51 protein-coding genes (2 of these 51 only partly in view) are annotated in these 56,023 nt (G+C 70.4%); 29 read left to right on the plus strand and 22 right to left on the minus strand.

The window, feature by feature from the left end:
- Positions 1 to 2,063: the 3' portion of a beta-galactosidase gene (locus tag AO398_RS03560; protein WP_244498654.1), read on the plus strand. Its footprint begins 1 nt before the window's first position; only the last 2,063 of its 2,064 coding nucleotides appear in the window; the start codon is cut by the window's left edge — 2 of its three bases fall inside, at positions 1 to 2; its stop codon occupies positions 2,061 to 2,063.
- A 45-nt stretch (positions 2,064 to 2,108) separates the two neighbouring features.
- Here the strand turns inward: AO398_RS03560 and AO398_RS03565 are convergent, their stop codons facing one another.
- Positions 2,109 to 3,227: an NADH:flavin oxidoreductase/NADH oxidase gene (locus AO398_RS03565; protein ID WP_058190667.1), complete on the minus strand. Its 1,119-nt coding sequence runs from the start codon at positions 3,225 to 3,227 to the stop codon at positions 2,109 to 2,111.
- A gap of 205 nt (positions 3,228 to 3,432) precedes the next feature.
- Here AO398_RS03565 and AO398_RS03570 point away from each other — a divergent pair, with 205 nt between their 5' ends.
- Positions 3,433 to 3,924, plus strand: a complete 492-nt coding sequence (locus AO398_RS03570) for a hypothetical protein (protein ID WP_058190668.1) — start codon at positions 3,433 to 3,435, stop codon at positions 3,922 to 3,924.
- A gap of 40 nt (positions 3,925 to 3,964) precedes the next feature.
- On the opposite strand, the gene AO398_RS03575 is transcribed toward AO398_RS03570, so the two are convergent.
- The 4 genes from AO398_RS03575 to AO398_RS03590 form a co-directional block, all read right to left on the minus strand.
- Positions 3,965 to 5,278: a PHB depolymerase family esterase gene (locus tag AO398_RS03575; protein ID WP_152997394.1), complete on the minus strand. Its 1,314-nt coding sequence runs from the start codon at positions 5,276 to 5,278 to the stop codon at positions 3,965 to 3,967.
- A 77-nt stretch (positions 5,279 to 5,355) separates the two neighbouring features.
- Positions 5,356 to 5,775 (minus strand): hypothetical protein, encoded by a 420-nt coding sequence (locus AO398_RS03580; protein WP_058190669.1) that lies wholly within the window; start codon positions 5,773 to 5,775, stop codon positions 5,356 to 5,358.
- 233 nt (positions 5,776 to 6,008) lie between these two features.
- Entirely contained in the window at positions 6,009 to 7,934 is a 1,926-nt protein-coding gene (locus AO398_RS03585; RefSeq protein WP_058190670.1) for a propionyl-CoA synthetase, read from the minus strand.
- Between the two features lie 375 nt (positions 7,935 to 8,309).
- Complete coding sequence (locus AO398_RS03590) at positions 8,310 to 8,492, minus strand: DUF465 domain-containing protein (RefSeq protein ID WP_058190671.1); 183 nt, start codon at positions 8,490 to 8,492, stop codon at positions 8,310 to 8,312.
- Between the two features lie 131 nt (positions 8,493 to 8,623).
- Between AO398_RS03590 and AO398_RS03595 the strand changes: the two genes are divergently transcribed.
- From AO398_RS03595 to AO398_RS03610, 4 genes are all read left to right on the plus strand, one after another.
- The gene (locus AO398_RS03595; RefSeq protein ID WP_152997395.1) at positions 8,624 to 8,887 is read left to right on the plus strand and encodes a DUF465 domain-containing protein; all 264 of its coding nucleotides are present in this window, start codon (positions 8,624 to 8,626) and stop codon (positions 8,885 to 8,887) included.
- A gap of 126 nt (positions 8,888 to 9,013) precedes the next feature.
- Positions 9,014 to 9,511 carry a 5-(carboxyamino)imidazole ribonucleotide mutase gene (purE, locus tag AO398_RS03600; protein WP_058190672.1) on the plus strand — a complete coding sequence of 166 codons (498 nt, stop codon included), beginning with the start codon at positions 9,014 to 9,016 and terminating at the stop codon, positions 9,509 to 9,511.
- On the plus strand, positions 9,508 to 10,617 hold the full coding sequence (locus AO398_RS03605) for a 5-(carboxyamino)imidazole ribonucleotide synthase (RefSeq protein WP_058190673.1): 1,110 nt from the start codon (positions 9,508 to 9,510) through the stop codon (positions 10,615 to 10,617). Before purE ends, AO398_RS03605 begins: the two co-directional genes overlap by 4 nt.
- A 284-nt stretch (positions 10,618 to 10,901) precedes the next feature.
- On the plus strand, positions 10,902 to 11,774 hold the full coding sequence (locus tag AO398_RS03610; RefSeq protein ID WP_058190674.1) for a tetratricopeptide repeat protein: 873 nt from the start codon (positions 10,902 to 10,904) through the stop codon (positions 11,772 to 11,774).
- A 463-nt stretch (positions 11,775 to 12,237) separates the two neighbouring features.
- On the opposite strand, the gene AO398_RS03615 is transcribed toward AO398_RS03610, so the two are convergent.
- The 4 genes from AO398_RS03615 to AO398_RS03630 form a co-directional block, all read right to left on the minus strand.
- Entirely contained in the window at positions 12,238 to 13,392 is a 1,155-nt protein-coding gene (locus AO398_RS03615) for an acyl-CoA dehydrogenase (protein ID WP_058190675.1), read from the minus strand.
- A gap of 294 nt (positions 13,393 to 13,686) precedes the next feature.
- Positions 13,687 to 14,883, minus strand: coding sequence for an acyl-CoA dehydrogenase family protein (locus AO398_RS03620; protein ID WP_058190676.1), 1,197 nt, complete (start codon positions 14,881 to 14,883; stop codon positions 13,687 to 13,689).
- A gap of 2 nt (positions 14,884 to 14,885) precedes the next feature.
- The gene (locus AO398_RS03625; protein WP_058190677.1) at positions 14,886 to 16,070 is read right to left on the minus strand and encodes an acetyl-CoA C-acyltransferase; all 1,185 of its coding nucleotides are present in this window, start codon (positions 16,068 to 16,070) and stop codon (positions 14,886 to 14,888) included.
- Between the two features lie 342 nt (positions 16,071 to 16,412).
- Positions 16,413 to 18,488 carry a 3-hydroxyacyl-CoA dehydrogenase NAD-binding domain-containing protein gene (locus AO398_RS03630; protein WP_058190678.1) on the minus strand — a complete coding sequence of 692 codons (2,076 nt, stop codon included), beginning with the start codon at positions 18,486 to 18,488 and terminating at the stop codon, positions 16,413 to 16,415.
- A gap of 301 nt (positions 18,489 to 18,789) precedes the next feature.
- Here AO398_RS03630 and AO398_RS03635 point away from each other — a divergent pair, with 301 nt between their 5' ends.
- The 4 genes from AO398_RS03635 to AO398_RS03650 all read left to right on the plus strand — a co-directional run bounded on the left by AO398_RS03635 (position 18,790) and on the right by AO398_RS03650 (position 22,703).
- The gene (locus AO398_RS03635) at positions 18,790 to 19,821 is read left to right on the plus strand and encodes a nitronate monooxygenase family protein (RefSeq protein WP_058190679.1); all 1,032 of its coding nucleotides are present in this window, start codon (positions 18,790 to 18,792) and stop codon (positions 19,819 to 19,821) included.
- On the plus strand, positions 19,818 to 20,555 hold the full coding sequence (locus tag AO398_RS03640; RefSeq protein WP_058190680.1) for an enoyl-CoA hydratase-related protein: 738 nt from the start codon (positions 19,818 to 19,820) through the stop codon (positions 20,553 to 20,555). The genes AO398_RS03635 and AO398_RS03640 overlap by 4 nt, the downstream gene beginning before the upstream one ends.
- Positions 20,552 to 21,388: an IclR family transcriptional regulator gene (locus tag AO398_RS03645; RefSeq protein WP_058190681.1), complete on the plus strand. Its 837-nt coding sequence runs from the start codon at positions 20,552 to 20,554 to the stop codon at positions 21,386 to 21,388. The genes AO398_RS03640 and AO398_RS03645 overlap by 4 nt, the downstream gene beginning before the upstream one ends.
- Before the next feature lie 112 nt (positions 21,389 to 21,500).
- On the plus strand, positions 21,501 to 22,703 hold the full coding sequence (locus AO398_RS03650; RefSeq protein ID WP_058190682.1) for a CaiB/BaiF CoA-transferase family protein: 1,203 nt from the start codon (positions 21,501 to 21,503) through the stop codon (positions 22,701 to 22,703).
- 7 nt (positions 22,704 to 22,710) lie between these two features.
- Here AO398_RS03650 and AO398_RS03655 read toward each other — a convergent pair whose 3' ends face one another.
- Positions 22,711 to 23,670: a GDP-mannose 4,6-dehydratase gene (locus AO398_RS03655; RefSeq protein WP_058190729.1), complete on the minus strand. Its 960-nt coding sequence runs from the start codon at positions 23,668 to 23,670 to the stop codon at positions 22,711 to 22,713.
- A 185-nt stretch (positions 23,671 to 23,855) separates the two neighbouring features.
- Entirely contained in the window at positions 23,856 to 25,043 is a 1,188-nt protein-coding gene (locus tag AO398_RS03660) for a complex I NDUFA9 subunit family protein (protein WP_058190730.1), read from the minus strand.
- A 257-nt stretch (positions 25,044 to 25,300) separates the two neighbouring features.
- Here AO398_RS03660 and AO398_RS03665 point away from each other — a divergent pair, with 257 nt between their 5' ends.
- Positions 25,301 to 25,483 (plus strand): hypothetical protein, encoded by a 183-nt coding sequence (locus tag AO398_RS03665; RefSeq protein ID WP_243960271.1) that lies wholly within the window; start codon positions 25,301 to 25,303, stop codon positions 25,481 to 25,483.
- 9 nt (positions 25,484 to 25,492) lie between these two features.
- On the opposite strand, the gene AO398_RS03670 is transcribed toward AO398_RS03665, so the two are convergent.
- The 3 genes from AO398_RS03670 to AO398_RS03680 form a co-directional block, all read right to left on the minus strand.
- Positions 25,493 to 26,434 carry an MBL fold metallo-hydrolase gene (locus AO398_RS03670; RefSeq protein ID WP_058190731.1) on the minus strand — a complete coding sequence of 314 codons (942 nt, stop codon included), beginning with the start codon at positions 26,432 to 26,434 and terminating at the stop codon, positions 25,493 to 25,495.
- 205 nt (positions 26,435 to 26,639) lie between these two features.
- Positions 26,640 to 27,842: a murein L,D-transpeptidase family protein gene (locus AO398_RS03675; protein ID WP_058190684.1), complete on the minus strand. Its 1,203-nt coding sequence runs from the start codon at positions 27,840 to 27,842 to the stop codon at positions 26,640 to 26,642.
- A 102-nt stretch (positions 27,843 to 27,944) separates the two neighbouring features.
- Positions 27,945 to 30,530 (minus strand): ABC transporter ATP-binding protein, encoded by a 2,586-nt coding sequence (locus AO398_RS03680; protein WP_058190685.1) that lies wholly within the window; start codon positions 30,528 to 30,530, stop codon positions 27,945 to 27,947.
- Positions 30,531 to 30,877: 347 nt separating this feature from the next.
- On the opposite strand from AO398_RS03680, the gene AO398_RS03685 reads away from it, so the two are divergent.
- The 16 genes from AO398_RS03685 (at position 30,878) to AO398_RS03760 (ending at position 45,718) form a co-directional block, all read left to right on the plus strand.
- The gene (locus AO398_RS03685; RefSeq protein WP_058190686.1) at positions 30,878 to 31,537 is read left to right on the plus strand and encodes a cytochrome c3 family protein; all 660 of its coding nucleotides are present in this window, start codon (positions 30,878 to 30,880) and stop codon (positions 31,535 to 31,537) included.
- Positions 31,534 to 34,497: a TAT-variant-translocated molybdopterin oxidoreductase gene (locus AO398_RS03690; RefSeq protein WP_058190687.1), complete on the plus strand. Its 2,964-nt coding sequence runs from the start codon at positions 31,534 to 31,536 to the stop codon at positions 34,495 to 34,497. The genes AO398_RS03685 and AO398_RS03690 overlap by 4 nt, the downstream gene beginning before the upstream one ends.
- Positions 34,498 to 34,499: 2 nt before the next feature.
- Complete coding sequence (locus AO398_RS03695) at positions 34,500 to 36,524, plus strand: quinol:electron acceptor oxidoreductase subunit ActD (RefSeq protein ID WP_058190688.1); 2,025 nt, start codon at positions 34,500 to 34,502, stop codon at positions 36,522 to 36,524.
- Entirely contained in the window at positions 36,521 to 37,057 is a 537-nt protein-coding gene (locus AO398_RS03700) for a cytochrome c (RefSeq protein WP_058190689.1), read from the plus strand. The genes AO398_RS03695 and AO398_RS03700 overlap by 4 nt, the downstream gene beginning before the upstream one ends.
- Positions 37,054 to 38,106, plus strand: a complete 1,053-nt coding sequence (locus AO398_RS03705) for a hypothetical protein (protein WP_058190690.1) — start codon at positions 37,054 to 37,056, stop codon at positions 38,104 to 38,106. Before AO398_RS03700 ends, AO398_RS03705 begins: the two co-directional genes overlap by 4 nt.
- Entirely contained in the window at positions 38,103 to 38,591 is a 489-nt protein-coding gene (locus tag AO398_RS03710) for a hypothetical protein (RefSeq protein ID WP_058190691.1), read from the plus strand. Before AO398_RS03705 ends, AO398_RS03710 begins: the two co-directional genes overlap by 4 nt.
- A 1-nt stretch (position 38,592) precedes the next feature.
- Positions 38,593 to 39,567, plus strand: a complete 975-nt coding sequence (gene coxB, locus AO398_RS03715) for a cytochrome c oxidase subunit II (protein WP_058190692.1) — start codon at positions 38,593 to 38,595, stop codon at positions 39,565 to 39,567.
- A gap of 10 nt (positions 39,568 to 39,577) precedes the next feature.
- Positions 39,578 to 41,254 (plus strand): cbb3-type cytochrome c oxidase subunit I, encoded by a 1,677-nt coding sequence (locus AO398_RS03720; protein ID WP_058190693.1) that lies wholly within the window; start codon positions 39,578 to 39,580, stop codon positions 41,252 to 41,254.
- On the plus strand, positions 41,251 to 41,910 hold the full coding sequence (locus AO398_RS03725; protein WP_058190694.1) for a cytochrome c oxidase subunit 3: 660 nt from the start codon (positions 41,251 to 41,253) through the stop codon (positions 41,908 to 41,910). Before AO398_RS03720 ends, AO398_RS03725 begins: the two co-directional genes overlap by 4 nt.
- Before the next feature lies 1 nt (position 41,911).
- Positions 41,912 to 42,223 carry a hypothetical protein gene (locus AO398_RS03730; protein WP_058190695.1) on the plus strand — a complete coding sequence of 104 codons (312 nt, stop codon included), beginning with the start codon at positions 41,912 to 41,914 and terminating at the stop codon, positions 42,221 to 42,223.
- A gap of 53 nt (positions 42,224 to 42,276) precedes the next feature.
- A complete protein-coding gene (locus tag AO398_RS03735) occupies positions 42,277 to 42,630 on the plus strand; it encodes a type II toxin-antitoxin system RelE/ParE family toxin (protein ID WP_058190696.1) in 354 nt (117 codons plus the stop codon).
- A gap of 40 nt (positions 42,631 to 42,670) precedes the next feature.
- Positions 42,671 to 42,979: a helix-turn-helix domain-containing protein gene (locus AO398_RS03740; protein ID WP_058190697.1), complete on the plus strand. Its 309-nt coding sequence runs from the start codon at positions 42,671 to 42,673 to the stop codon at positions 42,977 to 42,979.
- Between the two features lie 78 nt (positions 42,980 to 43,057).
- Positions 43,058 to 43,843: a class II glutamine amidotransferase gene (locus AO398_RS03745; protein WP_058190698.1), complete on the plus strand. Its 786-nt coding sequence runs from the start codon at positions 43,058 to 43,060 to the stop codon at positions 43,841 to 43,843.
- A gap of 161 nt (positions 43,844 to 44,004) precedes the next feature.
- Entirely contained in the window at positions 44,005 to 44,757 is a 753-nt protein-coding gene (locus AO398_RS03750; RefSeq protein ID WP_058190699.1) for a NepR family anti-sigma factor, read from the plus strand.
- A 134-nt stretch (positions 44,758 to 44,891) separates the two neighbouring features.
- Positions 44,892 to 45,305 carry a DUF1236 domain-containing protein gene (locus AO398_RS03755; protein WP_058190732.1) on the plus strand — a complete coding sequence of 138 codons (414 nt, stop codon included), beginning with the start codon at positions 44,892 to 44,894 and terminating at the stop codon, positions 45,303 to 45,305.
- Between the two features lie 137 nt (positions 45,306 to 45,442).
- The gene (locus AO398_RS03760) at positions 45,443 to 45,718 is read left to right on the plus strand and encodes a hypothetical protein (RefSeq protein ID WP_058190733.1); all 276 of its coding nucleotides are present in this window, start codon (positions 45,443 to 45,445) and stop codon (positions 45,716 to 45,718) included.
- A gap of 3 nt (positions 45,719 to 45,721) precedes the next feature.
- Here AO398_RS03760 and mscL read toward each other — a convergent pair whose 3' ends face one another.
- The 3 genes from mscL to AO398_RS03775 all read right to left on the minus strand — a co-directional run bounded on the left by mscL (position 45,722) and on the right by AO398_RS03775 (position 47,792).
- A complete protein-coding gene (gene mscL, locus AO398_RS03765) occupies positions 45,722 to 46,150 on the minus strand; it encodes a large conductance mechanosensitive channel protein MscL (RefSeq protein WP_058190700.1) in 429 nt (142 codons plus the stop codon).
- 72 nt (positions 46,151 to 46,222) lie between these two features.
- Positions 46,223 to 47,062 carry a phosphatidylcholine/phosphatidylserine synthase gene (locus AO398_RS03770; protein ID WP_058190701.1) on the minus strand — a complete coding sequence of 280 codons (840 nt, stop codon included), beginning with the start codon at positions 47,060 to 47,062 and terminating at the stop codon, positions 46,223 to 46,225.
- 19 nt (positions 47,063 to 47,081) lie between these two features.
- A complete protein-coding gene (locus AO398_RS03775) occupies positions 47,082 to 47,792 on the minus strand; it encodes a phosphatidylserine decarboxylase (RefSeq protein WP_058190702.1) in 711 nt (236 codons plus the stop codon).
- Between the two features lie 976 nt (positions 47,793 to 48,768).
- On the opposite strand from AO398_RS03775, the gene AO398_RS03780 reads away from it, so the two are divergent.
- Positions 48,769 to 49,671 carry an NAD(P)-dependent oxidoreductase gene (locus AO398_RS03780; protein WP_082643114.1) on the plus strand — a complete coding sequence of 301 codons (903 nt, stop codon included), beginning with the start codon at positions 48,769 to 48,771 and terminating at the stop codon, positions 49,669 to 49,671.
- Positions 49,672 to 49,699: 28 nt separating this feature from the next.
- Here the strand turns inward: AO398_RS03780 and AO398_RS03785 are convergent, their stop codons facing one another.
- The 5 genes from AO398_RS03785 to AO398_RS03805 all read right to left on the minus strand — a co-directional run bounded on the left by AO398_RS03785 (position 49,700) and on the right by AO398_RS03805 (position 54,616).
- Positions 49,700 to 50,494, minus strand: a complete 795-nt coding sequence (locus AO398_RS03785; RefSeq protein WP_058190703.1) for an ABC transporter ATP-binding protein — start codon at positions 50,492 to 50,494, stop codon at positions 49,700 to 49,702.
- A gap of 8 nt (positions 50,495 to 50,502) precedes the next feature.
- A complete protein-coding gene (locus AO398_RS03790) occupies positions 50,503 to 51,312 on the minus strand; it encodes an ABC transporter permease (RefSeq protein ID WP_058190704.1) in 810 nt (269 codons plus the stop codon).
- Positions 51,313 to 51,316: 4 nt separating this feature from the next.
- A complete protein-coding gene (locus AO398_RS03795) occupies positions 51,317 to 52,291 on the minus strand; it encodes an ABC transporter substrate-binding protein (RefSeq protein WP_058190705.1) in 975 nt (324 codons plus the stop codon).
- Positions 52,292 to 52,404: 113 nt separating this feature from the next.
- Positions 52,405 to 54,327 carry an ABC transporter ATP-binding protein/permease gene (locus tag AO398_RS03800; RefSeq protein WP_058190706.1) on the minus strand — a complete coding sequence of 641 codons (1,923 nt, stop codon included), beginning with the start codon at positions 54,325 to 54,327 and terminating at the stop codon, positions 52,405 to 52,407.
- Positions 54,328 to 54,412: 85 nt separating this feature from the next.
- On the minus strand, positions 54,413 to 54,616 hold the full coding sequence (locus AO398_RS03805) for a DUF1127 domain-containing protein (RefSeq protein WP_058190707.1): 204 nt from the start codon (positions 54,614 to 54,616) through the stop codon (positions 54,413 to 54,415).
- 102 nt (positions 54,617 to 54,718) lie between these two features.
- Between AO398_RS03805 and AO398_RS03810 the strand changes: the two genes are divergently transcribed.
- Positions 54,719 to 56,023 carry the 5' portion of a PLP-dependent aminotransferase family protein gene (locus AO398_RS03810; protein WP_058190735.1) on the plus strand. The gene runs 30 nt beyond the window's last position, so only the first 1,305 of its 1,335 coding nucleotides appear in the window; its start codon is at positions 54,719 to 54,721; its stop codon lies beyond the right edge, outside the window.

Below are 56,023 nucleotides of genomic sequence, written 5' to 3' on the forward strand. Positions count from 1 at the left end.
TGGCGATCGCGACGAGCTCGGCGGGGGCGCAAGTCCCGCAGACGATCCTGTACGGCGCGGCCTATTACGACGAGTATACGCCGGTCGATCGGGTCGACGAGGACGCCCGGATGATGAAGGCGGCGGGCATCACCGTCGTCCGTATCGCCGAATCCACTTGGGGCACGCTGGAGCCTCAGCCAAACGTCTTCGCGTTCGACCATATCGACCGGACCCTCGCGGCGATGAACCGTGAGGGCATCAAGGTCATCATCGGCACGCCGACCTATGCCGTGCCGACGTGGTTGGCGCGCCAGCACCCCGACATCCTGCTGCAGCCGGGCGCCTACGGTCCGCGGCAGAATATGGACATCACCAATCCCCATTATCGCGCGGCCGCCGAGCGCGTCATCGTCGCCCTGGTCGACCACGTGAAGGACGATCCCGCGGTCATCGGGTATCAGGTCGACAACGAGACCAAATCGTTCGGAACCAGCGGACCCAACGTCCAGGCAGCCTTCGTTGCGGCCATGAAGAAGAAATGGTCGAGCCTTGACGATCTCAACAAGGCTTGGGGGCTCGACTATTGGAGCAACCGGATCAACAGCTGGGACGATTTCCCGTCGGCCAACGCGTCGATCAACGCCAGTATGACGAACGCCTTCCAGGCCTTCCAGCGGGGGCTCGTGACCGACTTCCTCGCGTGGCAGGCGGATCTGGTCCGTCGGCACGCCCGCCCCGGCCAGTTCGTCACCCAGAACTTCGACCTCGACTGGCGCGGCTATTCCTACGGCATCCAGCCCGACGTGAACCATTGGGAGGCCGCCAAGGCGCTCGATGTGGCCGGCATCGACATCTACCATCCCAGCCAGGAGAAGCTGACCGGGACCGAGATCGCCTTCGGCGGCGACGTGGCCCGCTCGATGCGCGGCGGCGCGAATTACCTGGTGATCGAGACGCAGGCGCAGGGGTTCCCGGAATGGACGCCCTTCCCCGGACAGCTGCGCCTGCAGGCCTTCAGCCACCTCGCCTCGGGTGCGAAGATGGTCGAATACTGGCATTGGGCCACGACCACGAACGCGTTCGAGACCTACTGGCGCGGATTGCTCACGCAGGACTACAAGCCCAACCCGGTCTACGACGAGGCGAAGACGATCGGCGCCGACCTCAAGCGGCTCGGGCCGAAGCTCGCTGGCATGAAGAAGACGAACCGCGTCGCCCTCTACGTCAGCAACGCCGCGTTGAGTGCCTTCGATTCGTTCAAGATCAACACGCACGACTTCAAGGGCAATGCCGATCGGACGCCGGTGACCTACAACGAGGTGGTGCGCGGATTCTACGATGCGCTCTACCGGCAGAACATCGAGGTGGATCTGATCTCTCCGTCCTCCACGGTGCCGCTCGATCAATACAAGCTGATCGTGGTGCCGGCGCTCTACGCGGCGAGCGACGCGGAGATCGCCAAGCTCAATGACTGCGCCAAGGCCGGCACCCACCTGCTCTACACGTTCAAAAGCGGCTTCTCCGACGAGAACACGAAGGTGCGCTTCGCGGCGCAGCCGGGCGGGATCGCGCAGGCGGCGGGGGTGACCTATCAGCTGTTCACGGTCCCCGAGGGCGTATCCCTCGCGGGCGACCCGTTCGGCGTCGGCGCGGCCGACAACAAGGCCCGCTGGTGGATGGAGATGTTGAGCCCGACCACCGCGACGGTGGTGGCGCGCTACCAGAGCCCGTCCTGGCCCGCCGCCGCCGCGGTGACGCGCAACAGCTGGGGCTCGGGCGAGGTGAGCTATGTCGGCTTCATGCCGACCGATGCCCTGGCGGAGAAGATCCTGGCGGATGCGGCCAAGCGTGCTGGGATCGAGGTCCCCGCGGTGCACTGGCCGATCATCGTGCGCGGGGGCACGCTGACGAACGGGCATCCGGTCCGCTACGTGCTGAACTACTCCGCAACGGCCCAGGCCACGCCCGCGATGGTGAGCGGCACCGAGCTCCTCAGTGGTCGGGCGGTCACGCGCGGCAAGCCGATCGACCTGCCGGCTTGGGGCGTCGCGATCCTCGAAGGCGAGTCCGCGACGCCCTGATCGGGTCGCGCTCGGCTTGGGGGCCGAGCGCGACCAGAAGGCGCTCTAGCGCTGCCCGAACGCCGTGTCCTTGAACAGGTCCTTGTACTCCCGCGGCTGCGAGCGCCAGTACTGCTTGGGCGCCCGGACCTGGGCGCCGAGCTCGGCCGCCGCGTGCCAGGGCCAGCGGGGATCGTACAGCATGGCCCGGGCGAGCGAGATCGCGTCGGCCTTGCCCTCGGCCAGGATCGCCTCGGCCTGCTGCGCCTCGGTGATCAGGCCGACTGCGATGGTGGTGAGCCCGGTCTCGGCCTTGATCCGCTCGGCATAGGGCACCTGGTAGCCCGGCCCGAGCTTGATCGCCTGCTTGGGCGAGACGCCGCCGGTGGAGACGTGGAGCGCGGGCGAGCCGGCCCGCTTGAGCGCCTGGCCCAGGGCCACGGTCTCGTCGAGATCCCAGCCGTCCTCGACCCAGTCGGTGGCGGAGACCCGCAGCCAGACCGGGCTGCCCGCCGGCACGACCGCGCGCACGGCGTCGTAGACTTCGAGGGGAAAGCGCATCCGGTTCTCGAGGCTGCCGCCATACTGGTCGGTGCGCTTGTTGGCGATCGGCGACAGGAACTGGTGCAGCAGGTAGCCGTGGGCACCGTGCAGCTCCACGGCCTCGATCCCGAGGCGCACGGCGCGCTTGGCCGTGGCGACGAACTGGTCGCGGACGCGCTTCAGGTCGGCGGCGTCGAGGGCGTGGGGGGGCACCTCGGTCTCGCCGTGCGGGACCGCGGAGGGCGCCTCCGTGCGCCAGCCATAGGGATGCTCGGGCGGGATCTGCTGGCCGCCGGCCCAGGGCGCGTCGCTCGACGCCTTGCGGCCGGCATGGGCGATCTGGATGCAGACCGGGACCGGGGCGTATTCGCGCACCGCCTCCAGCACCCGGCCGAGCGCCCGCTCGCTTCCGTCCGAGTACAGGCCGAGATCCCAGGCTGTGATCCGCGCCTCCGGCGAGACCGCGGTGGCCTCCAGGGTCAGCAGGCCGGCGCCCGATTGGGCGAGCTGGCCGAGATGGATCATGTGCCAGTCGGTAGCCTCGCCGTCCCGGGCCGAATACTGGCACATCGGCGCGATCAGGATGCGGTTCTCAAGGGTGAGGGCATCCAGGGTGAGCGGTTCGAACAGACGGGCGGTCATGGGGCGGCTCCGTTACGGGCCGGACCTATGTGGCGCAAGGGCGCGGCCGGGGCCAGCGCCAGCCTGTGCGGACGCTCACGCGCCATGCAGGCGGCGCAAGACCCGGCGGGAACCGACCGCCCATTCGTTAACTTTTGGCAGGACGACGGCCTGAAGCCGGCGATGCGAACCGCCTGAGGGGGCGAGATCGCGCGAGGTCCTCTCCATGTTGCTCCCGAACCGTTCCACCCGCATCGCCGCCCTGGCCGCGGCCCCGTTCGCCCTGGCGGCGTTCCTTGCCGTCCCGGCCGATGCCCAGCCGGCCGCGTTCGGCGGTCCGAAGATCCTGATCCACGGCAATTACTGCGGCCCGGGCAACAACGCCCCGCTGCCGCCGATCGATGCCCTCGACGCGGCCTGCGCCCGCCACGATGCCTGCACGCCGAACGGCGGCCTGCCGTCCCAGGCCTGCAACCTGCGCCTCCAGCGGGACGCGGCCCTGATCTCGCGCGATCCGCGCCAGTCCGAGGATCTGCGGGCCATGGCGGGCCTGGTCGCCGCGAGCGCGACGCTGATGCCGACCGAGTCGGGCCCGCAGCGCCTGCCGGCTTCGGTGTCGACCGGCGCCATGCCGGACGCCTACGCGCCGGGCCTGTCGCAGCCGGCCCCGGCGGCCGATGTGCCCGACGAGGATTCGGACGGCGCCGACGTCGAGTGAGGCCGCGCCTCGCCGCCCTGCCCCGGCTCCGTTCGGTCACTCAGGGGCGGGCGGCGGCGCCCCGCGCATGCCCCAGGAAGAACCGGACCATCGCGCGGCTCGCATCCGGGCCGCGGGGCTCGGTGAACGACCCGTCCGGGCTGCCGCCCGACCAGGCATGCCCGGCCCCGTGCAGGACCCAATATTCCAGCCGCGCCTGGCCGGTGCCGTCGCTGCGGACGGTGCGGGTATAGGCGACGCCCCCCGGGCTCGTGCCCCGCTCGACCGTCTCGGCGAGGCCGGTGACCGCCATGGCCTGGGCGACCACCTGATCGCCGTTGGCCGGGTGGACGGTGCGGTCGACGTCGCCGTGAAACACGATGGTCGGGACCGCCTGCCGGTTGCGCCCCGGTGCGCCCCCCTGCCCCTTCATGGCGGCGAAGGCCGAGGCGACGTCCCGGGCCGAGCCGCAGGCCAGGCCGGAATGGACGCCCACCGCCGCGAACAGGTCCGGATAGGTCGCCGCCAGGATCGCCGCGGCGGCGCCCCCGGCCGAGAGCCCGGCGGCGTAGACCCGGTCCGGATCGGCGGAGAATTCCGCGACCACCGCCCGGGCGATCCCGGCGAGCAGAGCCGGCTCGCCGCCGTCGCGGGCCTGGTCGCCGGCGGCGTACCAGTTCCAGCAGCGCTGCATGTTCGCCGACTGGGGCTGCTCCGGATAGGCGACCAGGAAGGTCTGCTCCTCAGCGAGGCGGTTCATCTGCGTGCCAGCGGCGAAGTCGTCCGGGTTCTGGGTGCAGCCGTGCAGCATCAGGAGCACCGGCAGGGCCTGGCCGGTGTAGCCGCTCGGCACGAACACCTTGTAGCGGCGGCTGCCCGCGGCGGCGGTGAAGACCCGGTCCTCGAACCGGGCGCCCTCCGGCACGGTGGCGGCGGCCTTGCCCGGCTGAACGGAGCCGCCGGCGAACCCCTCCGCGAAGCCGCCGATGGGAATGCCGCCGATTGGAATGCCGCCTTGGGCGAGGCTGTCGCGCACGGTGCGCACCACCGCCGCAGCGATGTCGGCCCCGCCGGGGGCGGCCTGTTCCGGGGCGGCAGCCGGGCTGGGCGCGGTCCAGGCGCCGTCCGGGGATGTCGGCGCCTCCATGTCGATGGTGGTGGATCCGGCGGCCTCGGCCGGGCGGTCGCGTGCCTCGGCCCAGCGGGCGAAGGCGTCGGCCTGCCGGCGCTGGAACCGCCCCAGGGCGGCGGTCATCCGGGCCGCCCGGGCGGCGCGCTTGCCCTCGGCCTCGGCCGAGCCGGAGGCGCCGAAGCCGCCGAGCTTCATCTTCGACATGTCGAAGTTCAGAAAATCCATCTTGGGAAAGTGTTTCATCGGGCCGTTCCTTGCGGGTGGGGACGGACACGGCCGGCTGCTTGGCCCGACTGTGCGGTAGGGATGGTCGGATGGGGTCAGGCGATCCGGTCGGCCAGGGCGGCCTTGACGGCGGGGCTCGCCTGGAACGCGCCCAGCACTTCCACGGAGGCGATGGCGGCGCGCGCCAGTTCGGGGGTGACATCCAGCGCCACGGTGGCGAGGCCGAGGACCTGGATGTGCAGGGGCACGCCGGCGTCGCGGGCGGCTTCCAGGGCGGCGCGCGAATAGTGCGAGACGCCCAGGCGCAGCTGGCGTCGGGCCACGGATTGGCGCACCGCCTCCTCCTGCCGGTCCAGCTGGTTGCGCACCGCGGTGCGGATGAAGTCGGCCCGGTTGGCGTAGAACCCGTCGCGGACCATCAGGTCGACCCGGCCGAGATCGACGAAGCCGAGATTGATCGTGATCTTCTCGCTGTCCGGCACCTTGGGCCGGAATTCCTGCACGGTGTCTGTCATCGCCTCGCCCTCCCTGGGCCATCCGGTTGGATGGTCTAGAGATGGTAAGCGCATGCTGTGGTGCAAGAGGCGGTTGCCGCGCGGCCCGAAACCAGCGTGGTTTCAAAAGGTCCGGGACCTTTTGCGGGTCCAGGGCAGAGCCCTGGTGTCGGGCTTCGCCCGAGATCGGGGCTGTGCGCCCCGAACCCTACCAAAGGGCTTCGCGCCCTTTGGAAACCCCTAAGTCCCCGCGCTCAGTCCGCGCCGATCCCCCGCCCCTTCAGGCTGGCGTCGATCTCGTCGAGCACAGCGGCGTCGTCGATGGTCGCCGGCATGGTCCAGGGCTCGTGGTCGGCGATGCGCTTCATGGTGGCGCGCAGGATCTTGCCGGAGCGGGTTTTCGGCAGCCGCTGGACGGTCAGCGCGAGCTTGAACGCCGCCACCGGGCCGATCTCGTCACGGACCTTGGCGACGAGCTCGCGCTCGATGTCCGCGGGGGCGCGGTCGACCCGGGCTTTGAGTACCACGAAGCCGCAGGGCACCTCGCCCTTGAGCGCGTCCCGGATGCCGATCACCGCGCATTCCGCGACATCCGGATGGCCGGCCAGCACCGCCTCCATGCCGCCGGTGGACAGGCGATGGCCCGCGACGTTGATGATGTCGTCGGTCCGCCCCAGCACGGTGATGTAGCCGTCGGCGTCGATCACCCCGGCATCCGAGGTGTCGTAATAGCCCGGGAAGGTGGCGAGGTAGCTCGAGTGCATCCGCGCGTCCGAGCCCCAGAGGGTCGGCAGGCAGCCGGGCGGCAGGGGCAGGCGGATCGCGATGGTGCCCATCGTGCCGGGCGGAACCGGCTTGCCGCCCTCGTCCAGGACCGCGACCGTGTAGCCCGGCATCGGCACGCAGGTGCTGCCGTGCTTGACCGCCAGGAGGCCGAGGCCCAGCGGATTGCCGGCGATCGGCCAGCCGGTCTCGGTCTGCCACCAATGGTCGATCACCGGCCGGCCGAGCACCCGCTCGGCCCAGGCGACCGAATCCGGGTCCGCCCGCTCCCCGGCCAGGAACAGGCTGCGGAACACCGAGAGGTCGTAGTCGCCGATCAGCGACCCGGACGGATCCTCCTTCTTGATCGCGCGCAGGGCCGTCGGCGCCGTGAACAGGCAGACGACGCCGTGCTCGGCGACCACCCGCCAGAACGCCCCGGCATCCGGCGTGCCCACCGGCTTGCCCTCGTACAGGACCGTGGTGCAGCCGTGCAGCAGCGGCGCGTAGACGATGTAGGAATGGCCGACCACCCAGCCGATATCGGAGGCGCAGAAATAGGTCTCGCCGGGCTGGACGCCGTAGAGGTTGGGCATCGACCAGGCCAGCGCCACGAGGTAGCCGCCGGTATCCCGGACCACGCCCTTGGGCTTGCCGGTCGTGCCGGAGGTGTAGAGGACGTAGAGCGGGTCGGTGGCGGCCATGGCCACGCAGGCGGCCTGCTTGCCCGCCGCCTCGGCGGCCGCGACGGTTTCCGCCCAGTCGTGGTCGCGCCCGGCGACCAGGCTCGCGGCGCATTGGGGCCGCTGCAGGATCAGGCAGGCCTCCGGCTTGTGCCGGGAGGTGGCGATCGCGAGGTCCAGCAGCGGCTTGTAGGCGACCACCCGGTTCGGCTCGAGGCCGCAGGAGGCGGCCAGCACCACCTTCGGGGCGGCATCCTCGATCCGCACCGCCAGCTCGTTGGCCGCGAAGCCGCCGAACACCACCGAGTGCACGGCCCCGAGCCGGGCGCAGGCCAGCATGCCGAACAGGGCCTCGGGCACCATCGGCATGTACAGCACGACCCGGTCGCCCTTGCCGACACCGAGCTCGGCCAGCACGGCGGCGAGCGCCGTCACCGAATCGCGCAACTCCCGGTAGCCGCTGCTGCGCTTCGTCCCGGTGACGGGGGAATCGTACAGGATCGCCGCCTGCTCGGCCCGCGCCCCCTCGGCGTGCCGGTCCACCGCGTTGTGGCAGGCGTTGAGCGTCCCATCCGGGAACCAGCGGCCATAGGGGCCGGATTTGGGGGCGAAGGCCTGCGCCGGCTCCTGCGCCCAGTCGAGCGCCCCGGCCGCCTCCAGCCAGAACGCCTCCGGGTCGCGGCGCGCCGCGTCGTAGATCTCGGGATAGCGGCCCGGCAGGCTGGCGGTGGTCATCGGCGCGGCGAGTCCTCGGGGGCCGCTCTTCGGCGGCATCCCGGGGAGATTAGCCGATTCTGGTTTCTTGCGCGCGAGCGGACGGTGAGGATGATGTGAGCAGACGGATCGTTTGAGACACGGCCTGACCAAGAAACCGCCTCTCCCACCAACCCCCCTCATCCTAAGGTGCCGCGCAGCGGCCTCGAAGGAGGGCTCCAGGGATCGCAGGGGCCTCTGGAGGACTCCTTCGAGGCCCGCTGACGCGGGCGCCTTAGGATGAGGGGCAGGGTCGGGAGAGCACGGTCGTCACCCGGAAAAAACCGCCGCACCGGGCGGACCGGTGCGGCGGTTCTCGTCGTGCACTTACGTCCGGGAGGGACAGTCAGGCGCGGCTCAGTGCAACGTATCGTTGCCGGCCTGCAGCCGTTTGATTTCGTCCTTGAGGAGAAGTTTCCGTCGCTTCAATTCGGCAATGTGGAGGTCGTTTGCAGAAGGCCTGTGGATCGCCTCGTGAATCTCACGCTCGAGGGCTTCGTGCTTCCGGGCGAGTTGGCTCAAATGCGTCTGCAGCGACATGAGTCGAATCTCCTGTCATTGTTCCGACACATGGAGACTGGCACAGGATGCCACACCTGTCGAAGCCTTTTCTCCGGCCAAGCCTGACGAATGCTTACCGGGCCGGCTTGTCCCGCGGCGGGGTGTAACGCATGCTCTTCGACACGGAACGGTCTTCGATACCGCGGGTGACGATGGCGGACGAGTCGAACGAAAACGTGCAGCCGGCGGATCTCGAAGCCGAGCTGAATCGGCTGCGCGAGGAGCACCGGGGGCTCGACGGTGCCATCGAGGCGCTGGAGCGCAGCGTCGCCGGGGACCAGCTCCAGATCCAGCGCCTGAAGAAGCGCAAGCTGACCCTGCGCGACCGGATCTACCATATCGAGGACGCGCTCACCCCGGACATCATCGCGTAAGCGGATCGTCCCGAAAGCCGGAAACCATCTTTCGGGACTATCCGTCGATGCCGGTGGACGCTCCGGCGCGACGCCTTGCCGCCGGCCCGCCCCGCCTGTAAGCGGCCTCTTTTGCCGGGATCAACGATGGCGTCGCCTCCGGTTGCGATCATCATGGGCAGTCAGTCCGACTGGGCGACCATGCGGCACGCCGCAGAGACGCTCGACGCGCTCGGCGTGCCGTACGACGCGCGCATCGTCTCGGCCCACCGCACCCCCGACCGGCTCGTGGCCTTCGCCAAAGGCGCGGTCGCGGCCGGGTTCAAGGTCGTGATCGCCGGCGCCGGCGGGGCCGCGCACCTGCCCGGCATGGCCGCCGCGATGACCCGCCTGCCGGTCTTCGGCGTGCCGGTGGAATCCAAGGCCCTGTCCGGCCAGGACAGCCTGCTCTCGATCGTCCAGATGCCGGCCGGCATCCCGGTGGGGACCCTGGCGATCGGCCGGGCCGGGGCGGTCAACGCGGCCCTGCTCGCCGCCGCGGTGCTGGCGCTCGCCGACGCGGGCCTGGCGGAACGCCTGGAGGCCTGGCGCGCGGCCCAGACCGCATCGGTGGCCGAACGGCCGGAGACGGACACACCTTCGTGACGGACACAGCTTTGAAGCCCGGCTCCACCCTCGGCATCGTCGGCGGTGGCCAGCTCGGGCGCATGATCGCGCTCGCTGCGGCCAATTACGGGCTGAAGGTGCATGTCTATGCGCCCGACCGGGACAGCCCGGCCTTCGACGTCGCCGCCCGCACCACCTGCGCGGCCTACGACGATGCCGAGGCGCTGGCCGCCTTCGCGCAGAGCGTCGACGCGGTGACCTACGAGTTCGAGAACATCCCCCGCGCCACCGCCGACATCCTCGCCCGGCACGCCGCCCTGCATCCGAACGCCGAGGCGCTCGCCACCACCCAGGACCGCCTGACGGAAAAAGAATTCATCAACCGGCTCGGCATCCCGACCGCGCCGTTCCAGGCGGTGGACACGCCCGACGACCTCGACCCGGCGATCGCGGCGCTCGGCTTGCCGGCGGTGCTCAAGACCCGCCGGTTCGGCTACGACGGCAAGGGCCAGCGCATCCTGCGCGAGCGCGCCGAGGGCGACCGCAACGCGCTGTTTGCCGAGTTCGGCGGCGCGCCGCTGATCCTGGAGGGCTTCGTGCCGTTCGAGCGCGAGGTCTCGGTGGTGGCCGCCCGCGGCCGCGACGGCGGCTTCGCGGCCTTCGACCTGTGCGAGAACGAGCACCGCGACCACATCCTGGCCCTGACCCGGGTGCCGGCCCCCGGCCTCACCCCCGAGACCGCCCGCGCCGCCCTCGACATCGCCCGGCGGATCGCCGATGCGCTGGACTATGTCGGCGTGCTGGCCGTCGAGATGTTCCTGGTGCGCGAGGACGGTGCCGAGCGCCTCGTCGTCAACGAGATCGCGCCGCGGGTCCACAATTCCGGGCATTGGACCATCGAGGGGGCGACGACCTCGCAATTCGCCCAGCATGTCCGGGCGGTGTGCGGCTGGCCGCTCGGCGATTCGGCCCGGGTCGGCGGGCTGCCGGTGGAGATGCGCAACCTGATCGGCGCCCAGGCGGACGACTGGTCCGCCCTGCTGGCCGAGCCCGGCGCCCACCTGCACCTCTACGGCAAGGGCGAGGCCCGGCCCGGCCGCAAGATGGGCCACGTCACCCGGCTGGGGCGCGTGCCGGAGGCCTGACCGGGCCCGGTTCTGCGGCTTCGGGAACACACCGGACCGGCCGCACGCGCGCCGGAGGCCGCGACACGGCCTGCGCGCGTCCGCGAGCCATACCTTCGCCACATCCCGAAGCTTCCACCACGGCGTGACCGGTCGCGGGACCGCGTATCCTTAAGCCGGCATTCACCGCGATGCGCGACGGTGCCCCGGAGACGAGGGGGCGCGGCGTAAGCCGGGCGACAGACAAGATTCGGGGGCGGGGTGGGCACGCGGGATGCGGGTCGCGCCCCGGGGAGAGTGGGGCGATGATCGTACGCAACGGGCTGGCACACAAGATCGCGCTGATCGGCGCGGCCACGCTCTCGGCCGCGGCGCTTGCGGGCTGCGAGACCGTCGGAAGCGCCGCCGGCCCGCGGCAATACGCGGTGGTGGAGACCGACACCACGGGCGCCACCACCGTCAACATCGCCTCGCTGACCGAGGTGATCCAGCGCAACCCGAACGACGCCGCCGCCTACAACACCCGCGGCGCCGCCTATGCCCGGGCCGGCCAGTTCAACGACGCCATCGCGGACTTCACCAAGGCGATCCAGATCGACCCGAATTCGGGCTCGGCCTACAACAACCGCGCGCTCGCCGAGCGCCAGGTCGGCCGCGACGCCGCCGCCCTGCAGGACTTCACCAAGGCGATCGGCATCGATCCGAATTACGGCCCGGCCTATATCGGCCGCGCCAATGTCGAGCGCGCCCAGGGCAATCTCGACCAGGCGCTCGCCGACCTCAACGTCGCGATCCGGCTGATGCCCGAATCGGCCGAGGCCTACCACGCCCGTGGCCTGGTGCGGCAGAAGCAGGGTCAGGACACCCAGGCGATCGCCGATTTCGACGCCGCCATCGACCGCAACCCGTTCGTGTCCGCGCCCTACGCGGCCCGCGGCCAGAGCCTGATCGCCACCAACCAGTACCCGAAGGCGATCGAGGACTACAACGCGGCGCTCAACGTCAACAACAAGGACGCCACCTCCTGGGCCTATCGGGGCCTGGCCTACGAGAAGTCGGGCCAGCGCAAGGAGGCGCTCGAGAACTACCAGCGCGCCGCCGTGATCGAACCCAACAACGCCGTCGCCCGCGCCGGCCTCGGCCGCGTGCAGGGCGGCGTGGGTTCGCTGTTCAACTGATTTTTTGCTCCCTTCATCCAACCCATTCTGACAGGCTCTGGTCTTTCGATTGACAGACGGGCTTGCAACGCCAGGACGAGGCGCGGGTCCCCTCTCCCGCACGGGCTGAGATGTTCACACATCGGCTGGTGGAAGGCGCGACGCGCTCTCCTCCCCCTTGCGGGGAGGCGTTGGAGGTGGGGGTGGTGCAGAAGGCACCGTGCCGTTCGATCCTGCACCACCCCCACCCCTGACCCCTCCCCGCAAGGGGGAGGGGAAATGCGTGGTGTTTCAGAGGCTTGCGACAGGGCAATCTCGATCTGTGAATCCGCTAGCCCGCACGGGAGAGGGGGCTTGTCGCGCTCCATCCTCGAAGGAGGGCTCTAGCCAGCTGCACGATCCCTGGAAGGCTCCTTCGAGGCTCGCTGCGCGCGCACCACAGGATGATGGGTTGGGCGGGATGGGGTAAGGCCAAAAAAGCCCCTCACGCCGCCAGCAGGCCGTTCTCCCCTTGTGTGATCCGGCGCAGGTGGTGGGCGGTGTCGCCGAGCTGGTATTCGATCATGGCGAGCCGCTTGAAGTGGTGGGCGCCGAGATATTCGAGCGTCATGCCGATGCCGCCGTGGAGCTGCACCGCCTCCTGGCCGACGAACCGGCAGGCCTTGTTGATCTGCACCTTCACAGCCGCCAGCGCCGCCGCGCGCGCCCCGGAATCCTCCGCCTCCACCATCATGGCGGCGTAGAGCGCCATCGAGCGCGCCTGCTCCAGCTGGATCAGCATGTCCACGGCCCGGTGCTGCAGCGCCTGGAACGAGCCGACGCTGACCCCGAACTGCGTGCGGGTCTTGAGATATTCCACCGTCAGCTTGTGAAGCGCGTCCATGGAGCCCACCGCCTCGGCGGCCAGCGCCGCGATCCCGTGCTCGATTATCCGCTCAAGCAGGGGCAGGCCCCCCTCGGGGTCGCCCAGCGCCGCGTCGGCCGGCAGCGTGACCTCCGAGAACGACACCTCCGCGGCCCGGCCGCCATCCTGGGTCGGGTAGGCCTCGATCGCCACCCCCGCGGCGTCGGCCGGCACCAGGAACAGCCCGATCCCGTGCGGGTCGCGCCGCTCCCCGGAGACCCGAGCCGAGACCACCATCAGCCCGGCCGCGTCGGCATTGGGCACGACGCTCTTGGCCCCGCTCAGCACGAACTTTTCGCCGGAGCGCCGGGCCACCGTGGCGACATCCTCCAAGTCGTAGCGCGATTGGCGCTCGGTATGGGCCAGGGTGAGCCGCAGGCTGCCGTCGATGACACCGGGCAGGAGCGTCTCTTTCTGCGCCGGGCTCCCGCCGAGCCGGAGCGCCGTCGCGCCGAGCACCAGGCTCGCGAACAGCGGCTCGACCACGAGGTTGCGCCCCACCGCCTCCATGACCAGCATGGTCTCCACCGGGCCGCCGGCGAGCCCGCCCTCGGCTTCCGAGAAGGGCAGGCCGGTGACGCCGAGCTCGGCGAACGCCGCCCAGCCCGCCTCGGGGAAGCCCAGCGGCGCTGTCAGCCGCGCCTGCCGGCCCTCCAGCGACGGGTACAGGTCCGCCGCCAGCCGCTCGACGCTGTCGCGCAGGAGCGACTGGTCCTCGTTCAGGTCGAAATCCATGTCTGGCTCCTCGATCGTCCCCTCCCCTCTGCGGGCCACGATGTTCCCACATCGATTCATGTGAGGCGCGACGCGCTCTCCTCCCCCTTGTGGGGAGGAGTGGGAGGTGGGGGTGGTGCAGGACCGGGCGTGACGGTGCCTTCTGCACCACCCCCACCCTGACCCCTCCCCACAAGGGGGAGGGGAAATGCGTTGTGTTTTAAAGACTTGCGACCGAGAAGCCCCGATCTGGGAATACGATAGCCTCAAAGCGGTGGGTGGGATCGGCTGGGGCGGCTGGCGGCCCGCCCCGACTCACAGCCCCAAAATCCCCTTGGCGATGACGTTGTGCTGGATCTCGTTGGAGCCGCCGTAGATCGAGACCTTGCGGTTGTTGAAGTAGCTCGGCGCCGCCGCATCGACCCAGTCGAAGCCGCCGGGCAGGTTGTTGGCTCCGGCCCCGCGGGCCGGCGCCGCCCGGGCGAACGGGCCGGCGAGCGCGACCAGCAACTCGGTCGCCGCCTGCTGGAGCTGCGAGCCGCGGATCTTGAGGAGCGAGGAGGCGGGGTCGGGCTCCACCGAATCCGCCCGGCCCTGCTTGGCCGCCACCCGCATCTGGGTGATCTCCAGGGCCTTCAATTCGACCTCGACCTCCGCCACCCGGCCGCGAAAGTCGCGATCGTCCCACATGGTCCCGGAGCCCGCCGGCATCTCCTTGGCGAGGCGCTTGATCCGGGCGATCCGCTCCTTGGTGAGGCCGATCCGGGCGATGCCGGTGCGCTCGTTGGCGAGCAGGAATTTTGCGTAGTCCCAGCCCCGGTTCTCCTCGCCCACGAGGTTCTCGACCGGCACCCGCACGGCGTCGAAAAACACCTCGTTGACCTCGTGGCGGCCCTCCAGGGTGAGGATCGGCCGCACGGTGATGCCCGGGGTCTTCATGTCGATCAGCAGGAAGGAGATGCCCCGCTGCTTCTTCACCTCGAAGTCGGTGCGCACGAGACAAAAAATCCAGTCGGCGTGCTGGCCCAGCGTCGTCCAGGTCTTCTGGCCGTCCACGATGAAGTGGTCGCCGTCGCGCACGGCCTTGGTCTTCAGGGAGGCCAGATCCGAGCCGGCGCCGGGCTCGGAGAAGCCCTGGCACCACCAATCGTCGAGATTGGCCGCACGCGGCAGGAAGCGTTCCTTCTGGTCCTGCCGGCCGAAGGTCGCGAGCACGGGGCCGAACATGTAGCAGTTGAATTGCTGCGGCAGCGGCACCGCCGCCTGGAACAGCTCCTCGGTGTAGATGTAGCGCTGGATCGGCGTCCAATCCCGGCCGCCCCATTCCTGCGGCCAGTGCGGCACCGCCCAGCCCTTGGCGTTGAGGATCCGCTGGCTGGCGACGATGTCCTCCTTGGCGAGGCTGCGCCCCTCCGACACCTTCTTTCGTATGTCAGCCGGGATCTCCGTCCGGCAGAAGCTGCGGACTTCGTCGCGGAACGCGATCTCGTCCGGCGTAAAGCGCAGATCCATCGTCAGCCTCCGATCTCGAACAGGCCGGCGCAGCCCTGGCCGCCGGCCACGCACATGGTCACCACGGCGTAGCGCGCCCCGCGGCGGCGGCCTTCCAGCAGGGCGTGGCCCACGAGCCGCGCCCCCGACATGCCGAACGGATGGCCGACCGCGATGGCGCCGCCGTTGACGTTGACCTTCTCCGGATCGATCCCGAGCCTGTCCCGGCAATAGACCGACTGGGACGCAAAGGCCTCGTTCAGCTCCCAGAGGTCGATGTCGGCGACCGTGAGCCCCTGCCGCTCCAGCAGGCGCGGCACCGCGAAGACCGGGCCGATGCCCATCTCGTCCGGCCCGCAGCCAGCGGAGGCGAAGCCCCGGAAGGTGCCCAGCGGCGTCAGGCCTCTCCGGGCGGCCTCGGTAGCCGACATCAGCACGCTGGCGGCGGCGCCGTCCGAGAGCTGGCTGGCATTGCCGGCGGTGATGAAGGCGCCCTCCCCGCGCACGGGCTTGAGCTTCGCCAAGCCTTCGAGCGTCGTGTCGGGCCGGTTGCCCTCGTCCTTGGCGAGCCGGGTCTCGACCTCCCGGGTCGCGCCGGTGGCCTTGTCGGTCACCGCCATCACGGCGCTCATCGGGACGATCTCGTCGTCGAACAGGCCCCGCGCCTGCGCGGCGGCGGTGAGGCGCTGGCTCTCCAGCGCGAAGGCGTCCTGCGCCTCCCGGGAAATCCGATAGCGCTCGGCGACGATGTCGGCGGTCTCGATCATCGGCATGTAGATCGCCGGCAGGTGCGCCTCCAACCAGACGTTGCGGGTCAGCTCCCGCTGCACCTTCGGCTGAACCAGGCTGATCGACTCGACCCCGCCCGCCACCGCAACCGGCACGCCGTCGAGGATGATCCGCCGGGCCGCGCTGGCGATCGCCTCAAGCCCCGAGGCGCAGAAGCGCGAGACCGTGACGCCGGCCGACTCCACCGGGATCCCCGCCACCAGGGCGGCGTGGCGGGCGACGTTGCCGCCGGTGGCGTTCTCCGGATAGCCGCAGCCGAGCACTACCTCTTCCACGGCTTCCGGCTCGAGCCCGGCCCGGTCCAGGGCGCCCCGGATCGCCTCGCCCGCGAGGTCGGCGCCGCCTGTGCGGTTCAGCGCGCCGCGATGGGCCTTGCCGATCGGCGTGCGGGCGGTCGAGACGATCACCGCGTCGGTCATGCCGGGCTCCTCCGGGGATTCAAAACGGCGTTGCGGTCGGTCGATGTGATGGTTCTGCTCGGGTAAGCTGCGCAAAGCGTGATCCAAAAACCGCTCTTCGCCATGAGCTTGTCAGCCGTGGGCGGATGAACCGCGCTCCTTTCCCGACGCCTGAAACGCAGTGGAAGGTGATCCGGGACCAAGCAAGACGAGCGCCGCGGAGCGGCACAGATCTCTTTGTAAGGACGCTTCGCGTGGTCTTGTGCTGGGTCCCGGGTCGCATTCCGCTGACGCTCCATGCGCCTGGGAAAGGGGCGGCGCACGAACGACCCCGCGACGGCGCCCTCATCGGTCGAGGGGCCATTAGGCCGTCGCCTTCCAGGCGGCGAAGGTGCCGCCCGATTCCGCCAGCTTGCGCAGCAGCGGCGCTGGCTCCTGACTGTCGTCGCCGGTCTCCCGGGCGAAGCGCGTCAGCGCCTCCGCGACATGCTTGAGCCCGACCGTGTCGGCCCAGTGCATCGGGCCGCCGCGCCAGGCCGGCCAGTTGTAGCCGTTGATCCAGATCGTATCGATGTCGCCGGGCCGGGCGGCGATCCCCTCCTCGAGGATCCGCGCGCCCTCGTTGACCATCGGGTACATCAGCCGCGCCACGATCTCATCGGGGCTGAACGTGCGGCGCGCGATGCCGTGCTCGGCGGCGGTCTTCTCGATCAGCGCGTCCACCTCGGGATCGCGCGTGCCGGTCCGGGCGCCGTCCGGATACACAAAAAAGCCGCGGCCGGTCTTCTGGCCGAACCGGCCCATCTCGGCCAGCGCGTCGGCGACCGGCGCCCGGCCGCCGAAATCCTTGCGGGAGCGCCAGCCGATATCGAGGCCGGCGAGGTCGCTCATGGCGAAGGGGCCCATCCGGAAGCCGAAGCCGGTCACGGCGGCGTCGACTTCGTGCGGCAGGGCGCCTTCGAGCAGCAGGCGTTCGGCGGCGCGGCTGCGGCGCTCCAGGATGCGGTTGCCGACGAAGCCGAAGCAGACGCCCACGGTCACCGGCAGCTTGTTGAGGCGCTTGGCCAGATCCAGTGCGGTGGCGAGCACGTCGGGCGCGGTCTTGCCGGCGCGGACCACCTCGACGAGGCGCATGACGTTGGCCGGGCTGAAGAAATGCAGGCCGAGCACGTCCTGCGGCCGGCCGGTCACCGCCGCGATGGCGTCGACATCGAGATAGGAGGTGTTGCTTGCCAGGATCGCGCCTTCCTTGGCGATGCCGTCGAGCTTGGAAAAAATCTCGCGCTTGACCGCCATGTCCTCGAAGGCCGCCTCGATGACGATGTCGGCCTCTCCGGCGTTCTCCAGGCCGATCGCCCCGGTGATCCGGCCGATCCGTTCGTCGCGCTGGGCCTCGGTGATCGAGCCGCGCTTGGCCGAGCCGGCATAGAGGCCCTTCACCCGGTTGAGGCCGCGTTCCAGGGCGCCGGCCTCGGTCTCGATCACGGTGGCCGGGATGCCGGCATTGGCGAAGCACATGGCGATGCCACCGCCCATCGTGCCGGCGCCGATCACCGCGGCCGTCTGGATGGAACGGCGGGGCGTGTCCTTCGACAGGCCCGGCACCCGGGCGGCCTCGCGCTCGGCGAAGAAGGCGTAGCGCAGGGCCTTGGAGCGTGGATCCTCCACCAGCGTGTGGAACTCGGCCCGCTCGACGGCGACCGCCGCGTCGAACGCGTCGGGGTCCAGGCTGGCACGCACCGCCCGGGCCAGGGCGTGGACGTTGGTCGCCTCAGGATCGCGTTTCACCGCCTCCGCGGCCTTGGCCTCGAAGGCCTGGCGGGCCTCCGGGGTCAGCCGGTCCGCCCGGTCGCGCACCCGCGGCAGGGCGCCGGAATCGGCGAGTTCCAGGGCGCGGGTGCGGGCCGCCGGCACGAGGTCGCCGAGCACCACGGCGTCGACGATCCCGAGCCTGGCGGCCGTCTCGGCCGTCACCGGCTCGCCGGTGAGCATCATCGTGAAGGCGGCGTCCGGCCCGATCAGCCGCGGCAGGCGCTGGGTGCCCCCGGCCCCCGGGATGATCCCGAGCTTGATCTCCGGCAGGCCGAGCTTGGCCGTGGGCCCCGCGATCCGGCCATGGCAGGCCATCGCCAGCTCCAGGCCACCACCCAGCGCCGCGCCGCCGATCGCCGCCACCACCGGCTTCCGCCCGGCATCAAGCCGCTCCAGCACGTCGGGCAGGCTCGGGGCCTGGGGCGGCTTGCCGAATTCCGAGATGTCGGCCCCGCCGACGAACACCTTGCCCTCGGCCGCCAGCACGACGGCGCGCACCGATTCGTCCGCCTCCGCCCGGGCCAGGGCGGCGTCGAGGGCACCCCGCAGCGCGGCGCCCAGCGCGTTAACCGGCGGGTTGGCGAGCGTGAGCACGGCCACGCCGCCATCGACCTCGTAACGAACCAAAGCGTTGCTCTCCCTATTCTGCACTGCAGAATTATCGTTTGCAATTCGGTGGGATGTTGATCCGCGAGGGTTGGGACGTCAAGGATACGCCCGTTTCAAAGACCGGCTTCGTCGCGTCGTTCCGCATCGCAGACGCATCCCGGCGGGGCCGTTTGACCGGTGCCGGGCGCCATGCCATTCAGACTCGCCCCGGGCGCGATTCCGGCTCGGATCCGCCCCGGCGGGTTCCAACGGCCGGGCCGCCCGACCCATCAGGGAGGATCGCTGTGCGCGGTATCGGCCAACAATCCGGCAGCCTCCGATGAGCGACGGCCCCGAGCGGAATCCGGCGGGACGCCGCTCCCCAAATCGCCTCCCCGAAATCCTGCGCGGCCGGCTCGCCCTGCCTGTGATCTGTGCGCCGATGTTCCTCGTCTCGGGACCGGAGCTCGTGATCGCGCAATGCTTGGCCGGAGTGGTCGGCGCGTTCCCGGCGCTCAACGCGCGGCCCGCTGAGCTTCTCGACGAATGGCTTGCGACGATTACGCGGACGCTCGCTGAAGAGCGCGCGAAGGATCCGGCCCGAAAGATCGCGCCCTTCGCCGTCAATCAGATCGTCCACGCCTCGAACGACCGTCTGGCGCAGGATGTCGAAGCCTGCGTCCGGCACCGGGTGCCGATCATCATCACCTCGCTGCGGGCCCCGGACGCGGTCATCCGCCCGGTCCACGCCTATGGCGGCGTGGTGTTCCACGACGTCACCACGGTCCGCCACGCCGAGAAGGCCCTGGAGGCCGGAGTCGACGGGCTGATCCTGGTCTGCGCCGGCGCCGGGGGCCATGCCGGCACCCTCAGCCCCTTCGCCCTGGTCGGCGAGATCCGGCGCTTCTACGACGGTCCCCTGATCCTGTCGGGGGCGATCACCACCGGATCGGCGATCTTGGCCGCCCAGGCCATGGGCGCCGACCTCGCCTATATGGGCACCCGGTTCATCGCGACCCGGGAGGCGAACGCCGCGTCCGGCTACAAGGACATGATCGCCGGCAGCGCCGCCGCCGACGTCCTGTACACCCCGTATTTCACAGGCGTGCCAGGCAATTACCTGACGCCGAGCATCCGTGCCGCCGGGCTCGATCCCGAGGCGCTGCCGGTGCGCGACAAGACCGCGATGAATTTCGGCAGCGCCAGCGTGAAGGCGTGGCGGGACGGCTGGGGCGCCGGCCAGGGGGTCGGCACCATCGCGGACGCCCCACCCACCGCCGACCTCGTGGCCCGGCTCGCCCGGGAATACGCCGCCGCCCGGTCGGGGCTCGCGGGCGTTTCCGCGGATTATGCCGGTGAGGCCGTCTCTTGAGCGTCCGCATCGCCGATCCGGAGCCCGGGATCCGGCTGGTCACCATCGACCGGCCGGAGCGGCGCAACGCCCTCGACCGGGCGACCTATGCGGATCTCGCCGCCGCCTTCGACGCGGCCGGCGCCGACGCGACCGTGCGCGCCGTGGTGCTCACCGGGGCGGGCGGCTGCTTCACCGCCGGCAACGATCTCAAGGACTTCCAGGATGTCGAGGCCGGCGGCGACAGTCCGGGCCTGACCTTCCTGAAGGCCTTGCGCGGCTGCCCGAAGCCCGTCGTCGCGGCTGTCGAAGGGCATGCCGTCGGCATCGGCACGACGCTGCTGCTGCATTGCGACCTCGCCTATGCCGGGGACGGCGCCCGCTTCCGCCTGCCGTTCACGGCGCTCGGCCTCAGTCCCGAAGGTGCGTCGAGCTACCTCCTGCCGCTCGTCGCCGGCACCAAGCGGGCCGCGGAGCTGCTGATGCTGGGCGAGCCCTTCGGCGCCCCGGAGGCGGTGGCGGCCGGCCTCGTGAACGCCGCGGTCCGGGCGGGAAAGGCCCTGGAGACCGCCCTCGGGCGGGCCAGCGCTCTGGCGGCCCTGCCCCCGGCCTCGATCGCGGCGACCAAGCAGGCCCTGCGCCGGGGCCAGGACGATACCGGCGCCCGCACCCTCGCCGAGGAGGCGGAGGTGTTCCACGCGCTGCGCCGGGGCCCGGAGGCCCAGGCGGCCTTCGCGGCGTTCCTGCGCCGATGAGGGCCGCGGATCAGGACCTGCTGGCCGATCCCGATGCGGCGCCGGGTGACGGCGCCAAGGAGGACGGCGCCAAGGAGGATCGCCACTTCGTCACGGCTTTGGCCCGGGGCCTCGCGGTGCTGGCCTGTTTCGGCCCGGGCCGGACCAGCCTCGCCAACCACGACCTCGCGGCGGCCTGTGGCCTGCCGCGCTCCACCGTGTCGCGGCTGACCTACACGCTGACCAAGCTCGGCTACCTGCACCACGCCGCCGAGACCGGCCGCTACCGTCTCGGGACGGCGACCATCGCCCTCAGCGCCGCGGCGCTCGGCGGGCTCGACGTGCGCGGCATCGCCCGGCCGGCCCTGCGGGCGGTGGCCGAGGCGGCCAACGCCTCGGTGGGGCTTGGCGTGCGCGACCGGCTCAGCATGCGCTACGTCGATTGCCAGCGCGGGCCGGCTGCGATCTCGCTGAACCTCGATACCGGCTCGCGGATCTCGCTCGCCCGCAGCGCCATGGGCCGCGCCTACGTGGCGGTCTGCCCCGAGCGCGAGCGCGAGAGCATCTACGAGGACCTGAAGGCCCTCGACCCGGTGGCCTGGCCCGCCCTGCGCGCCGACCTCGACCGGGCGGTGGCCGAGCATCGCGAGATCGGCTGCTGCACCTCCTTCGGCGAGTGGCAGGAGACGGTCTGCGCCATCGGCGTGGGCTTCAATCCCGGCGGCGGTCTGCCGCCGATGTCGGTCAATTGCGGCGGCCCGACCGTCATCACCGACGCCCGGTTCCTGATGGACGTGGTGCGGCCGAAGCTCGTCGCGGCGGTGCGCAGCCTCGACGGCGTGATGGGCGCTTGAAGGCCCATAGGATCGGGTTTCCAAAGGGCGTGCCCTTTGGCGGGTTGTCAGGGCAGAGCCCTGATGAACCAGGACTTTTCACGAGGCGACGCGCGCTCTGAGGATCTTTGCGATGGAATCTGAGCCGTCATCGGACCTTCCCCTCGCCGGGATCCGCGTCCTCGACCTGTCCCGGGTCCTGGCCGGTCCGTGGTGCGCGCAGGTGCTGGGCGACCTCGGCGCCGACGTGATCAAGGTCGAGCATCCGGAGCGCGGCGACGACACGCGCGACTGGGGCGTGGCGACCAGCCCCGGCAACACCTCGTATTTCGATAGCGTCAACCGCAACAAGCGCTCGATCGGGGTCGACCTCGCCACGCCGGAGGGGCTGGCGATCGTCAAGGCGCTGGCCCGCGAGAGCGACGTGCTGGTCCAGAACTTCAAGACCGGCGGTGCCGAGAAGCTCGGCCTGGGCTACGCGGCGCTCTCCGCTGAGAATTCCGGGCTGATCTACTGCTCGATTGCCGGCTACAGCTCGGACGGCTCGGAGGCCGGAAGGCCCGGCTACGACTTGGTGGTGCAGGGCGAATCCGGGGTGATGGCGCTCAACGGCGAGGCCGGCGGGCCGCCGTTGAAGTTCGGGGTCGCGGCCGTGGACCTGTTCACCGGGCAATACGCCGCCCAGGCCGTGCTCGCAGCCCTGTTCCAGCGCGAGCGCACCGGGCGCGGCCGGACCATCGATCTCGCCCTGTTCGATTGCGGCGTGGCGCTGACCTCCTATTATGGCCTGGAGGCTTTGGCCCGGGGTATCGACCCCCCGCGTTACGGCAACGCCCACCCGTCGATCGTGCCCTACGGGGTGTTCGAGGCCGGCGACGGGCCGGTGGTGATCACGGTGGGCAACAATGCCCAGTACCGCCGCTTCTGCGAGCAGGTGCTGGAGCGGCCGGACCTGTGTGCCGACCCGCGCTTTTCCACCAACCTCGACCGCTCGAAGAATCGCGCCGCCTTCATTCCGATCCTAGAGGCCGAGCTTGCCAAATGGGAGCGCGCGGCGCTGATCACGCGCCTGCGCGCGGCGGGCATCCCCTGCGGCGAGGTGATGGGCCTGCGCGAGGCGTTGACCTGCGAGCGTGCCCGGGAGGCCGGGCTCGTGGTCGAGGGGGCCGGCAACGCTCACGTGATCGCCCCGCCCTACCGCCTGGACGGGCGCCGCCTCCCCGTCCGCCGCATGCCGCCGGGCCTCGGGGATTCGAGCCGGGACATCCTGGCCGAGCGGTTGGAGGTTTCGGCGGAGGTGCGGGACGCGCTGGTGGCGCAGGGGGTGGTCCGGTAGGGCGCGCTCAGCCCTCGGCCGGCGCCAGCCGGGTGCGGGCATCGTCCAGCACCCGGGTGAGGGCGTCGTCCCAGGCGACCCGGGGCTGCCAGCCGGTGGCTTCGCGCAGGCGGGTGGCATCGCCCGCGGCCAGCGGGATCTCGCTCGGGCGCACCCGCTCGGGGGCGATGCGGATCTCGAACGGTACCCGGGCGCGCATGCGCAGGCCGTCGAGGACGCTGGCAATCGTGCGGGGCACGCCGGAACTGATGTTGAACACGCTCCCGTCCGGCAGGGACTCCGCCCGGCCGATCAGCTCGACATAGGCGCCCGCCACGTCGGCGACGTCGAGGAAGTCGCGGTAGGAGGACAGATTGCCGACTTCGAGGAGGGGTGGCGCGCAGTTGGCCTCGATCCGGGCGATCTGCCCGGCGAAGGAGGCGACGACGAAGCGCTCGTCCTGGCCCGGGCCGATATGATTGAACGGCCGCAGCACCACGAGCTTCACGCCGATCCGGGGCAGCAGGTCGCGCAGCAGCTGCTCGCCGACCCATTTCGAGCGGGCGTAGGTGTTGCGCGGCAGGGGCTCGGCCTCTTCGGAAAGGGCGTGGCCCGCCAGGAACGCGCCGCCGTAGACTTCGCCCGAGCTGACGAAGAACAGCGTGCAGCCCGGCACCGACTCCACGGCCGCCACGAGGTTCATCAGGCCGTTGACGTTCACCCGCCAGGTCTGCCCCGGCCCGGTGGCAGACTCGCCCACGGAGGCGAGACCGGCCAAGTGGAGGATCTCAGTCGGCTGAAATCGCGCTACGAGTCCGGTCAGCGCGGCTTCGTCGAGGAGATCGATGCGCTCGTAATCCACATCCGCAGGCAGGGTCCCGGGGGCACCGCGGCCGATCCCGACTACGGGGGCGCCCGACGCGGCCAGGAGCGGCAGGACGTGGCCGCCGACGAAGCCCGCCGCGCCGGTGACGAGAATGCGTTTCACGCCAAGCCTGCCGATCCGTTCCACGGGTTGGCGATCATCGTGTGGTCCCGAATGGTCAGGCGCCGGCTCCTCGTTCCACACACTTCAAAAGAAGACAGCGATATAAACCCGCGCACCGGCAAGGAAACGGGTTCCCCAAGGGCCCGAGGCCCCTTGGCGGGGTATCGGGGCGGAGCCCCGATCCTTCAGCTCATCGTCCGGGTGCCCCAGCGGGTGCCCATGCGGCTTTGGGCGCTGCCCGGGGAGCTGCCGGCATCGGCGCCGATCGCCGGACCGGACGCGGTCTGCGGCCGGTGCTGGGATTCCGGGGCCATGGGCGTCGATGCGATCGAGTCGGGTACCTCCGCCAGGTATTCCTCATCCCGGTCGGTGGCGAACTGGCCGGCCTTGCGGAACGGCCAGAGATAGCCCGGTACCACCGCCTCGGCGGCGGTCGGGGTGATCCCGATTGCCTCGATGGTCCGGCCCTCAGCCTTGGCGGCCTCGGATACGACGTTGTCGTTCTGGAGCAGGATCACCTGATCGCGGGTGAGCTTCAGGCTGTCGGGCAGCAGGCCGAAGGTCAGGGTATCGGCGACCTCCAGGAGCCGGGCCTGCAGCTTGGCCACCGGCAGCGGCAGGTCGACCACGGCGCGCTTGCGCTGGATCGTCTTCAGCATGTAGCGCACGAGGTGCTCGAGGGTGGCCACTTCGGGACCGCCGAGCTCGTAGACCTTGCCGCCCGGCACGGCGCCATCGACGGCCCGGGCGATCGCCTCGGCGACATCGCCGACGAAGACCGGCTGGAAGCGCGACTGGCCGCCCGCGAGGGGCAGCACGGGCAGCGCCCGGGCGAGGCCGGCGAAGCGGTTGAAGAAGCTGTCGCCCGGCCCGAAGACCAGCGACGGCCGGAACACCACGGCATCCGGGCAGGCGGCGAAGACCCGGGCCTCGCCCTCGGCCTTGGTGCGGGCGTAGAGCGAGGGCGAGGCCGGATCCGCCCCGATCGCCGAGACGTGGATCATCCGGGCGCCCTGCCGTGCGGCGGCGCGGGCGATCTCCGCAGCGCCGTCGACCTGCAGGCGCGCGAAGCTCTGCGAACCGGTCTCCTGCAGGATGCCGACGAGGTTGATCACCACGTCCGAGCGCTCTGCCGCGCGGGCCACCGAGTCGGGGTAACGCAGGTTGGCCTGGACGGCCACGATCTGGTTGACCTTGCCGAGCGGCTGCAGGAACAGCGCCAGGTCCGGCCGGCGCACCGCGACGCGGATCCGGTAACCGCGCTTGGCGAGCGCCCGCACCACGTGGCGGCCCAGGAAGCCGGAGCCACCGAAGATCGTCACGAGCTGGGATTGCGGGCGCAGCGGGCCCGTGGGGGCGGTGGATGCGGGCATGCTGTCCTGAGGCGTGTTCTGTGGGCCGGTCATCGCCGTGGTCTCGGGCTCTTCGCGCGCGCCGGGGCGCCGTCGTGCGCGCCTACTTAGCCTAAGTTCGGCCCCTTGGGAGCCGCCCATGCGCGCGATGGCGTGATTAGCGCCTGACGGCGCCGGACGCGACCGGGAACGGGCACCGCCCCCATGCATTTCCACGGACGAATTCGCCGGGCGGCTGCGCCGGCCGGGGCGCGCCGGGGACTGCGATGATTCTAGGGATGCTCATCTCGGCGGTGATTGCCGTCTTCGGCCTGCTCGTCGCGCTGGGCCTGATCGGCCACCCGATCGATGCACAGCTGATCAGCAACTACGGCTGGAGTATCCTGATCATCGGCGTCGCACTGTTCGTGCTGTTCGCCTATCGCCGGTTCAGCCGGCCCCGGAGCGGGCGCTCCATCTGATCGCCTGCGTCAGGCGACCTTGATCCGGCGGCGGACCTCGCGCGCCACCGTCGGGCGGTTGCCGGCCCGACGGCTCACCGAACGGGGGGCGCCGACCGTGATGCTCTGGCTCTCGCGGGCGATGAAGGCGGTGGGCATCTCCGCCTGGAGGTCGGCCTCCATGTCGCGGAGCGCCGTGTCGGAATGGGCCGGATGCAGGTGGATGATCGCCAGGGCCTTGACGCCGGCGGTGCGCGCCAGCTCGACGCCCTTCTGCCAGGTCGAGTGCCCCCAGCCACGGCAGGTCGGATATTCGCCGTCGGTGAACATGCCGTCATAGACCATCAGGTCGGCCCCTGCGACGAACCGGGCCAGCTCGGCGTCGGGCCAGGGATCGCTGTGCTCGATATCGCTGATCAGGCACAGGCGTCGGCCGCCATGCTCGAACCGGTAGCCCACCGAGCCCTGCGGGTGATTCAGCAGGATCGTGTCGACCCGCGAGCCGTCCGGGAAGGTCAGGGTCTGGCCGGCCTCGAAGCCGTGATGGTTGAAGGTGCAGCACAGCTTGTCGAGGGTAACCGGGAAGAGCGGCGGCGCGAACAGGCGATCGAGGGTCGGACCGGCCGATTCGCCGCCGAGATTTCCGCAATAGGTGTTGATCACCCGGTCGGAGTCGAGGACCGCCGGCTTGAAGAACGGAAGTCCCGCCGTGTGGTCGAGATGCAGGTGGGTGAACAGCAGATCGACGTCCCGCGGGAGATCGGTGCGATGGCCCTGGCCGAGGTTGTAGATGCCCGAGCCGGCGTCGACCACGAACATCCGCTCGCCGCACCGCACCTCGATGCAGGGCGTGCTGCCGCCGAATTCGGCGTATTGCGGGCCGCTGACCGGCGTTGAGCCGCGCACGCCCCAGAATCGGAGGACGAGGCCCTGATCGGCCGCGCAGATGGTCGGCTCGGAACACTTGGACATGGCGATCACGAATCTGCGGACAGTCGGTCCCGATCCGTTACGATCGAAACCCCGTCGCCGTTCCGGGAAGGTAGCGCTGAATACGGCAGGCCGACGGGACAGGAGTACCGCTCATCCCCTGCCTTACAATGAATTGGGGGCCCGCACGCCGTCGTGATGTGCGGCCGCGCACACGGATGGGCCGCTTTCCGGGGCCGGTGCATGCCTAAAGACGCTCGGCGGAGGCGATCAGGCCCGCCCCCGAGCCTGCGAGAATCGGACGTCCGGCACCCGGGCCGGGAGATTCGCTCAAAGTCGCCGCGAGCAGGGAGGGCAGGCCGTCGCCGTAGCGGGCCGGAAGGCGGGAGGCCAGCACCCCGAACGGATCGGGTGCCCGCTCGTAGATCGGCACGAAACCCGCCATCTGCCGCAGCGCGAGCCCGGAATCCGGCCCGCCCCAGGCGGCCCAGACGCTTTCCGGCACCGGGCGCGGTGCCCGATGGCCCGGCACGACCACCACCTCCTGGCCGGCATAGGCCAGAGCTTCCGGCCGGCTGATGTCGCCCACCGCCCCGCCCCGGGCCGTGTAGGCCGCCCAGAACGCGTGCTGGCCGCCGTCGGAATAGGTGGTGCGCACGGCGGGTTCCCCGGATTCGGCAAGCGCCGCCATGCGCGCCTCCTCGATCGCCCGGTAGGTGGCCACCGCTGCTTCCCGGGCGGGATCCCGGGACGGTGCGAAGGCGTAGCGGCCGGCGATCACCGAGACCTGAAGCTCCTCCCGGCTCGCCTCGAACCGGTCGGACCCGGCCTTGAGCTCGCGCCAGAACCCGATGTTCGGGTCGGTCCGGTGGCGGGCCATGTTCTCGGCACTCATCCGGAACGGATAGGACTGGAACTGGAAGGCCGCCTGGCCGCCGTTCAAGGCCTCCCGGGCGATGGCGTAGATCTCGCCGACCGTGTTGTCGGTCATGGCGAAGCAGCCCATCGACGAGCAGATGCCGTGGACCATCACGGCCGAGCCGGTGCCGCCATGGGCGCGGTCGTAGGCGTTGGGATAGCCGACGTCGAAGGACAGGTAATAGTGCGAGTTCGGGTTCATCTGGCGCCGGGGCACCGTGTAGAACCCCTCCGGGGTTTGCCGGTCGCCGCTCTTGCGCTTGGGCCCGAGCTGGCCGGACCAGCGGCAGATCGGGAAGGTCTTGATATGGACGTACCCGGACGGGCCCTTCTTCCAGACCTCGATCTCGGATTCCTTCTTGTAGGCCCGGAACAGCACCGGGGCGGCGGCCGTGGTACCCTTCTGCGCCATGAGGGCGAGCGTCGCGGCCGGGATCGGCGCGTCGGCTTTCCCAGCCTGCGCTGCACTCGAACCGCAGACGGTGAGGAGCACGAGGCCGGCGGTGAGGGATCTCGGTATCGGGAGAGGCATGAACCGTCCGTGCTGGATCGCCCGGGCGAGGGGGAACCGGGGCCGGGCAGGCACGGCATCTCGACCTGCCCGGCCATTGCGGCCGTCGTGAGGCCGTAGCCCTCAGGTCAAGGCCGGCTCCGGCTCGGCGGCCTGGGCGGCCTGAGGCGCGACGACGGCGCTGTTCTCCACGGCGATCACCGCGTCGAACGGCTCGATCCCGTCGGGCACGCCCGATTCGGGCAGGCAGACAATGACGCCGCGTCCGGCCCGGGCCTGGCGGAGCCGGGCCAGGCGCTCGCGCACACCCTCGACCGTACGGTCTTCGAGCGTCACCGCGACCACCAGGATGTCGGGTTCCCGGGCGAGGCAGCGGGTCAGCTCGATCGCCACACGCTCCCGGGCGTTGATGGCGCCGTCCGCCAGCGCGCCGGTGCTCGGCTGGATCTCGACCTTGCTGTCGAGGCCGAGGCTGTAGACCGAGGCTTCGAGCCCCTCGTCGGCCAGCACCCGCTGCACCAGTGCCCGGACGCGCGGCTCGGCATTGGCCTCGCCGAGGCTGATCCGGCCGAACAGCAGGTTCTCCTCGAGGCTGGCTGCCGGATTGACGCGGCCCGGATCGTGGAACTCCACCGCGCCGGCGAGGTGGGGCGGCAGCATCCGGGCGAAGGAGCGGCGGGCCTGGACGAGCCGCTGCTCGAACGCGTCGTCGATCAGGCCGAAGCGGTGCCGGGACTCGCTGTAGCGCAGGGCCAGGCCGATCAGCCGCGTGCGGTCGCGCTGGCCCGCCGCTCCCCGGCGCAAACTCGCGGCATTGGGCAGGCGGACAACGAGGTCTTCGAAATATCCCCGCTCAGACGCCTGAAACAACGAATAGGCGTCGAAGAGCGGATGGTCGTTGGGCAGATCGGCGAAGATTTCTACCGTGCTGCGGGCAACCGCCAGGCCGATCTCGGTGAGCGGCCGCACCAGCTCCTCGGCCTCCAGCACCGCGCGCAGGTAGGGGTGCCGGGCGAACCGCAGGGGCGCGAAGGCGCCGCCCACCGGCTCGCCGAACAGGATGTTCTCGCCGATGCTCGCCTGATGGTTGTAGCGCTCCGGGTCGAACGGCTCGACCAGGCGCTCGGCGCCCTTGGCCGCGAGCGCTGCCCGCATGGTCCGCCGGGGCGGCCCGATCGCCGCCGCCAGCCGGGGCTGGGTCGTAGGGTCGAGACGACCGGTCAGGCCGCGGGCGTAGACGAAGCCCTCGAGGCCGGCGAGACGGCAGATCCCGATCAGCGCGATGTCGTCGGGGGCGTTGGCCGGCTCGGTGCCGTAGAGCAGGTTCTGCCGGAGCGAACCCTCCATCAGGATCGCCTCCCCGGCCGCGAAGGCGATGCGGCGGGCGCGCTCTGCGGCGTCGAAGCCGCGCAGGTCGGAGCCGGCATAGGTGACGGCGCCCGCAGTCGGCTCGATCTGTCCCGCCAGCACCGCCGCGAGCACCCGGGCGCCGCTGCCCCGGCCGCCGGTGATCGCCACGTGGCCCGGCATAACAACGGCGACATCGACGCCGGTCAGCCGCTCGCCGCTGGCCGGGTCGAAGGCGCCGACCCCCTGGGTCGCCAGGATCCCGGACCGGGGGAGCGGCGGGGCGAGTCCCGTCCGGGCCGCCTTCGCCTGGCGCCCCTGGAGGATGGCGATGAGACGCGCCAGGTCGCGGAAGCGCGGCCGGACGGATCTGCGCACCGTCCAGAGCCGGGCACAGATCGCGGCCAGCCAGCCGGCCAGACCGAAGGCCCCGGTGGCCGCGAGCAGCGCGGCCGGATCGACCGGTGGGGCCGACGGGGCACCCGGCGTCGCGGACCGCCACAGGGCCGTGCCGATGGCGATGGCCGGGAGGATCACCGCCAGGGCCAGCGCCGGCGCCCGTGCATAGGCCAGCCGGGCCTCGGCACGGGCGACGTTGGTGCGCATCGCCGCGACCCGGGCCGCGATCCGCGTCCGCTCCAGGGCGGCGGCCCCGTGGACGCGCACGGCCGGCAAGCGTCGCACCAGGTCGTTCAGGTTGGTCTCGGCCCGGGTGCTGGAGCGCAGGCGCAGGTCCTGACGGTCTCGGGCGCGCTGCAGGACCAGCCCGTAGGCGAGGCCGATCGCCGCCAAGCCGATCGCTGCGGTCGGGATCAGGCGCGGTGCGGCGAGCCCCGCGAAGCCGAGCGCCAGGAACAGCGCAGCCAGGGTCATCGCCGGCACCACGATCCCGGCGGCCAGCAGCCGATCGCCCCGGCCGAGAACCTCGCCGACCAGGCGGGCCAGGCTGCGCGCCTCGTCCCGGGCCCCGGCGGGCGCGTCGAGGATCGCTCGCAGGACGCTCTCCCGGACGGCATCCGCCGCCTGGTTCTGCGCCTTGAAGCACAGGCGCGCCACGACCCAGCCGACACCCGCCAGGGCCAGCGCGCAGGCGGCGATGCACAGAAAGGCGGCGAGCTCCAGCTCGGCGGGGCGCATCGGGAAGCCGTGAACCAGCACGATTTCGCGACCCGGCAGCGACAGGGCAAGCCGCAGGAACGGCAGCATCGGCGCCTCGTCGCGCGGCAGCACCGCGACCAGATCGCGCAGGCACAGCAGGGAGAGGGCACAGAGCGGCGCGCCGATCCCGACCACGAGGGTGACCGCGGTTGCGTGCAGGCGTCGGGCGGCGCGCCACGTCAGGACGAGGGGATCGGAATCCATAGGGCTCCGGGGCGAGTCCGGGGTGGGTCGGCGACGGAATCGGGCCGCCGTGCCCTGGTTGATCAGCGCATAGGCTCTCGCGCCGCCGGCGGGAAGTGTCTGCGAGGGCGGTGTCAGAAGCGCCGGGTTTGATGATCCATGTTCTAGCTCTCGTCTGGAAAAGCTCTAGGTTCCGACCTCGGGCGGTCGCGGCTGCCTCCCGGCGCCGGGCCGCTTTGGTCGCATTGCGCGGGCGCTCCGCTGCGCTGCACAGTCAATTCGGGACCAACGGTGGGGCGACGCTTGCGGCGCGAGGCTGAGCAGATCGAATTCGTCGACCGGACCGCGCCGTCCTGTGGGGCCGCCTGATGGCGCAGCTGTTCACGCCCGGTGCGGATGCGATCTACCGGCTCGCCTTGATGACCGGTGTGGCCTGCCTGGTCGGCCTGCCGGTTCTGGCGGCCGGGATCGTGCGCTCGAACTACGTCACCGGGGTCGGCATCGCGCCGGCCCAGCCGGTGCCGTTCAGCCACAAGCACCATTCGGGCGAGCTCGGCATCGATTGCCGCTACTGCCACACCACCGTCGACAAGGTGGCATCGGCCGGCATCCCGCCGACCCATACCTGCATGACCTGCCACTCGCAGATCTGGACCGGCTCGGACATGCTCAAGCCGGTGCGCGACAGCTACGCGCAGGACAAGCCGCTGGAATGGGTGCGGCTGAACAAGCTGCCGCAATACGTCTACTACAACCACTCCGTGCATGTGACCAAGGGCATCGGCTGCTCGACCTGCCACGGCGACGTGACCTCGATGCAGCTGACCTACCGGGCGAATGCCTTCGAGATGCAGTTCTGCCTGGATTGCCATCGGGCGCCGGAGAAGTACGTGCGGACGCCCGATCAAGTCTGGAACATGAACTGGAAGCCGCCGGCTGACCAAGAGACCCTGGGGCCGAAGCTCGTGGCCCAGTACCATATCCGCGGTGGCGCGCGGCTCACCGAATGCGGGATCTGCCACCGATGACCGGCAATCCCGACCTCGCCCTCCTGCGCCAGAAACTCGCCAGTGGCGACGGCCCGCGCTTCTGGCGCAGCCTCGACGCCGTCGCCGACAGTTCGGAATTCCGCGATTACCTCGCGGCCGAGTTCCCCTCCGCGGCGCGGCTCGCCGCCGCCCCGGAGCGGCGCGGCTTCCTCAAGCTGATGGCCGCATCCTTCGCGCTTGGAGGCCTCACCGCCTGCGGGTCGGAGGGCGGACGCAACTTCGAGGTGCCTTACGTCAACCAGCCCGAGCGGATCGTACCGGGCACGGACCTGTCCTACGCCTCCTCGGCGGTGTTCGACGGGTTCGGCAATGGCATCCTGGTCACCACCCGCAACGGCCGGCCGCTGAAGATCGAGGGCAATCCCGAGCATCCCTGGAGCCTCGGCGGCACCGACGTGCTGGCGCAGGCCTCCGTGCTCGGCCTCTACGACCCGTTCCGCTCGCAGGCGGTTCAGCATCTCGGCAAGCCGAGTTCCTGGGCGGCGTTCCGGGCGGCCCTGCAGGCGCAGATGCCGGCTTGGCACGAGACCGGAGGCGAAGGTGTCGCTCTGCTGACCGGCCCGGTGACCTCGCCCACCGTCGCGGCGCAGGTCGCCCGGATGCGCGCCGCCTATCCGGCCTTACGCTGGTTCGTCGGCGCCGGCGTGGGCCGCGAGGCGATCTACGAGGGCGCGCGCCGCGCCTATGGACGGCCGCTGGAGACCCTCCCGGACTTCGGTCGGGCGCGGACCATCGTGTCCCTGGACGGGGACTTCCTCGACCTGGGTCCCGGACAGGTCGGCCTGTCGGGGCGCTGGAGCGCGGCTCGCCGCGGGGCCTACGCGAAGGGGGGCCTGCTCTCCCTGCATGCGGCTGCGCCGACCCCGACCCTGACCAGCGCCAAGGCCGATTACGGCGTCCCCGTCCCGGCTGGGCGCCTCGAAGCCCTCGCGCGGGATTTTTTAGCTTTGGCCGGCGGCGGCGCGGCGCCTGCGGGCGACGATCCTGTATCCCGCTGGGCCCGGGGCGCCGGCAAGGCCCTGATCGAGGCCCGGGGCGCCGGCCTGGTCACGGCCGGCCTGACCACGAGCCCGGATCTGCACGCCCTGGTCCACCGCCTCAACGGCGCGCTCGGCAATACCGGCGCGACCCTGCGGCACACGGCACCCGTGGCCGAGCAAGGCACGGGCTCGCTGGCGGATCTGGCGGACGCCATGGAGCGCGGCGCCGTCAAGGTGCTGATCGTGCTCGGCGCCAACCCGGTCTACGACGCACCGGCCGCCCTCGACTTCGCTGCCCGGATGGAGCGCGTGCCGCTCAAGATCCATGCCGGGCTCTATTACGACGAGACCGGCGCACATGCCGACTGGCATCTGCCCACCGCCCATCCGCTGGAATCGTGGGGCGACGTCCGTGCCGTCGACGGCACGGTCGGGCTGATCCAGCCGACGGTTGCGCCGCTCTACAACGGCCGCACCCTTCAGGACATGCTGGCCTTCCTGACCGACGGTCGCGGGAGCGAAGGCGGCGAGGACGCGCTCGGCTTGCTCAAGGCGCGCTGGCGGAACGAAGGCGAGGATGCGGCCGCGTTCGAGGCCCGCTTCGGCGACGCCCTGCGCCGGGGGTATTGGCCCGACAGCGCGAGCGCGACGGAAGCGGTCGCCCTCACCCAGGCCGTGCCCCCCTCCCCGGTGCCTGCCACAGATGGGATTGAGGTGGTGTTCCGCCCCGATGCCACGATCTGGGACGGGACCCATGCCGACCTCGCCTGGCTGCAGGAACTGCCGAAGCCCCTGACCAAGATCGTCTGGGAGAACGTCATCGCCCTCAGCCCCCATCTCGCCGAGCGCGAAAAGATCGCCACGGGCGACATCGTGCGGGTCGAGGCGGCGGGGCGCGCCGTCGAGGGCGCGGCCTGGATCCTGCCCGGGCAGGATGCCGACACCGTGACCCTGAGCCTCGGCTACGGCCGCAACGTACCGGACCACCTGTCGAGCGGCCTGGGCTATGACGCCGCCACCCTGCGCCCCGTCGAGACGCCCTGGCGGCTGACCGGGGCGCGGCTCACCAAGACCGGCCGCCGCCGCATGCAGGCGACCACCCAGAACCTCGGCACGATGGAGGGCCAGGACATCGTCCGCGTCCAGGCGGTCGGCGCCGCGCCGGTGGGCGATCCCAAGACTGCGCCGGCACCCGCCTCGTTCTATCCGCCGCCCGAGAGCCAGGACCGCTGGGTCGCCGCGCAATGGGGCATGGCGATCGATCTCGATGCCTGCACCGGCTGCAATGCCTGCGTCACCGCCTGCCAGGCGGAGAACAACATCCCGGTGGTCGGGCGCGCGGAGGTCGAACTCGGCCGCTGGATGGGTTGGCTGCGGATCGACCGCTACTACGCGGGCGAACTCGACGCGCCGACGACGCATTTTCAGCCGGTGCCGTGCATGCATTGCGAGCAGGCGCCCTGCGAGGTCGGCTGCCCTGTCGAGGCGACCCTGCACGACAGCGAGGGCCTGAACCTGCAGGTCTACAACCGCTGCGTCGGCACCCGGACCTGCCAGAGCTACTGCCCCTACAAGGTCCGCCGCTTCAACTACCTGGACTATACCGGCGGCATGACCCCGGTGCAGCAGCAGCAGCGCAATCCCGAGGTCACGGTCCGCGCCCGCGGCGTGATGGAGAAATGCACCTACTGCATCCAGCGCATCACGGCGGCCCGGATCACCTCGGCCAAGGACGCGCATGCGCCGATCCCGGACGGCGCCGTCGAGACCGCCTGCCAAGGTGCCTGCCCGACCCGGGCGATCACCTTCGGCAACGTCGCCGACCCGACGAGCCGGGTCTCGGACGCCCGCAAGGACCCGCGGGAATATGCGCTGCTCGGCCACCTGAACACGCGCCCGCGCACCACCTACCTCGCCGGGCTCGCGCCCGCCGCCGGACCGGCCGGACGGGAGGGCTGAGCATGTCCGGCGCCCTGCTCGGCGGCCCGTCGGCCGGCCCCCTGATCGGCCCGGAGGAGACCCTCCAGGGCATCGGCGGCGCGGTGGCGGCGATCCCGCTGACCCATCCGCGCAACCGCCGCTGGTGGATCGCCTTCGCGGGGGCGGTGGCTTTGCTCGGCGTCTTCGGCTTCACCCTCGGCTACCTGCTCTATGCCGGGCCGGGGGTCTGGGCGAACAACAACGCCGTCGTCTGGGCGCTCGACATCGCGAGCTACGATTGGTGGATCGGTGTGGCGTCGGGCAGCCTGCTGGTCTCGGCGGTGCTGCTGTTGCTCGGGGCGGAGTGGCGCGGGGCGGTGAACCGCATCGCCGAGACCCTGGCGCTGCTCGCAACGGCCTCGGCCGGGCTCTACCCGATCATCCATCTCGGGCGGCCGTGGTTCTTCTTCTGGAACCTGCCCTACCCCAACACCTACGACCTCTGGCCGCAATTCCGCTCGCCGCTCCTGTGGGACGCGATCGACATTGTCGCCTTCCTGGTGATCTGCGTGAGCCTCTGGTTCATCGGGATGCTGCCGGACCTCGCCACCCTGCGCGACCGCGCCTTCGTGGAGGCGATGCGCCAGAGCGACGCCAAGGACCGCACCCGCAAGCTCGCTTTGTTGCGCGCGCAGATCTACGGCATCGTCGCCTCGGGCTGGCGCGGCTCGGCGGCCCATTGGCAGATCTGGGTCCAGGCCTACCGGACGGTGGCGTTGCTCGGCGTGCTGCTGGTGGTCTCGGTCCAGACCGGCGCCTCGGTGATGCTGGCCGGCTCGCTGATGCCGGGCTGGCACAGCACCTTGCTGCCGGTGAGCTTCCTGGTGAACGCAGTCTATTCCGGCGTCGGCGTCACCGCGGCGATCGTCGTGCTGATCCGCGTCGTCTACGGCCTGGACAGCCTGGTGACCGCGCGCCACCTCGACGTGCTCGGCCGCCTGCTGCTCTGCCTCGGCTGCGCCAGCGCCTATTGCTACGCCGCCGAGTATTTCGACACGTTCCTCAACGGCGACGCGCAAGCGCGGGCCGTGCTGGTGCGGCGCATGACCGGCGATCATGCCCTGGTCTCCTGGACGGCGATCCTCGGCCTGGTCCTGCCGGCGCAGGTGCTCTGGTCGGCCCGCGCCCGGACGACGCCCCTTGCGATCGCGATGGTCGGCCTGCTGGTCGCGGCCGGGGCCTATGCCGACCACGTCATGGTGCTGGTCGTCACCTTGACCCAGGATTTCCTGCCCTCCTCGCGGCTGCCCTACGGGCCGGATCCTTGGGGTATCGCTACCTTCGCGGGCTCCATCGGCCTGTTCCTGACCCTGCTGCTGCTGTTCCTGCGCTACCTGCCGGCGGTCTCGATCATCGAGAGCCGCCGCCTCGCCCTCGCCCGGGCTCCGGGCACCGCGGCCGCCGCCCGGGAGGCCGCGTCCCGGGCCACCCTCCGCCCGGAGGAGAATCCCGGGCCGGCCCCGCTCTGGGGCGTGTCCGCCACCTTCGCCAGCCACGCCGACCTCGCCGCCGCCCTGCAGGCGGTGTCGGGGATCAGCCCGGACCAGGTCCATCTCGACGGGCACGGGCCGGTGCCGATGCCCCGGACCCTGCGGGCGCTCGGCCTGGAGGGCCGTTCGATCCTGCCCTACGCGCTCGCCGGCGCGCTGCTCGGCGGCGCGGGCTTCTACGCGATGTGCATCTACGCGACCGCCTACGATTACGTGTTCCTGATCGGCGGGCGCCCGCGCCTGTCGTGGCCGTCCTTCGTGGTGCCGAGCATCTCCTTCGCGATGACGACCGGCTGCATCGCGATCCACCTCGCGCTCCTGGTGCTCAACCGCCTGCCGCGACTCAACCACCCGGCTTTCAACATCCCGGGTTTCCTGCGCGCCTCGGACGACCGGTTCTTCCTCTCCGCGGAGGCGCGCAGCGACCGCTTCGACGCGGCCCGGTTCGAGCGCCGGCTCACCAGCCTGCCGGTCGAGGCCGGGCGCCCCCTCGAGATCCGCAGGATCCCGCGATGAGGTGCGCCGTCCCCCTCACCCTGTTGGCGTCCCTCTCCGCTCTCACCGCCTGCGGCGAGGCCAACATGGACGACCAGGCCCGGGCCAAGACCTGGGACCGGAACGCGTTCTTCCCCCGCCAGATCACCATGCGTCAGCCCGTGGCCGGGACCGTTCCGCGGACCGACCCGGCCCGCGAGGCGCCGCAGCCGCAGGCGATCAGCGAGGACTTGGTCGAGCGTGGCCGGCAGCGCTACGCGGTGTTCTGCACGCCCTGCCATGGCCAGGACGGACGCGGTCAGGGGATCGTCGTGCAGCGCGGCTTCCCGCATGCCGGCGACCTCACTGCCGAGCCACTGCGCCAGGCCTCGGCCGCCGAGATCTACGACGCCATCGGCAATGGCCGGCGCGCGATGTTCGGCATGGCACAGATGATCCCGTCGGCCGACCGCTGGGCGATCGTCGCCTATGTCCGGGCGCTCCAGCTCAGCCAGGACGCCCCGGTGGCGAGCCTGTCGCCGGACGACCGGACCCGCCTGGAGGCGACCCAGTGAGCCGCCCCATCCTGCTCGGGCTTGTCGGGCTCGGCCTGTTGGCCTGCTGCTTTCTCGCGGGCGGCTGGCGCGGCGCGGCGTGCGCGTATCTCGCGGCCTGGCTCGTCCTCCTGGCGCTGCCGGTGGGCGCCCTGCCGGTGACGATCGTGGCCGAGCGCTTCGGCAAGCGCGTGCGCGAGCGCGGCGGCGTCGAGATTCTGGCGGGCCTGCACCGGCTGATGGCGCTGATGCCGGTGGCCGCGCTGCTGGGGCTGCCCCTCCTCGCGGCGGTGCCGGTGCTCTACCCCTGGGTCGAGGCGGCGCCCCGCACCCCGCTGGCGGGGCTCTGGTTCACCGCGCCGTTCTTCGCGGCCCGGGTGATCGCGTATCTCGCGGCTTGGACCTGGCTGGCGTTCCGCTTCGCGCGGCCCTTCGACGAGCCGGGCGAGGGCCGCACCGTGCCGGCGGTGGGCCTGCACGCGGTGGTCGGCACCCTGTTCACCACCGACGTGATCGCCTCCCTCGATCCGCGGCTCGATTCCACCCTGCTCGGCCTGCTGGTGATGACCGCGTGGAGTGGGCTGGCCTTCGCAGCGGCGATCCTGCTTGCCTGGGAGGAACCCGAGCCGGTGGGCCGCGGACGCACCCCGCCCGGGCGGGGCCGGCTGGTTCCCCTCGTGGTGCTGCTCGGCCTCTGGGCGTTCCTGCACTTCGTGCAATTCCTGATCGTCTGGTCGGCCAACCTGCCGCCGGAGGTGGCCTGGTACTTCGCCCGCGGCGGCGGGCTCGGACGCGGCCTGTCGATCGCGGCCGGGATCGTCGTCGTGCTGGCCGGGCTCGCGACCCTCCGGCCAGGCCGCCCGACCACCCGGATCCTGGCCGGCGCGGCGTTGGCCGTGCATGCCCTCGAGATGTTCTGGCTGGTCACGCCGGCTCTGCGCGACCGGTTCGTGATCCGCCCGGTCGACGGGCTCGCTGCCCTCGGAGTCGCGTGCCTGGCCGCCGCGCTCCAGCCCTTGCTGCGTGGCCGCGCAGCACCGAATGCCCGGTCTTCCGGGAGGATCGCATGAGCGCGGGCGGCACCCCCGGCCCCGGCCTGATCCCGGCGATCCTGGCCGGGCTGACCCTGCGCGGGAGCGGCCTGCTAAGCGGCCGGCCCGCCCGCGGCATGCCGGCCAATCGCCCACGCGATCCCGACGGTCCCGGCTACGAGACGCGCGATGTCAGCGTCCGCAACACCGCGCTGGTGATGGCGGGCCTGGCGCTCGCCGTGCTGACGGTCATCGGCACCATGGTCTGGCTGATGGGCGCCTTCAGCGCGAGCCAGCGCCGGAGCCTGCCGACCCTGACGCGCCAGCAGACCGCCCCGCTGACGCCGCCGCCCCCGAATCTGCAGGCCGATCCCTATGCCGACCTCGACCGCCAGAGGGCCGCGGCCGCGGCACTGCTCGCCGGCTACGGCTACAGCGATCCGGCCCATACCCGGGCCCGCATCCCGATCGACCGGGCCATGAACCTGATCGTCGGCCGCCCCCTCGACGCGCCGGAACGGTAGCATGACGCCGAACCACGCCGCCCTCGAACTCTGGCCCGCCGCCGTCTCGGCCACCGCGTCCGAGACCGACCTGCTGATCCTGGCCTTCACGATCCTGACCCTGCTGCTGACCGTCCCGGTCTTCGTGGCGATCACCTACTTCGCCCTGCGCTACCGGGAGGGTTCAGAGGCGGACCGGCAGCCATCGGGCATCCGCTCCAACCTGATCGAGATCAGCTGGATGCTGATCCCGTTCCTGCTGACGCTGATCTTCTTCGTCTGGGGGGCGCGGCTATACGTGGCCTCGCGGAACCCGCCGCCCGACGCGATGGTGATCGAGGCGATCGGCCGGCAATGGATGTGGAAGTTCCAGCATCCCACCGGCCAGGCCGAGATCAACAACCTGCACCTGCCGATCGGGCAGCCGATCCGCCTGCGGATCATCAGCCAGGACGTGATCCACGCCCTCTACCTGCCGGCGGTGCGCCTGCAGGTCGCCGCCCTGCCGGACCGCTACACCGACCTGTGGTTCAAGGCCGACAAGATCGGCACCTATCACCTCTACTGCTCGGAATATTGCGGCACCGACCATTCCGTGATGGGCGGCGAGGTCACCTTCATGAACCCCGGCGACTACCAGGACTGGCTGACCCATGCCGGCGCGCAGCAGAGCAAGGTCGCGGCCGGCCGCACCCTCTACGAGGCCTATGGCTGCGCCGGCTGCCACGATCCCGGCTCGGCCGTGAAGGCCCCGAGCCTCGTCGGGCTCTACGGCAGCCCGGTGAAGCTCGCCGACGGCCGCACGGTGACGGCCGACGAGACCTGGCTGCGCGAAAAGATCCTGAACCCGAACGGCGACCGGCTCGCCGAGGGCTACAAGCAGGTCATGCCGAGCTTCGCCGGGCGGATCCCGGCGGACGAGCTCGGCCGCCTCATCGATTTCCTGAAATCCTACACGGCGCCGGCCTCCGGCAAGGCCGCGCAGGCCAATCCATGAGGGCGACACCATGAGCGCAACGGGCAGCGTCGGCGGCACGGCCCGCCGCGAGCCGCACGCGCCGGAGGCCACCCTCGGGCGCAAGGCGGACTATCTCCACGCGGATTCGACCCTGCGCTCGTGGTTCCTGACCACCGACCACAAGCGCATCGCGATCCTGTACCTGACCTCGATCACCGGCTTCTTCATGATCGGAGCGGTGGCCGCCGGCGTGGTCCGGCTGGCCCTCATCGTGCCGAACGGCGCGATCATGACCAACGACACCTACAACAAGGCCTTCACCATCCACGGCGTGGTGATGGTGTGGTTCTTCCTGATCCCGTCGATCCCGGCGACCTTCGGCAACTTTTTGATCCCGCTGATGATCGGCGCCAAGGATCTGGCGTTTCCCAAGCTCAACCTGACGAGCTGGTACATCTTCATGACCGGGGCGTTCTTCACCCTGGTCTCTCTGGTGCTGGGCGGCGTCGACACCGGCTGGACCTTCTACGCGCCGCTCTCCACCGCCTTCTCGAACACCTGGGTCCTGCCGGCTCTGATCGGCGTGACCATCGTGGGCTTCTCGTCGATTCTCACCGGTCTCAACTTCGTGGTCACGATCCACACCATGCGGGCGCCCGGCATGACGTGGTTCAAGCTGCCGATCTTCGTCTGGACCCACTACGCCACCAGCCTGATCTTCCTGCTCGCTACGCCGGTGATCACGACGGCGCTGATCCTGCTGATCATGGAGCGCGGCTTCCATATCGGCGTGTTCGATCCGGCCTATGGCGGCGACCCGGTGCTGTTCCAGCACCTGTTCTGGTTCTACTCGCACCCGGCCGTGTACATCATGGTCCTGCCCGGCATGGGGGTGATCTCGGAGATCGTCCCGGCCTTCGCGCAGAAGAAGCTGTTCGGCTACCGGTTCGTCGCCTACGCGTCGATCGGGCTCGCTTCGGTGACCTTCTTCGTCTGGGGCCACCACATGTTCGTCAACGGCCAGAGCGACCTGGCCTCCCTGGTGTTCTCCGCCCTGTCCTTCGCGGTGGCGGTGCCGTCCGCGGTCAAGGTCTACAACTGGACCGCCACGATCCATAAGGGCAGCTTACGGCTCGACACGCCGATGCTCTACGCGATGGGCTATATCGGGCTGTTCGTGCTCGGCGGGCTCACGGGCCTCTATCTCGCGACCTTGGCCATCAACCAGCACATCCACGCGACCTACTTCGTGGTCGCGCATTTCCACTACATCATGGTCGGGGGCACGGTGCTGGCCTTCCTGGGCGGCCTGCACTTCTGGTGGCCGAAATTCACCGGCCGGATGTACAGCGAGCCGTGGGGCCGGGTCTCGGCGGTGCTGATCTTCATCGGCTTCAACGTCACCTTCTTCCCGCAGTTCATCCTGGGCTATCTCGGGATGCCCCGGCGCTACGCGACCTACCCGGCCGAGTTCCAGCTGCTCAACGTGCTGTCCTCGGCCGGCGCCACGATCCTGGCCGCGGGCTACATCTTCCCGATGCTCTATCTGGTCTATTCCCTGTGGTTCGGCCGCAAGGCGCCCGCCAACCCGTGGAACGCCAAGGGGCTCGAATGGGAGACCGGCTCGCCGCCGCCCAAGCACAATTTCCTGTCGCCCCCGGCGGTGCCGCGCATCCCGTACGACTACCCGATCCAGGCGCAGGAAGCCCAGGACCAGCACGGATGAGCGAGGGGCTTGCAGACGGCGTCGGGGTCGCCCGCGTCGGGCATTTCGAGACCGTGGACCAGCAGCGCGCCGCCGCAACGCTGGGCATCTGGGCCTGGCTGATCACCGAGCTGCTGCTGTTCTCCGCGCTGTTTCTAGTGGCGCTGATCACCCGGATCCTGCACCCCGAAGCCACGATCGCGGCGGCAAAGCACCTCAAGTTCTGGATCGGCGCCACCAACACCGTGGTGCTGATCTGCTCCAGCTTGACCATGTCGATGGCGATCGAGTTCTCGCGCATCGGCTGGCAGCGCGCCATGGTGCGGGCGATGCTGGCGACCGCGGCGCTCGGCGGCCTGTTCCTGGTGCTCAAGGGCTACGAATACTACGCCGACTGGGCCGAGCACATGATGCCGTTCCTGAGCAGCCGGCCCTTCGTGCTCGTCGAGACCCCGCCGGCACGGCTGTTCGTGAACCTCTACTACGTCGCCACGATTCTGCACGCGGTCCACCTGTTCACCGGCATCGCGCTCCTGCTTGGCATGACCTGGCTGGCCGCCAAGGCCGGCTTCCTGTCCCGGCACCAGAACTGGATCGAGGTCTACGGCCTGTATTGGCACTTCATCGACTTGGTCTGGATCCTGGCCTTCCCGATTCTCTACGTGGTGAACCGGTAGGATGCGCAATCCCCTCGCGACCCTGAGCGCCGACGACCGCGCCCTGCTCCGGCGGCGGCTGCGCACGCCGGTGCTGACCTTCCTGGCTTTGCTGGCGCTGCTCGCCGTCAATGTCACCCTGGGGGCCACCCTGCCCTTCGCGCAGGTGTGGATCGTCGAACTCCTGGTCGTCGCCGTGATGGTGGCGCTGATCCTTCTCGTGTCCATGGAGGTGATCCACGAGCCGCCGCTGGTGCGGCTGTTCTCCGGGCTCGGCTTCTTCTGGGTCGCCATCATGTTCGGGATGACGCTGACCGATTATCTGGCGCGGTGAAGGTTGGACGCTCCATCTTGCTTCTCGACGGCTGATCCTTACCGTCGAGACTCATGCACACAGTGGTCCTGACGCCGAAATTTCTCGCTGACGCGAAAGTTGCTGGCGTCTCGGACGGCGAGATGGAGGCGATCATCGATGTGATCGCAGCGGATCCGAGTGCTGGTGATCTCATCCCAGAGACCGGCGGGGCCCGAAAGGTCAGGATCGGCGGCCGGGGCAAGGGCAAGTCCGGAGGCTATCGGGTCATTACGTTCTACGTTGTTGATGACCTGCCTGTGTTCCTGCTTCGTCTGGTTTCGAAGGGGCAGCGCGTCGACATCAGCCATGCCGAGCGGCATGCCGTCAGAGCGGCGCTGATGGATCTGGTCGAAGTTTATCGCGCGGGTTTGCGCAGGCACGGGTGATCCACACATGGTGGATGCGATTCGTATAGAGAGGCGAGAGATGACCGCGTTCGGGGAAGGGCTGGTCGAGGCCGCGCAGCAGGCCCTTGCCATCGCCCGCGGCGAAGCCCAGCCGGGGACGTATCGCGTCCATAGCTCCCAGACGCTCGACGTGAAGGTCGTGCGTCGGGAACTCGGGTTCACGCAGGCCGAATTCGCGGCCCGCTTCGGCTTTCCGATCGCGACCCTTCGCGACCTTGAACAGGGCCGCGCTCGGCCGGATGCCGCGACACTGGCCTATCTGACCGTGATCCGCCATGACTCCGCCGCGGTGCTGCGGGCTCTGGAGCATGCGCAGAAGAGCGACTGAAACGTCAGTTGTCGCAAAGGTCGAACGTCTCTAAATCCGCTGACCCGCGGATGCGGTTCGGGTGGAAAGTCGGAGACCATGTGCGAACTGCTCGGCATGAGCGCCAACGTGCCGACCGACATCCGCTTCTCGTTCGCCGGACTCGCCCGGCGCGGCGGCGATACCGGGCCCCATGCCGATGGCTGGGGCATCAGCTTCTATGACGGGCGGACCTGCCGCAGCTTCCACGAGCCCGAGCCGAGCTCGCGCTCGCAGCTGGCCCGGCTGTTGCGCGACATGCCGATCAAGAGCCGCATCGTCGTCGCGCATGTGCGCAAGGCCAATCGCGGCCGTGTCAGCCTGGAGAACACCCACCCGTTCGCGCGGGAATTGTGGGGCCGCCGCTGGACCTTCGCGCATAACGGCCAGCTCAAGGGCGTGAAGCGGCTGCCGCTCGGCAGCTTCATGCCGATCGGCTCCACGGACAGCGAGCACGCCTTCTGCTGGATGCTGGGGCGCCTCCAGGCGCGGTTCCAGGCCCTGCCCCGGCCTGCGACCCTCGACCGGGCGGTGGCCGACCTCGCGGGCGAATTGCACACGCTGGGTGTGTTCAACATGCTGCTGACGGATAGCCGCACCCTCTACGCCCATTGCGGCAAGCGCCTCTGCTACCTCACCCGCCGGGCCCCCCCCGGCACCGCCACCCTGATCGATGAGGACTGGCAGGTCGATTTCGCGCGGGAAACGACCGAGAACGACGTGGTCACGGTGGTCGCCACCCAGGCGCTGACCCGGGACGAGCGCTGGACCGATCTCGCGCGCGGCGATGTCCTGACCCTGCGGGACGGGGCGATCCGCCTGTTGAGACCGGCCGGGGCTTCTTAAGTCGGGTCTGGGCGAGGGTGCATGCACGCCCCCAATGCGCTAGAACGCCTGCAATAGGAGAGCATCGACCGGACTTGAGGGGGAGTTCGGCCGGCAAGCGATCCGCCTCGACCGGTCCGGACCGCAGGTCGAGCCACGATGAGCTGACGAGCACGATACGCATGAGCCGCGACGAGACCGACACCGTCCTGTCCCAAGAGGACTCCCAAGAGGACGGGCTTCGGGATGGCCGCCCGAACCTCGCCCCGAACATCCGCACGCATCTCGGCGAGCACCTGCGCACCGTCTACGAGCGGATCGGCGAGGAGATCCTGCCGTCCCGCTTCGCTGACCTGCTGGAGAAGCTTGAGGCGGCCCTGCGCGCCCGGGGCGAGGCGATCGAGCCTGAGTTCCGCAACGGCCTGCTCGCCGCGGTGCCGTCTCTGCGCGCTTTCGCGCTGTCGCTGACGTCGAACCCCGCTCGCTCGGACGATCTCGTCCAGGACACCCTGCTCAAGGGCTGGCAGCACCGCGCCCGGTTCCAGCCGGGCACGAACCTCAACGCGTGGCTGTTCACGATCCTGCGCAACATCTTCTACTCGGATCACCGCAAGCGGGTCCGCGAGGTCGAGGACCAGGACGGCTCCTACGCGGCCCGGCTGGCCACGGCACCGCACCAGGGGGACCGGCTCGACGTCGAGGATTTGCAATCGGCCCTGGCCAAGCTGCCGCCGGATCAGCGCGAGGCGCTCGTGCTGGTCGGCGCCGAGGGCGTCTCCTACGAGGAGGCCGCCACGATCATGGGCTGCAAGGTCGGCACCGTGAAGAGCCGGGTCAGCCGCGCCCGCGGCCGGCTGGCCGAGCTCCTGGGCTACGACGAGGAGGATCTCGGCTCCGACCGGTTCATCCAGTCGGCGATGCCCAAGGACGCTTAGTAAACTCTGGGCTGCGTTGTCTTCGGCGCGTCGCGCTGAAAAAAGGATGCATCCGATTCCGGGGATCGGGCGTTACCGGCCCGAGCTTCGCTGCCTTTGCTGCGGCGGAACGCCACGGAACGGAGATGTCCCGCATGACCTTCAAGACCCTGATCGCCGCCTCGGTCCTCGCCTTGTCCTTGCCGCTCGCGGCCCAGGCCCAGGGCACCATCCCGGGCGCCGAGCGCGGCGCGGCCGCCGGTAACGACGCGGCGGGCCCGATCGGCGGCATCGTTGGCGGCGCGGTCGGCGCGGCCACCGGCACGGTGGGCGGCATCCTCGGCGTCGACATGGCGCCGCGCTTCCGCAGCTACGTCCGCGAGCGCAACGTCCGCTCGTACGATTACGACGGCCGCGTCGCCGTCGGCTCCACCCTGCCGGCCTCCGGCGTCACCTATTACGACGTCCCGACCGAGTACCGCGTGCAGCCGGGCTACCGCTATACCGTGGTGAACGACCGCCCGGTGCTGGTCGATCGCGGCCACCGGATCGTCGAGGTCATCGACTGATCGCGCGGGCCGGTCCCGCACCGGCCCATCGGGCCCCGGAGCACCCGCTCCGGGGCCCGTCCGTTGTGCGCCGCCAGCGGCTGCGCAACGGTTCTGCGGCGAAGCCGTTGATCCGCCAACAGACCTGTGAGGCGACCATGAGCCAGGATTCGAGCGACCCCGGCGCGACCCTGCCGGAACCGGTGCGCGATCACCTCGGCCAGCAGCTGCGCGGCGTATTGCCCGTCGGCACCGACAAGCCCCGCTTCCTCGGGGACGATCCGGTGCCGGATGCGTTCGAGCCGCAGATCCGCCGGCTCGAGACCCGGCTGAAGACCCACGAGGAGGGCACCGGCGCGGTGGGGCAAGCCCTCGACCAGATCCTGGACGCCCTCGGGGTAAAGCCGGATGGCGACGACAAGCCCAAGCGCTGAGCCCTAAACCCGCGGCTTCACCGCCAGCAGATCGCGGATTTCTACCAGGAGCTTCACGTCCGCCGGGATCTCGGCCACCGCCTCGGGCTTCTTCGCCTCGGCGTGCTGCAGCTTGTTCATGGCCCGGATCACCAGGAACAGCACGAAAGCGACGATCAGGAAATTGAGGGTCAGGGTCAGGAACTGGCCATAGCCCAGGACGGCGCCCTGCTTCTTGGCATCCGCGTAGGGCAGCCCAGCCTGTACCTTGGACGAGAGCGGGATGTAGTAGTTCGAGAAATCGAGCCCGCCGGTGAGCGCGCCGATCGCCGGCATGAACAGATCCTGCACGGCGGAATTGACGATCGCCCCGAAGGCGGCACCGATGATCACGCCGACCGCGAGATCGACGACATTGCCGCGCAGCGCGAATTTCTTGAACTCTTCGAGCATACGCCGTCCCCCGCTAAGATCGTAAGGCGAACCTAGGCGAAGCGCCGGCGAAGGCCAGCGCCCCGGCCCGGTCTATCCCCCGCTGATCGCCGGCCCTGGCGGCTCCTCGATCAGGGTGGCCGCCTCGGCCTTGGCCCGGCGGCGATACTGGGCCGCGACCACCGGGATGGTCAGCAGGTAGCCACCGCTCACCGCCACCAGGGCCTCGAACGGGTAGCTGATCAGGATGCCGAAGGCCGCGACCCCGAACAGGAAGATCGGTAGGACGAGGCTGCGCGGCACGCGCTTGCCCATGGTCTTGCCCGAGAAGGTCGGGACCGTGGAGACGACCAGCAGGGCGATGGCGAGCACGTAGATCAGGATCGCGGGGGCGGCCCAGCCCTCGGCGCCGAAGCCGAGGAAGTGCAGGTAGAGCGGCAGCATCGCGGTCAGCGCGCCGGCCGGCGCCGGCATGCCGACGAAGAAGTCCTTCTTCCAGTCCGGCCGGTTCGGGTCGTCCAGCATGGCGTTGAAGCGGGCGAGCCGCAGGGCCATGGCGATGGCGAAGATCAGCGCCACGATCCAGCCGGCGGATTTCAGGTGGAACAGCGCGAAGCCGTAGAGGATCAGCGCCGGGGCGCAGCCGAAATTCACGAAGTCGGCCAGCGAATCGAGCTCGGCCCCGAACCGGGACGTGCCCTTGAGCAGCCGCGCCACCCGGCCGTCGATGCCGTCGAGCACGCCGGCTGCCACCACGGCGATGACGGCGGGCTCGAACTTGCCCTCGAAGGCCAGCCGAATCGCCGTCAGCCCGAGGCAGAGCGCCATCAGGGTGATCATGTTGGGCGCGATCATCCGGAACGGCACCGGCTTGAAGCGGCGCGGGCGCGGCTCGTTCGGATCGGGCGCGAAGGGCGGGAACAGATCGTCCATGACTGTCTAGATCCGCTTGCTAGATCCGCTTGAACTGCCGCCCCGGGCCGCCGGCGAGGTCGGCCAGCACCGTCTCGCCGGCCACCGCCTTCTGGCCGAGCCCGACCAGCACGGTGGCGCCGGCCGGCAGGTAGACGTCGACCCGCGAGCCGAACCGGATCAGTCCGAACCGCTCGCCCACCGCCAGCGTGTCGCCGGCCGAGACGAACCCGACGATCCGCCGCGCCACCAGCCCGGCGATCTGCACGACGCCGACGCGCTTGGCCTGTCCGGCATGGCTGGTCTCGATGACCATGCCGTTGCGCTCGTTGTCGTCGCTGGCCTTATCGAGCTCGGCGTTGAGGAACAGGCCGGGCGTGTAGTGGATCTGGCCGATCCGACCGGAGACCGGCACCCGGTTCACGTGACAGTCGAACACGTTCATGAAAACCGAGACGCGTAAGGTGGGCACCTGCGGCAGGTCCAGCTCCGGGGGCGGCAGCACGGTGGCGATCAGGTTGACGCGCCCGTCCGCGGGCGAGACCACCAGCCCCTCGGCCACCGGGGTGATCCGCTCCGGGTCGCGGAAGAAGTAGCAGACCCAGAGGGTGAGGATCAGGAAGATCCAGCCGAAGAACTGCGAGAAGTAGCCGGCCAGCACCGTCAGCACGATGCCGATCAGGATGAAGGGATAGCCCTCCTTGTGGATCGGCACGAGCGTCCGGCGGATCGTCTCGATCAGGTCTGTCATTGTGTTCAGAACTCAGCGGTGCCGCGGGCGGACATGTCGGACGGGCGGATGGCAGCCCGCCGGGCGAACGTCAATGTTTCGGGTCTGCCGCGGTCTCTATCAGAGATGCGTCATCGTCCCCACCCGCCGTAAGGCGCCGGGGGCATGGCCCAAGAGACCCAGCACGAGGGACGCGGGACGCCGCGGGAACCCAGGTGTCGGCCAAGTACGCGCGGGATCCGATCCCCGCGGCGACCCGCGGCACCGACCGGGCATCGCCCCCGGCCGCTGCCGTCTTTCTCGTCGCGATGTCTTGTCAGCGCCCCGATCCTGCGACTCCAATGCCAGCGGTCACTGCCCATGGCGCCCAAGCCGCACGGCCAAGCCGCTTCGCAGCCGAGACGCCCCCGGAACCCGCATTCACCGCCGTGGTCTTCCACCCGACCTCCGCCTCGTAGTGGGCGGGTCCGCAAGTTGCTCAGGGTCAGCCCAGACCCGGGTCGCCGCGGGAGCATTTTTCCGCCCCCGCCGGGCAAACTGCCGCCCGACCTCACGCCCGCATCCGAGACACGCCCCGCATCGGTTCGCCGCCCGGGGCGATGGCGGCTGAGAGCCACCGACGCGGGCACCGCCCCATCCCCCGAGCCCGCCGGTCAGCCCCCGGACGGACCCCCGAAGCGTGCCGCGGGATCGCGCCCGAAGCACCGAGGGACAGGTGACGGCTAATAAGCACAAAATAGGAACATTGTCAAGGGATGGGGGCGTGATATCTGCGATTGCGGCGCCTCCTGATACGTCCGATACCGGTCCCCTCGAAGGGCTGGCTGCGGCCTTCACCGTCATTGCGAGCGTAGCGAAGCAACCCAGTTCAGCGCGCGATATCCGGAGGTCGCGTGTCCCTAGGTTGCTTCGCTGCGCTCGCAATGACGGCAGGGGGCGGGGCCGTCCCAAATCGTGCCGCCGGCTCGATCGGTGGCCGCAAGGGGGGAGCCGTCTGGTGCAGAAACTCGCCATCCTTGGCCTCGGGGCCATGGGGCTGCCCATCGCCCGCAACCTGGCGGCCAAGCGCCTTTCCGAAGCGGAGACCCTCGTGGCGGTGGATGCCGACCCGGCCCGCCTTGCCGGGCTCGAGGGGCCGGGTCTCGTCGCGACGGCGGATCCGGCCGCCCTCGACGGGGCCGAGGTCCTGTTCCTGTGCCTGCCGAATGGCGACGTGGTCGAGGCGGCCCTGTTCGGCGGGGATCGCCTGGCCGAGCGGCTGGCGCCGGGGGCGATCGTGGTGGATCTCAGCACCATCGCGCATGCGAAGGCACTCGCCCTCGGCCGCGCCCTCGCGACGGTCGGGCGGCGTTTCGTCGATGCCCCGGTCTCCGGGGCGCCGGCCGGCGCCGAGGCCGGGACGCTCACGGTGATGTGCGGCGGCGACCCGGACCCCCCGGCGCCGGTCCGGCCGCTGCTGGAGCGGATCGGCACCAGCGTCCTGCATATGGGGCCGGCGGGCTCCGGCCAGCTCACCAAGACGATCAACAACGTGCTCTACGACATCAATATCGCGGCGCTCGCCGAGGTGCTGCCGATGGCGGTGGCGATGGGGCTCGATCCCGAGCAGATCGCGCAGGTGGTCACCACCGGCACGAGCCGGAGCTACGCGTCGCAATACTTCGTGCCGCGCATCCTCCAGGGCCGCTTCGACGAGGGCTACCCGATGGGTGCGGCCTACAAGGACCTCGTCGCCGCGGCGGCGATCTCGGCCGAGGGCAACTATCCGATGCCGGTCACGGCCGCCGCCACCGCGACCTACCAGACCGCCCTGCGCCAGGGCCACGGCGACCGGGACAAGGGCGCGATGGTGCTGCCGTTCGAGGGCCTGCTCGGGGTGACGGTCCGCTCCGGCGGGTGAGCGAAGCGGCCGGGCTCCGAAAGGCCCGTCAATCCACCGCCGGGGCGTGCAATTCCGCGTCGGTGAAGCGGGCCTGCTCCTCCATGACGAGCTGGCCGAGCTCGCGCTTGATCGCGTTGAACTCGGCGCTGGCCGGGTCGCGGGGCCGGGGGATCGGCACGGTGACGTCGCGCTTGATGCGCCCGGGGCGGTAGGTCATCACCAGGATACGGTCGGCGAGGTAGATCGCCTCCTCGATCGAGTGGGTCACGAACACGATCGTCTTGCGGGAATCCGCCCAGATCCGGAGCAACTCGTCCTGCAGCGTGCGCCGCGTCAGGGCATCGAGCGCCCCGAACGGCTCGTCCATCAGCATCACCGGCGGGTCAAGGGCGAGGATGCGGGCGATGGCCACGCGCTGGCGCATCCCGCCCGACAGGTCCTTCGGGTAGCGTGTGCGGAAATCCGAGAGGCCGAGCGTCGCGGTGATGCGGTCGACCGTCTCGTTGGCTTTCGCGCGCGGCACGCCCTTGATGTCGAGGCCGAAGCGGACGTTGTCCTCGACGCTCATCCACGGGAACAGGGCGTATTCCTGGAACACCATGCCCCGGTCCGGCCCGGGATCGACCACCGGCTTGCCGCCCACCGTGATCGTGCCCGAGGTCAGCGGGCTGAAGCCCGCCATCGCGTTGAGCAGGGTGGACTTGCCGCAGCCCGAGGGGCCCAGCAGGCACAGGAACTGGCCCTCCGGCACCGTCGCCGAGATGTCCTGAAGGGCGGCGACGCCCGAGGCGCCGCTGCCGAACACCTTGACGGCGTTCACGACCACGATCTCTGCCGACATCGTCCGGGTTACCGCTCCAGGCCGCGATGCCAGCGCAGCAGGTGATCGTTGAGGCGGCTCATCGCCCCGTCGATGATCAGGCCGAGGATGCCGATCGTCAGCATGCCGCCGATGATCTTGTCCGACCACATGTATTCCCGGGCCTCGAGGATCCGGTAGCCGAGCCCGTCCGAGACCGCGATCATCTCGGCGACGATCACCACGATGAAGGCGGTGCCGATGCCGATGCGCATGCCGGCGAGCACGAACGGGCTCGCGGCCGGCAGGATCACCCGGCGGAACATCGTCCAGGAGCCGGCGCCGAGGTTGCGGGCGGCGCGGATGTAGATCGAATCGACCTGGCGCACCCCCGCGATGGTGTTCACCAGGACCGGGAAGAAGGTGCCCAGCGCGATCAGGAACAGGGCCGGCGGGTTGCCGAGCCCGAACCACACGATCGCCAGCGGGATGTAGGCGATCGGCGGGATCGGCCGCAGCACCTGGAGGAGCGGGTTGAACAGGGCGTAGAGCGCGTCGTTGGTGCCGAGCACCAGGCCGATCGGCACGGCGAGCCCGGCGCCGATCAGGAAGCCGGAGACCACCCGGGACAGGCTGGAGACCGCGTCGTGCGGCATCTCGCCGGAGAACAGCCAGGACAGGTAGCTCTCCTGGCCCGGATCGTATGGCAGGGCCGGCAGCAGGCCGGACCACCACTTCACCGCCACCGCGCTCGGCGGCGGCAGCACCACGGCCGAGACCAGGCCGGTGCGGCTCGCCAGCTCCCACAGGATCAGCAGCGCGACCGGGATCAGGACGCCGCGAAGGTCGCGCAGGGCCATCGGATCACTCGACCTTCAGGTCGGCCTTGGCCTTCTCGAGCAGGTCGAGCTTGACCCACTCGGCATCGCTCTTGGGCGGGTTCTGCATCTTCCCCAGCCCGTACTTCACCATGTAGTCGGTGGTGACCTGCATATGGCCCGCCGGCATGGCGTAAGTGTAGCTCGCGTTGGCCATGCCATCGCGAAAATCCTGGCTCGTGAGCTGGCCCTTGAAGACCTGCTCGCGGACGTATTTCTCGGCGAGCGCCGGGTCGTCGATGAAGGCCTTGGTGGCGGCCACGAACAGGCGCAGCACCTTGGCGGCCACCTCCGGCCGCTCGGTGTACATCTTCTCGGTCATCACCAGCGGCCGCACCGGCTTGCCGATCGGGGTGTCGTAGGGCTTGACCAGCTCGACGCCCCAGCCGGCGCTGATCGCCTGGGTCGATTGCGGCTCCGACTGGCAGATCACGTCGACGTATTTCTGCCCCAGCGCCTGGTTCAGGTCGGCGTAGTTGTTGAAGTAGGTCAGCTGCACGTCCTTGCCGGGACGCTCGGACCAGGTGAGGCCGTGCTTGTCGAGCTCGGCCAGCAGCATCAGGTCCTGCGTGCCGCCGCGGACGGTGGCGACCTTGAGGCCCTTCAGGTCGGCCGCGCTCTTGGCCGGCAGGTCCGGCCGCTTGAGGATGCGCACGCCGCCATCGGCGAAGCCCGCGACCACCACCAGCTTCACGCCGTTGCCGCGCGCAGCGACCGCGCCGTCGCCCCCCGAGGCCGCGATGTCGATCTGGTCCACGGCCATCGCCGGGTAGATGTCGGCGCCCTTGGCGAACTGGCGCTCGTCGATCTTCAGGCCGTATTTCGGGGCGATCTCCTTCATGTAGGAGATGGCGCCGTAATGGGCGAATTTCAGGTTGCCGAGCCGGACGACGTCCTCGGCCCGGACGGTCCCGCCGAGGGCGACCAGCATGGCGCCGGCCGCGATCAGGCCCTTCAACATCGATGTCTCCCCCGACCGGACGGCGTGAGCCGATTCGCAGCGCGGCCTTCGTGATGGGCCGTTCAGCGCAGTATAACGAATACAGCCGCAGAAGTAATCCGCCTCCCTGTGCACTACTCCGCCGGTTCCGTCGCCGGCAGTACCGCCGGGCCGACCCGGATCGGCAGGACCGGGGCGTCGGCGCGCTGGAGCACTTCGAGCGCCGCGTCGGCCTCGCGCTGGCGGTCCCAGAGCGCCGCGTAGATGCCGCCCGCCTCCAGCAGCTCGGCATGGGTGCCGCGCTCGGCGATGCGGCGGTGGTCGAGCACCAGGATCGCGTCGGCATTGACCACCGTGGACAACCGGTGGGCGATCACCAGGGTGGTGCGGCCGCGGCTGACCCGATCCAGCGCCGACTGGATTTCGGCCTCGGTGAAGGAATCGAGCGCCGAGGTCGCCTCGTCGAGCACCAGGATCGGCGGCGCCTTGAGAATGGTCCGCGCGATGGCGACCCGCTGCTTCTCGCCGCCCGAGAGCTTCAGGCCGCGCTCGCCCACCGGGGTATCGTAGCCCTCCGGCAGGCCGGAGACGAAGCGGTCGATCTGGGCGAGCTGGGCCGCCTCGCGCAACTCCGCGTCGGTGGCGTCGGCCCGGCCGTAGCGGATGTTGTAACCGATCGTGTCGTTGAACAGCACCGTGTCCTGCGGGACCATGCCGATCGCGGCGCGCAGCGATTCCTGGGTCACCGCGGCGATATCCTGGCCGTCGATGCTGATCCGGCCGGCCGACGGCTCGTAGAACCGGAACAGCAGCCGCGACAGGGTCGACTTGCCCGCCCCCGAGGGGCCGACCACCGCCACCGTCTGGCCGGCCTGGATCTCGAACGAGACGCCGCGCAGGATCGGACGCTCCGGGGTGTAGGCGAAGCGCACGTCCTCGAACCGCACCGTGCCGCCCGCGACATTCAGCGGCGCCGCGTTCGGCCGGTCGGCGATCTCAGGGTTCTGCCCGAGGATGCGGAACATGTCGTCGATGTCGATCAGCGCCTGTTTGATCTCGCGGTAGATCATGCCCATGAAGTTCAGGGGCATCGACAGCTGCACCAGCAGGGTGTTGGCCAGCACGAAGCCGCCGATCGTCGTGCGCCCGGCCAGGATGTCCCGGGCGGCGAGCCACATCACGATCGTCATGCCGATGGTGAAGATCACCGCCTGGCCGGCATTGAGCACGGCCAGCGACACGTAGGTCTGCGTCGAGGCTTTTTCGTACTTCGCCATCGACACGTCGTAGCGGGCGGCCTCGCGGGCCTCCGCGCCGAAATACTTCACCGTCTCGTAGTTGAGCAGCGAATCGACCGCCTTGGTGTTGGCGTCCGTGTCCGACGCGTTCATCCGGCGGCGGATGGCGATCCGCCACTCGGTCGCCTTGTAAGTGAAGGCGAGATAGGCCCCGACCGTGAGGAACGCCACCAGCGCGTAGCGCCAGTCGAACTCGTAGGCGAGCACGCCGAGCACCAGGGCGAACTCGACGATGGTCGGCACCAGGGTCAGCACCATCAGGCGCGACAATTCCTCGATGCCGGCGCGGCCGCGCTCCAGCACCCGGGTCAGGCCGCCGGTCTTGCGCTCCAGATGGAAGCGCAGGGACAGGCGGTGCATGTGCTCGAAGGTCTTGAGCGCCAGGCGGCGCACCGCGTGCATCGCGACCTTGGCGAACAGCCCGTCGCGCACCTGGGTCAGCGCCGACATCGCGATCCGCGACACGCCGTAGAGCGCGATCAGCAGCATCGGGGCCGCGAACAGGCCGGTCGGCAGCGGCGCGTCCTTCCCACCGATCGCAGCGACCAAAGCGTCGGTGATCCACTTGAAGGTGAACGGCGTCACCATGGTCACGAGCTTGGCCGCGAGCAGCAGCCCGAAGGCCAGGAACACCCGGCTCTGCAGGTCGGGCCGGTCGTGCGGCCAGAGATGCGGCCAGAGGCGTCGATAGGTGGCGAGCAGCCCGGGGCGCTCAGCCGGAGGTTTGGACCCGGCCGGGGGCGCGGTGTCGTCGGTCATGCGAAATTCTTGCGGGAGGAACGATCGTCCACCCGCATATAGGTCCGTCCGACGATCGGGGCACCCGCGGCGGCCGCAGGGCCGGTCATCCTCTCCAGAACGGCTTCCGGATCTCGTGGCGCAGGCGCCAGGGTTCGATTCCGGCATCCCGCAGCTGGTCCGGATCGAGGGCGGCGAGCGACCTCCGGGTGCGGATGCGCTGCAGCCAGAGACGCAACAGGGATGGCCGGGCAAGCCGGTTCGTCGAGCGCGTGGACGTGGTGGTGGACGGGAGGGTGAGGATCGACATGGCGGAGGTTCCGGTGACGGGAGCAGTCCGGCCGGGATTGCGGCGCCAGGATTGAACCGATAAATATCTCGGATCAATCGAAACATTGCACTCGGAGCAATGATGCGGGCTACGGATTACCGGGGCGTCGCCGACGCGGCGGCCGCCCAGATCGCCGCGGGCACGCTGCGCCCGGGCGACCGGCTGCCACCCCAGCGGGACTTCGCCTATGCCCGAGGCATCGCGGTCTCGACCGCGAGCCGGGTCTATGCCGAGCTGGGCCGGCGCGGGCTCGTGACCGGCGAGGTCGGCCGCGGCACCTTCGTCCGCTCCGAGCCCGGCGGAGCCGTGGATCTCCAGCCGGAGCCGCCGCCTGCGGCCCTCGACCTGCAGCGGACCCATTCCCGGCTGCCGGAGCAGGAGGCCGTGCTGGCCGAGACCCTGGCGGCCCTGGCACGCAGTGGCACCGAGATCGGCTTCAGCCAGTACGGCCCGGACGGCACCCCGCGGGCGCGGGCGGTGGCGGCCGGGTTCCTCGCCCGGGACGGCTACGCACCGAAATCCGCCGACATCCTGTTCGCCGGCAATGGCCGGCAGGCGCTCGCCGCCGCGCTCGCGGCGCTGGCGCCGCCGGGCGGGCGGATCGGCTGCGAGCCGCTGACCTATCCGGTGGTGAAGGGCATCGCGTCCCGGCTCGGCATCACCCTGGTGCCGCTGGCCATGGACGCCGAGGGCGTGTGCCCCGACGCGATCCTCCAGGCCCACCGGGCCACGCCGCTGAGCGGGCTCTATCTCCAGCCGACCCTGCAGAATCCCCTCGGCGCGACCATGAGCGCCACGCGGCGCGCCGACCTCGCCCGGGTGCTCGAGCGGACCGGGCTCACGGCGATCGAGGATGCCGTCTACAGCTTCCTGGCCGACGCACGGCCGCTGGCGAGCCTGGCACCGGACCGGACGATCCTGATCGACAGCCTGTCGAAGCGGGTGATGCCGGCCCTCACGATCGGGATGATTGCCGGGCCGCCGCACCTGACTGACCGGCTCGCCGCCTCCGTGCGCCAGGGCGCCTGGACCGCGCTCGGCCTGTCGCTCGCGGCCGGCCTGCACTGGATGTCCGGCGGCTCGGCGGCGACGCTCGCCGACGCCAAGCGCCGGGATGCGGCCTCCCGCCAGGCCCTCGCCCGGGAGATTCTTACCGGACTTACGGTGGTCGGCGATCCCCGGGCCTACCACCTCTGGCTCGAATTGCCTGAGACCTGGCGGGCGGAAGCGTTCGCGGCCGCATCCTTACGCCGGGGGATCGCCCTGCTGCCGGCCCCGGCCTTCGCGGTCGTTCCGGGCCACGCGCCGAACGCCGTCCGCCTCGCCTTGGCGACGCCATCGCGGGAGGACCTTGCCGGGGCGCTCCGGACCCTGCGGCGGCTGGCC

The organism is Methylobacterium sp. GXS13 (assembly GCF_001455965.1).
GTDB lineage: Bacteria > Pseudomonadota > Alphaproteobacteria > Rhizobiales > Beijerinckiaceae > Methylobacterium.

Bases quoted from the DNA above. Each gene is read 5' to 3' on its own strand.
- AO398_RS03795 (WP_058190705.1), bottom strand. From the start codon at position 52,291: ATGTTGAAGGGCCTGATCGCGGCCGGCGCCATGCTGGTCGCCCTCGGC.
- AO398_RS03625 (WP_058190677.1), bottom strand. From the start codon at position 16,070: ATGACCGACGCGGTGATCGTCTCGACCGCCCGCACGCCGATCGGCAAG.
- mscL (WP_058190700.1), bottom strand. From the start codon at position 46,150: ATGCTCGAAGAGTTCAAGAAATTCGCGCTGCGCGGCAATGTCGTCGAT.
- AO398_RS03670 (WP_058190731.1), bottom strand. From the start codon at position 26,434: ATGTCCAAGTGTTCCGAGCCGACCATCTGCGCGGCCGATCAGGGCCTC.
- AO398_RS03595 (WP_152997395.1), top strand. From the start codon at position 8,624: ATGCTCTTCGACACGGAACGGTCTTCGATACCGCGGGTGACGATGGCG.
- AO398_RS03740 (WP_058190697.1), top strand. From the start codon at position 42,671: ATGACCGCGTTCGGGGAAGGGCTGGTCGAGGCCGCGCAGCAGGCCCTT.
- AO398_RS03660 (WP_058190730.1), bottom strand. From the start codon at position 25,043: ATGCCCGCATCCACCGCCCCCACGGGCCCGCTGCGCCCGCAATCCCAG.
- AO398_RS03735 (WP_058190696.1), top strand. From the start codon at position 42,277: ATGCACACAGTGGTCCTGACGCCGAAATTTCTCGCTGACGCGAAAGTT.
- AO398_RS03565 (WP_058190667.1), bottom strand. From the start codon at position 3,227: ATGACCGCCCGTCTGTTCGAACCGCTCACCCTGGATGCCCTCACCCTT.
- AO398_RS03700 (WP_058190689.1), top strand. From the start codon at position 36,521: ATGAGGTGCGCCGTCCCCCTCACCCTGTTGGCGTCCCTCTCCGCTCTC.
- AO398_RS03725 (WP_058190694.1), top strand. From the start codon at position 41,251: ATGAGCGAGGGGCTTGCAGACGGCGTCGGGGTCGCCCGCGTCGGGCAT.
- AO398_RS03685 (WP_058190686.1), top strand. From the start codon at position 30,878: ATGGCGCAGCTGTTCACGCCCGGTGCGGATGCGATCTACCGGCTCGCC.
- AO398_RS03615 (WP_058190675.1), bottom strand. From the start codon at position 13,392: ATGGATTTCGACCTGAACGAGGACCAGTCGCTCCTGCGCGACAGCGTC.
- AO398_RS03790 (WP_058190704.1), bottom strand. From the start codon at position 51,312: ATGGCCCTGCGCGACCTTCGCGGCGTCCTGATCCCGGTCGCGCTGCTG.
- AO398_RS03680 (WP_058190685.1), bottom strand. From the start codon at position 30,530: ATGGATTCCGATCCCCTCGTCCTGACGTGGCGCGCCGCCCGACGCCTG.
- AO398_RS03760 (WP_058190733.1), top strand. From the start codon at position 45,443: ATGAGCCAGGATTCGAGCGACCCCGGCGCGACCCTGCCGGAACCGGTG.
- purE (WP_058190672.1), top strand. From the start codon at position 9,014: ATGGCGTCGCCTCCGGTTGCGATCATCATGGGCAGTCAGTCCGACTGG.
- coxB (WP_058190692.1), top strand. From the start codon at position 38,593: ATGACGCCGAACCACGCCGCCCTCGAACTCTGGCCCGCCGCCGTCTCG.
- AO398_RS03620 (WP_058190676.1), bottom strand. From the start codon at position 14,883: ATGGATCTGCGCTTTACGCCGGACGAGATCGCGTTCCGCGACGAAGTC.
- AO398_RS03650 (WP_058190682.1), top strand. From the start codon at position 21,501: ATGGAATCTGAGCCGTCATCGGACCTTCCCCTCGCCGGGATCCGCGTC.
- AO398_RS03645 (WP_058190681.1), top strand. From the start codon at position 20,552: ATGAGGGCCGCGGATCAGGACCTGCTGGCCGATCCCGATGCGGCGCCG.
- AO398_RS03690 (WP_058190687.1), top strand. From the start codon at position 31,534: ATGACCGGCAATCCCGACCTCGCCCTCCTGCGCCAGAAACTCGCCAGT.
- AO398_RS03770 (WP_058190701.1), bottom strand. From the start codon at position 47,062: ATGGACGATCTGTTCCCGCCCTTCGCGCCCGATCCGAACGAGCCGCGC.
- AO398_RS03730 (WP_058190695.1), top strand. From the start codon at position 41,912: ATGCGCAATCCCCTCGCGACCCTGAGCGCCGACGACCGCGCCCTGCTC.
- AO398_RS03720 (WP_058190693.1), top strand. From the start codon at position 39,578: ATGAGCGCAACGGGCAGCGTCGGCGGCACGGCCCGCCGCGAGCCGCAC.
- AO398_RS03580 (WP_058190669.1), bottom strand. From the start codon at position 5,775: ATGACAGACACCGTGCAGGAATTCCGGCCCAAGGTGCCGGACAGCGAG.
- AO398_RS03570 (WP_058190668.1), top strand. From the start codon at position 3,433: ATGTTGCTCCCGAACCGTTCCACCCGCATCGCCGCCCTGGCCGCGGCC.
- AO398_RS03665 (WP_243960271.1), top strand. From the start codon at position 25,301: ATGCTCATCTCGGCGGTGATTGCCGTCTTCGGCCTGCTCGTCGCGCTG.
- AO398_RS03800 (WP_058190706.1), bottom strand. From the start codon at position 54,327: ATGACCGACGACACCGCGCCCCCGGCCGGGTCCAAACCTCCGGCTGAG.
- AO398_RS03775 (WP_058190702.1), bottom strand. From the start codon at position 47,792: ATGACAGACCTGATCGAGACGATCCGCCGGACGCTCGTGCCGATCCAC.
- AO398_RS03710 (WP_058190691.1), top strand. From the start codon at position 38,103: ATGAGCGCGGGCGGCACCCCCGGCCCCGGCCTGATCCCGGCGATCCTG.
- AO398_RS03695 (WP_058190688.1), top strand. From the start codon at position 34,500: ATGTCCGGCGCCCTGCTCGGCGGCCCGTCGGCCGGCCCCCTGATCGGC.
- AO398_RS03805 (WP_058190707.1), bottom strand. From the start codon at position 54,616: ATGTCGATCCTCACCCTCCCGTCCACCACCACGTCCACGCGCTCGACG.
- AO398_RS03750 (WP_058190699.1), top strand. From the start codon at position 44,005: ATGAGCCGCGACGAGACCGACACCGTCCTGTCCCAAGAGGACTCCCAA.
- AO398_RS03675 (WP_058190684.1), bottom strand. From the start codon at position 27,842: ATGCCTCTCCCGATACCGAGATCCCTCACCGCCGGCCTCGTGCTCCTC.
- AO398_RS03635 (WP_058190679.1), top strand. From the start codon at position 18,790: ATGAGCGACGGCCCCGAGCGGAATCCGGCGGGACGCCGCTCCCCAAAT.
- AO398_RS03590 (WP_058190671.1), bottom strand. From the start codon at position 8,492: ATGTCGCTGCAGACGCATTTGAGCCAACTCGCCCGGAAGCACGAAGCC.
- AO398_RS03585 (WP_058190670.1), bottom strand. From the start codon at position 7,934: ATGACCACCGCCAGCCTGCCGGGCCGCTATCCCGAGATCTACGACGCG.
- AO398_RS03755 (WP_058190732.1), top strand. From the start codon at position 44,892: ATGACCTTCAAGACCCTGATCGCCGCCTCGGTCCTCGCCTTGTCCTTG.
- AO398_RS03610 (WP_058190674.1), top strand. From the start codon at position 10,902: ATGATCGTACGCAACGGGCTGGCACACAAGATCGCGCTGATCGGCGCG.
- AO398_RS03745 (WP_058190698.1), top strand. From the start codon at position 43,058: ATGTGCGAACTGCTCGGCATGAGCGCCAACGTGCCGACCGACATCCGC.
- AO398_RS03785 (WP_058190703.1), bottom strand. From the start codon at position 50,494: ATGTCGGCAGAGATCGTGGTCGTGAACGCCGTCAAGGTGTTCGGCAGC.
- AO398_RS03575 (WP_152997394.1), bottom strand. From the start codon at position 5,278: ATGAAACACTTTCCCAAGATGGATTTTCTGAACTTCGACATGTCGAAG.